Here is a 57,671-nt window from a genome sequence, read left to right as displayed (position 1 = left end):
GAGAGCCGATAACCTCCCAAGCGCCCAGAGTACCATCCTCATTCGTGGCCTGCACCACCTTGGTATCGATGCCAACCAGCTTGAGCTCCTCAGCCACGAACTCAGCCGAACGCTTCATATGCTCGGCGGTAATGCCCTTGGCGGAAACAGATTGCAGTGCAATCTTCCGGTTCAGCAGTTCGACAATGCGATTCCAGTCATCTTCGACGCGCTCGCGCACCTGGTCCACGGTGAGTTCCGCCATGTGTTCTCCTTATATATAAGGGCGTTATACCAATGGTTACGCCTACACAACATGTGTCTGAACGTCACCGTAACCTCAAAGCATGACATGGAACCCGTTCAAGAAAAAAGAGGCCCAAGTTCCCGTGGAACAGGCCGAAGAGAAGAACACTAATCCGTCCGCTGGCAAGGGCCGTCCGACCCCGAAGATGAAGAAGGCACAGGCTGCCGGTATCCGCCCGCTGGTTCCCACCGACCGTAAGGCCAGCGCCAAGGCTGCCAAGGCACGCATGCGCGAGCGCGAGAATCGCGAATACGCAGCCATGCAGAGCGGCGATCTGAACAATATGCCGAAGTCTGAGCGACTGCCGTGGCGTATTTACATCCGCGATTATGTGGATGCCCGCTTCAACTTGGGCGAATGGTTCATTCCCGTGGCGTTCGCCATTCTGATTGTCTCCATGTTCGTTACTTCCGCATCGCAGAACGCATGGGCTTCCATCATCATGATGACTCTGATGTATGGCTACCTGATTGCCGTTGTCATCGATGTGTGGCTGATGTGGCGCAAGCTCAAGGCTAAGCTCATTACCAAGTACGGCGAGGCTTCCGTGGCTAAGGGCTCCCGCTCCTTCTCCTACGCTTGGAGCCGTTCCATTCAGATGCGTCGCTGGCGTTTGCCGAAGCCGCGTTACGACAAGCGTGGTCACTGGCCTGAGGACTAGTTACTGATTTACAACGTTTGTTGTATTTGATTTGCACTATGGCTCCCTATGATGGGAGCCATAGTTATATGTAATGGGGAATAGTCCGATTTTGCAGCTACAGATCGGGTGCGGACAAAGGAGTGCATGATGAGCGAACAGTATGATGTGGCAATTATCGGCGCTGGTCCTGGAGGGTATTCCACAGCTTTGCGCGCTGCGGAACTCGGGTTGAAGGTTGCGCTAATCGAACGCGATGCCACTGTTGGCGGAACTTGCCTCAATCGCGGATGTATTCCTTCCAAAGCACTGATTACCGCCACGCATACCATTGACACCGTGCACAGGGCTGCGGAACTTGGCGTCAATGCTTCAGTTGACGGCATCGATTTTGGCACGTTGCGTGATTACAAACTACGTATCGTGGACACGATGGTTCGTGGGCTCGCGGGTCTTTTGGCACATCGCGGCATTACTGTATTGCGCGCTTCCGCCACGTTCAAAGCTGACGAAACTGATGCTGAAGGGCATCATCTCGTGCATCTGGCTCCTGCTGACGGGCAGGCCACTATCATCGCTTTCCATAAAGCGGACGTACCGGAGCCGGCAGGCACCCATATTGACTTGGTGGCAAACCATATCGTTATCGCCACTGGGGCTAAGCCTCGCCCACTGCCGAATAATCCATTCGCGGCAGCCCTGATTGATTCCACCCAGGCATTGGAGCTCAACGAATTTCCTTCTTCCGCCGTAGTCGTTGGTGCTGGGGCGGTGGCCTTGGAATTCGCTTCGATGTGGAATGCAGCCGGATCGAACGTCACACTGCTGATTCGTAAGGACCGTGTGCTGTCGAACTGGGATCGCCGTGCCGGAGTTACGCTGACCCGCGAACTCAAACGGCATGGTGTCAATATCATCACCCATACCAATGTGACCCATGTGGATATCGGTGCGAATCTTGGCGCCACTGTGCACTACACCAAGGATGGCGCTGATGGCGAGCAGCAGGTTTGGGGAGAAATCGCTCTGGCTGCCATCGGCCGCGACCCCAATACTGACCCGGCCTGGGGTGTTTCACTGACCGAAAACGGACTCGTTGCCACGGATGCGTTTGGCCAAACGAATGTTCCTGGTGTTTGGGCCGTGGGCGACGTTACCGTAGGCCATGCTCTGGCGCATCGAGCGTTCGAGCAGGGGCTGGTTATTGCGGAAAACATCGCCGGCCTGCATGTTGCACCGGTCGATGAGACCAGTGTGCCGCAAATCGTGTTCTCCTCCCCTGAAGCCGCATCTGTTGGACTGACGCTGGATCAGGCACAGGAACGAGAAGATCTGCTTGAGGTCAAGGAAACCGTGTATCCGATGATGGCTAACGCCCGTATGCTCATGCGTGGTACCGCGGGATCGCTGACCGTGGTGTCCGGCTGCAGCCAGGAGGACCCTGATACCCCACGAGTCCTCGGCGTGCATATGGTCTCCCCTCTCGCCTCGGATATCATTGCCGAAGCCGAACAACTGGTGGGTAATCATGTGCCATTGTCAGATGCCGCGCGGCTGATTCACCCACATCCCACGTTCAGCGAGACGTTGGGCGAAGCGCTGCTCAAAGCGGACGGACGGCCGCTGCACACGAGATAATCACGAGATAATTGCAAATCGCGGACCAGCGCACCTGATACAGTTATTTGCCAGTGTGTTCATTGCAATAGCATGCAGTAAAGGAAAGAGTGATGGCGGACAAGGAAGCAAAGCCTAAGAAGCAAAGCACAATCAAGCAGGTTATCCAGATCTACAAGTACACGGCCAAGGAAGATAAGGCCCTGCCGTGGCTTGAAGCCGGCTCCTTCCTGCTGCCGGTTGTGGTTATGATCATCATCGGTCTGATCTTCAAGTGGTCTTGGCTTACTTGGATCTTCCTGATGATTACGGCCGTTATGCTGGGCCTGCTGTTCGCCACGATGATGCTGACCCGCCGTGCTGACGCCGTGGGCTACAAGCAGATCGATGGCAAGCCGGGTGCAGCCATCGGTGTGCTGAGCAACATGAGCAAAGCTGGTTTCGACTTCCCGCAGGAGCCGGTGTGGATTGATCCGAAGACCAAGGACGCTATTTGGCGCGGTACTTCGATGAACGGCATTTACCTGATTGGCGAAGGCGATTACGGTCGCATTATGAAGGCTATGGATCGTCAGGAGCGTGAAATCAAGGGCGTTACCGCTGGCTCCTCCATTCCGGTTTATCGTATTTCCGTGGGCCACGGCCCCAAGCAGGTGCCGCTGGACAAGCTGCGTAACACTGTGACCCATTCCAAGAGCTACGAACCGACCAATCACAAGAATGCGCTAATCGCCAAGATCCATCCACGTCGCCGCTTCCTGCTGACCAAGGCTGAAATGGCCACGCTGAACGATCGTCTGCGCACACTGCAGGCCAAGAAGGGTTACAACGTGCCTAAGGGCATCGACCCGTACCATCCGCAGAAGGTTTCCCGCCGAGCAATGCGCGGTCGCTGATCTGCAGAGCGCATAGAACTGCTTCAAGCCCTGACATCCGAATCATTTTGGATGTCAGGGCTTTTTCTATAGCCATCTCACTCATTGTGCTCGCGGCATTACCACTCGTACGCTCGCTGTGCTGTCCACGTTACGGACGAACTCACGGTGTCTGCATTTTCTCCCTGAAATATCAATTCCTTGAAATTTCGCGGTTCATCGGCATTCATCAACCAGTACGAAACATTCTCGTAACCCAAGTTTCGAGCTGGCGAAACGCGCGATTTTACGATGGGTACTGTTAAATTTCACACGAAAGGAGCGGTCCCGTGACCGAACTCAAGTCCAAGGAAGACGCCGAGGCCCTTATCAATAAGGAAGGCATCGAGTATGTCTCCGTTCGTTTCACCGATCTTATCGGCGTTCAGCAGCACTTCACCGTGCCGGCTAGCGAGTTCCTGAAGGACGCATTCACCGACGGCATGCCGTTCGATGGTTCCTCCGTCCAGGGCTTCCAGGCCATCAACGAGTCTGACATGAAGCTGGTGCCGGATGTTGCCACCGCATTCGTTGATCCGTTCCGTAAGCACAAGACCCTCGACGTGGCCTTCTCCATCGTCGACCCGCTGACCGACGAGCCGTACTCCCGCGATCCTCGTCAGGTTGCCGGCAAGGCTGAGGCTTACCTGAAGTCCACCGGTATCGCCGACACCGCATCCTTCGCTCCTGAAGCTGAGTTCTTCATCTTCGACAAGGTCCGCTTCGAGAACGGCATGAACCGTTCCTTCTACGAGGTCGACTCCATCGAAGCTCCGTGGAACTCCGGCGTTGATGTTGAGGAAGACGGCACCCCGAACATCGGTTTCAAGAACCGCGTCAAGAAGGGCTATTTCCCGGTTCCTCCGATTGACCACACTCAGGATCTGCGCGACGACATGGTCGCCAACCTGCAGAAGGTCGGCCTGATCCTCGAGCGTTCTCACCACGAGGTCGCCGGCGCTGGCCAGCAGGAGATCAACTACCGCTTCAACACCCTGCAGCATGCAGGCGATGACCTGATGAAGTACAAGTACGTTGTCCACGAGACCGCTGCTCTGGCTGGCAAGTCCGCCACCTTCATGCCGAAGCCGATTGCTGGCGACAACGGCACTGGCATGCACTGCCACCAGTCCCTGTGGAAGGACGGCAAGCCGCTGTTCTACGATGAGAAGGGCTACGCCGGTCTGTCCGACCTGGCTCGCTGGTACATCGGCGGCCTGATCAAGCACTCCTCCTCCGTACTGGCCTTCACCAACCCGTCTCTGAACTCCTACCACCGTCTGGTTCCGGGCTTCGAGGCTCCGGTCAACCTGGTGTACTCCGCTCGTAACCGTTCGGCCGCCATCCGTATTCCGCTGGCTGGCACCTCCCCGGCTGCAAAGCGTATCGAGTTCCGTGCTCCGGATCCGTCCTGCAACCCGTTCCTCGCCTTCTCCGCTCAGCTGATGGCTGGCCTGGACGGCATCCTGAACCACATCGAGCCTCCGGAACCGGTCGACAAGGATCTCTACGAGCTGCCTCCGGAAGAGCACGCTGGCATCAAGCAGGTCCCGAGCTCCTTGGCTGAGGCTATGGATGCTCTGGAAGAGGATCACGACTTCCTCACCGCTGGCGACGTCTTCACCGACGATCTCATTGAGACCTGGATTGGCCTCAAGCGCGACGAGATCGATCAGGCTCGCCTGACCCCGACCCCGCTCGAGTACGAGCTCTACTACCACATCTGATAGGTAGTTTTAGGTCATAATAAAACCCCAGTTGCTTTCGGGCAGCTGGGGTTTTATTAGTTCTTGTCTGGCTTAATTATGACTGAGCTGTGCAAACCAATCAGAACAATGGTTCCATGCCTTCAGCCTGAGGCTTGCGCGGCTTAGTAGTCCTGCCGGCATAACGCGCATACACCAGCCAGCTGCCATCCTGATTTTCCATGCGGGCCTCAAATTTGCCGCCCTCAAAGCCACGACGCTCGCCATTGCGAATCTTCAATACCGCTTTATTCGCAGCCGCACGATTGACGGACTCCCCCACCTTATACCAGCCCGGATGTGCTTTCAGCCATGTCGCCAAAGCTGGGCCGTTACGCTTAATCTGCGGTCGCGAATCCTCAAGCTGTGCATCATAGCCTTTTCTACGGCATTGCTGCAGGAAATGCGCCGCTTCTAGCGGGTCATCAAAAGCTACCCTAATCGTCGTTTTTCCCATAAAAGATTAGTATACCTCTCAGTGAATGGTGCTCACGAGAAAGCCTATAATGCTCCTTGAAAGAGGAGATATATCGTGTCTGATCAGAAAAATGCAGGCGCTGCAGTCAAAGCAGCACTGCTTGCCAATGTTGGTGTGGCTTGCGCCAAATTTGCCGCGGCCGCATTTACCGGTTCATCATCCATGTTTTCAGAATCCGTGCACTCGGTGGCTGATTGCGCCAACGAATTGGTGCTCATGCTGGGAGACAAGGCTTCGGATCGCAAATCCCGCGGCGATCATCCATTCGGCTTGCATCGTGTGAAGTATTTGGCCAGTTTCATTGTGGCCACGCTGCTCTTCTTCGTTGGTGGCGTGTTCGCCGTATCGCAGGCTGCGGGCAAACTTGCCGGGTTGATTGAAGGTACTGTGCCGCGCGAAGCCGAATCGGTGGAGCTTATTGCCGCACTGGTTGTGGTTGGCATTTCCGCCTGCCTGGAAGGATACGGCCTGCACACTTCCATACATGAGGCGCGCGATCGCATGAAGCGCGTCAAAGTAGAGGATGATTCTTTAATAGGCTTCTGGCGCCGCACCAAGTCAGCTGAGCTCGCCTCGGTCATGATGGAGGATACGTTGGCGCTGATCGGCCTTGCGTTCGCAGGATTGGGCATCGGCCTTTCCATTATTACCGGCGACGAACTCTATGATGCCATTGGTGGTATGCTCGTCGGCCTGGTGCTGGTCTGCGGTTCAGCAGCTTTGGCCTTTAAGTCCGGCTCTTTATTGGTTGGTGAAAGCCTGGATCCCAGCACGCGTGCGCAGGTTGTCAAGGCCGTGGAAAGTACTGATGGCGTGGACCGACTGATTAATATGCAGGCGATTCACATGGATGAGGATTCCGTACTGCTGTGCTTGAAAGTCGAGACGTCGAAGCTTGATCGTGATTTTGACGTGCAGACTGTCGACAAGATCGAAACCAATATCCGCGGCGCCCTGCCTTGGTATGAGTGGGAGATTTACGTCGAACCGGATATCTGGCGAGCGCAGCATTAGTCTTCCTTTCTATCCCTGCAACGAATGGTTCTCAATAGGAACCGTGCGGGATGTGCTATGCTGGCATCGCCAAAAGAAAGGACATACTAGGTTGCTGATTTGATAGCCGCGGATACCATGCGCATCGATGCGCGCCGCCGTGCTGCTATCAACCTGTATCCGCTGCCATCACTCATCATAAGGCGGTGCGCCCAACCATATGGAGGCGCCTATGCAACCTATCACCTTGTCCTTAAGCAATATCACTTTTACCTATCCGACGGCCGGCAGCCCACTCTTCGCTCAGGTCAACTGCACGTTCCCGCAAGGTTGGACTGCTGTATTAGGCGACAACGGTATCGGCAAATCCACATTGATGGCGATCGCGCGAGGCAAACTCCGTCCTGATAGCGGTCAAGTGTCGCCCAATAATCTCGTGTTGAGCTACTGCCCACAAGATATAGCGGTCCGACCCGTGAATCTGGAAGACTTCGCCGCTGATTGGCAGTCTGAAACCATTCGGCTACGAGAGCGACTCGGCATTGAAGATGATTGGGCGTACCGGTATGACACCTTGTCAGGAGGAGAAAGGAAGCGTCTGCAAATCGCATGCGCACTGGCACAAAAACCTGACGTGCTTATTTTGGATGAGCCGACAAACCATGTTGACGAGCCCACTCAGCAAGCCATCATTGAGGTCATGCGAAATTACCAAGGAATTGGCATCGTTGTCTCCCATGATGTGACGCTCATCGACGCCACCTGCACGCGCTGCATCATGTTTGAACGCAGGCACGTCAACGGGCGAAATCTCACCGAAATCATTACCTATCAGGGCAATTACAGTCAAGCCGCGCAACAGAAGCACTGTAATGACCGTGCCGCTTCGCAACGGCTTGCCGATGCTCGAAAAGAGATCAGCCGATTGGAATCCGCACAGTCGCAACGATTTGCCAAGGTGCAGCAGGTCGAGGCCGCCAAGCAGCACGGAGAGCGCATTAATCCCAAGGATCATGACGCCCGTAATCGCAGGAATCTGGCAAAAATGACCGGACTGGACGCCGGAGCCAGTCGCTCATACGCGCAGCTCAATGGCCGGCTCGCCAAGGTCCGGCAAACCGGCGAAGCGATATCGACGGCATCCAAACGGTACGACGGCAATATTTGGCTGAATATCGAACCCAGTAGCAGATGCGAATTAATCCGCCTTAAATCAGAAGTCATTCCATTCGATGAGCAACTATTGCCGGAACAGCTTAAGGACAAATCGTTGACTGTGGCGGCTCAATCAAGCAATGTCATTCGGCTTAATCCTCCGCAGGATGGCGAAGCTCCTCAAGGAGTGAAAATACCATTGATCAGCATTGGTCCGCGTGACCATCTTGCCATTATTGGGCCAAATGGAGCTGGGAAAACAACATTGATACGCGCGATGATTGATGCTGCCATTGATATACCTATGCTGGTCATCCAGCAAAATACAACGCTTGCGGATACCGAGCAGGCTATGACATTGCTGCATGGTTTAAGCCAAGCCGATAAATCGATGGTGTTAAGCGCGTATGCACAGCTTAATGCAGATCCTGATCGGCTTCTTCAAGGTGAGGTAACTTCTCCTGGTGAGCTACGTAAGTTGTTGCTGTGTCTTGGACTGGTGAGTAAGCCGCAGCTTATTGTGATGGATGAGCCAACGAATCATCTTGATCTCAATTCCAAGGTTGCCTTCGCACGCACGCTCGGTGGCTACCCTGGCGCATTGATTATTGTTTCGCATGATGATTGGTTTGTGCGGCAGCTTACCGCAGCGAATGGTTCTCATTAAGAAACGTGCGGGGAAAACACACATAAACGCACAGACGCATAGCGGCTGGGAACGGCGTTATTCCGCCCACTCCCAGCCCTATCATGTGCGATTCGCCAGCAACAATCCCCGCACAGTTCTTAATGAGAATGATTCGCTGCGGGATATGCTACGCCATTAACTGCTCAGCCAGGGACCGGAAGGTCTTGCCGATGCCATCATTGCGCAATGCACCGTCGACATCCAAGACGGCGGGGCGTCCGGCCTCACCGGTTTCGCGGACTTCAGGTTCCAACGGCAGCTGAGCCATCAACGGTACGTCATAGCCCAACGCTTCAGTCAGCTGCTCGCTGACTCGCTGACCGCCGCCTTCGCCGAAGATGCGCAGTTTTTCGCCCTTATGCTCGTAGTAGCTCATGTTCTCCACGACGCCGCGCACCTTCATCGGCACCTGCAGAGCGACCAGACCGGAGCGTACGGCAATGTCGGAGGCGGAAGGCTGCGGGGTGGTGATGACGACCAGCTCCGCATTCGGCAATGCCTGAGCCACGGAAATCGCCATATCGCCAGTGCCCGGAGCCAAGTCAAGCAACAGCACGTCCGGCTGCCCCCACCAGACGTCGGACAGGAACTGTTCCAGCGAGCGCTGCAGTCGCGGCCCGCGCCAGAGGATCGCGCGATCAGCGCCCGCGAACATGCCGATGGAAATCAGCTTCACGCCCCAAGCGGTAACCGGCATCAGCATGCCGTTCAGGTTCGTCGGTTGCGTATGCACACCGAACAGGCGAGGCAATGAGAAACCGTAGATGTCCGCGTCAATGGCGGCAGTGTCATAGCCCAGCGCCGCAAAGGTGGCTGCAAGGTTCGCAGTTACCGAGGACTTGCCTACACCACCCTTGCCGGATGCGATGGCGAAGATACGGGTTTTGACGCCCGGCTTGTTGAACGGATTCTGCTTACGTTCGGCTTTTAGATCGGCCACCAAGTCGTCCAGCTTGTCCCGGCTCATTGAAGAGACTTCAATATGCGGGGTGAGTTTGGCATCCGGGTAGGAGGCGACCGCGCCGTTGATCTGATTGGTGATGGTTTCCGAAAGTGGGCAGCCCTCAACAGTCAGTTCCACATGTACAGTGACGTCATAATCGACATCGGCATCATGTGCAGAGGGTACCGCGTTAATGGCGGCAATCATGCCCAAATCAGTAACCGATCGGCCTAATTCCGGGTCGATCACACGGCTCAAACGGTTGTAGATTGCTGCTTCAATCTCGCGGGTTTCGCTCATCAATCCTCCTTATTGCCGCCCACTAGAGTACCGTGCAATTCGCCGGCATGCTAGAGCTATGATGAGATTACTTTCACCGCAGAAAAGGAGCGATGATGCCCACCATCCTGCAAATAGTGCTCAGCGAAGTAATACTCATCGCGATTGGCGTGTTCCTGCTATGGAAGCCCGATCTTGTCTGGAAACTGGAGCATTTCCTTGATGTCAAAGGTGGGGAGCCCACAGATTTTTACACGGGAAATGTGCGCCTATTAGGCACGCTCATGCTGGTAGGCGCGATTGTGTTTCCAGTGATCATGCTTGCAATGCACTGACTTCGCCGGTTTCCAAGAGCTCACCGAATTGGTCTTCGTTGAGCATCGGAATGCCGAGCTCCTCGGCCTTGGCGGCCTTGGAGCCGGCGTTCGCGCCGACCACCACATAATCGGTTTTCTTGCTCACCGAGCCTGCGGCTTTGCCGCCACGCTCGAGAATCGCCTCTTTGGCGGAGTCTCGCGAATAGCCCTCAAGCGAACCGGTGACTACCACGGTTTTGCCAGCCAAAGTTTGCGGCAACGTGCTCTTTTCCGCAGCTGCCACGCCGACACCGGCTGCCGTCCATGCTCGCAAGGTCTCTCCACGCCAATCCCCTGGTTCGCGCGCGGCGGCAAACCAGTTCACCACGGATTCTGCGATTTCCGGGCCGACGCCATCGATCTGCGTCAAATCCTCTACACTGGCTGATTCGATGGTTTCCAACGAACCCATTGCCGAGGCAATCAGGCGCGCAGTGGGCGGACCAAGACGACGAATCGACAACGCCACCAGCACACGCCATAGGTCGGCATGACGGGCCTTGTCCATTTCCTCGAACATCTTGCGCGTGTTCTCGCCTGGGCGGATGTACACCGGCACATCCGTCTCACCGGTACGGGTCTTCTTATGGTCCACACGCACAATCACCGCATCAGCCGGAACATCGTAATCCGGGTAGGCGGTCACCGTGATATCCGATGCCTCAGCTCCCCCGCGCGCGGCCAACTGCTTGGCGGTCAATTTTTTAGCGGCAACCGGAGCCGTCCAGAATGCCGGCACCTGATGCCACAGGCCAGAGCCGCCCACCCGCTTACGGGTACGCTTCTTCTTACCGTTAGCATCCACGGTTTCACGCATTTCAATGATCGCCGCTTCACGCCAGACGCGCACATCCTTCAAATCGTTGGCATTCAACGCAAACAGGCCAGCCTCGCTGAATAGCACGGGAGTCTGTTCAGCCGGCAGTTCCAATCCGGCGACCGGCTCATACGGCTCGGGTTCCTCGCCCGGCTTGACGATGATTTCCGCGATATTCGGCGCATAAGTGTCTACGGAGCCCGGGCGGTTTTCCTCAGGATTCGTCAACGCCATAGCCGATTGATCGCCCAAATGCTCGATATCGAAGGCCTTCCGGGAAGCCAGGGAGATGACTCGCTCGGTCAACTGCGCCGGGCAGCTCTCCACGTTCGGGCAGCGGATATCCTTATCGCCTTCCTTGGCGGGAGCCAACTTGGCACCGCAGGATGGACAATATTCAGGCATCACAAATTCACGCAGCTGGTCTTCGCGACCCTTACGACGTTCCAACACCGGCCCGACCAGCTCAGGAATCACATCGCCAGCCTTGCGCACTACCACGGTATCGCCAATCAGAATGCCTTTGCGCTTGACTTCGAACGCATTATGCAAGGTGGTGCGGGCCACGGTGGAGCCCGCCACATATACGGGCTTCAAAATGGCCACCGGCGTGACTCGACCGGTGCGCCCCACCTGCACACGGATATCGAGCAGTTCGGTGTTCACTTCCTCAGGCGGATATTTGTAGGCGATGGCCCAGCGTGGCGCGCGCGACGTGGCACCCAACGTATGCTGCAATGCCAAGTCATCGACTTTGACCACGATGCCGTCGAGCGCATGTTCGATATCGCCGCGATGTTCGCCGTAGTAATCGATCATGTCCAAAATCTCTTGGAATGTGGTCACCGAACGATTGTGCGGGGAGACCGGCACACCCCATTTTTGATAGAGCTCATAGGCTTGTGACTGGTCGGCGACCACATCATGGGTACCGCGTGGATGGTCGGCACCCCACGTGAGCTGGCCCAGGCCATGAGCATAGAAGCTCAGTCGCCTAGTGGCGGTGATGCGCGGGTCCTTTTGGCGTAGGGAACCGGCTGCGGCGTTGCGTGGATTGGCGAACGGCGCACGACCGGCGTCTTCCTGCTCGGCGTTCAAGGTGCGGAAATCATCCCAACGCATGAACACTTCGCCGCGGATTTCCACGAAGTCCGGAATATCTCCCTTGGGGCCGCCAAGGTTTGCTGGAATGGAGCCGATGGTGCGCACGTTCAGCGTGATGTCTTCGCCGGTGACGCCATCGCCTCGGGTCAAGCCCTGCTCCAGCACTCCATTGCGGTAGATCAGGTTCAGCGCAAGCCCATCGATTTTCACCTCGCAGCTCATCGGCAATGGCTTGCCTTGAGGCCAGTCGAGGTCGCGAATCACTGAATCGTACCAGTCTTTGAGCTCTTCGATGGAGAACACATCGTCAAGGCTCATCATGCGGCTGGGATGGCGCACGGAGGCGAAATCGTTGGAGAACGTGCCGCCAACGCGATGCGTGGGAGACTGCGGATTGTCAAGTGCGGGGAATGCGGCCTCGAGCCGTTCCAGCACGCGCATGCGGGCATCATAGGCGGCATCGGAGCTGACCGGGGAATCGTCGATATAGTAGGCGATCTGGTCGGCTTCCACCCAGGCGGCCACACGCGCCCACAGGCGAGCGGCCGCTTCGGCGCTCAACGTGTTCACGTCCAACCGGTCAATGCGCACGGCATCATCGTCAGTTGGCTGCAATGCAGCTATCCATTGCTCGGAACCTGGCGCAAACTTGGTTGCCCCTTCATTCGGCTTTACTTCAACGGTATCGCCATCGTCAAAATCCCATGCCAACTGTTCAATGCTCATAACCGACTATCCTAGCCGAGCTATGGAATCGAAGATTATGCCGAAACTTCTCTCCCTCAGTCAGCCTTACGGCTGTAGGCTGCACCATCAGAGGGAGCCGATACTCGGTCAGGTAGTTAGAGAGCGCAGGTATTGGGCTTGGATGATGTCGATGTCTCCGCCTTCACCATCGTTCATGCGAGCCACAGCCACGGATAGTGTGCGAGCGGGCACGAACATGCCTTCGTCCACGCATACGCGAGCGGCATCACGCACAATGCCACCGACTTCAATATTCGGCCAGACTGGCAGATCATGAGAAGCCAATACATACGCGGCTGCATCCACTGATTCGGGCACATGAATGCACTGTGAATCGGCACGAGCCACCAGCTCCTGCAATTCACCTTCCAGGGAGGCGATGGCTCCGGGCGCTATGTGATCACTCATAATATAGGCCGCGGCCGCGGTCTCGAAATGATCGAGCATCCACTCGCAGTAGGCAAAACGATAGTATGCGAATGCGGCATCGTCACGATCCAGGGCCACGCGCAACGCGTTCAGGCAGGCTGCGCGAGCGGAATCCCAGTCCTCATTGCGAGCCAATTGGATGGCCAGTTTCAAATGAGACAACGGATATGCTGGAGCGTACGAAACCATACGGTTCAAATGCGGTATGGCAGCTTCCGCCCCCTTGATTTGACCGAGCACATCCGCCAATTCCATATGCGCGTAGAACAGATTATCCGGGATAAGCATCGTGCGCTCATCCATCGTGGCGAACAAACGGTTATAGATCACACGTTCGGCGTACGAGTTGAAGTAGCGCGGCACGCCCGGACCGGCTGCGAACGCCTGATCCAAACGCGATACGGCTGCTTCAGCCACTTCAATAGCCTGATCGGCCTGCCCGGAGAACAGCAGATCGCGAGCGCGCAAACGGTCTTTGTCCAGCTCATCGGCAAGCGTGAACTTGAAATCTGGAGTGTCCTTGCCGTCGATCAGCGCACTGGTTACTTCGGACGCCAATCCGGTGAGTTCCGGATCGCATATGGCGTCGATAATGCTCATGGCATGTTGCGCCTTCTCCACGGAATCAAGCTGATCGTTGTGAGCAAGCGCATGGAATTCGGTAACGGCACGTTGCAGCATGTCCACTCGTTGAATGGCCAGACCGCTGCTGTTCGCCGCGCCAAGCACTGCCGCCGTAGCCGAGCTGAACACACGATCTTCCAGTTCCGGTTCTTCTTGGGCACCCAATGGGGCAAAGCGCCTATCGGTCAGATCGAAGTCCGCATTGATGGGCTTCAAACCGCCTTCGCCGTCCACATCCATCACCGCGCCGAACATCCGATACGTGTCTTGCGGATGATCGAGACCGTCCGTGTTAAGCCGGCGCAAGAATGCGTCGCGGGTGAGCGTCACGGTGACCATGTTGCGCACTGTGGGGTTGCTGCGCAGCACGCTCATCGGGTCAGCGTTGCTGGGCTCCTTGATGTTTTCAGCATCATCGTCAGCGCCCATTGAACCGTCACCGTCCGGCCCCAAGCTGAAGGACATGGCATCGATATCGATGCCCTTCATCAGATCCTCGAACTGGGAGTCAATGGAAGCGGAAGCACCCTCACCGCCACTGTGAGCGTCAGTATCAGGTTCAGCAGCATCCTGGCCATCCGTCTGCTCATTTTGCCCAACAATGCCGGCATCTGAGCCAGTGTTCTGTCCGAAGGATTCCTCGCGACTGATTGGGCGCGTGGGGTCACCGTGGAAGTCGCCATCCTTGGGGTCGGCTTTGGAGCTGGAGCGGCCAAGGTCTCCGCTGCGCAAATGTTCGAATGCGCGCAAAGCTTCGCTCATCATCTGTTCGATGGCGCTGTCTTGCTCGGCAATGGCTTCTTCCAAACCAATGGAGTCGATATGCAGCCAAACCTGCTTCACGTCGGGGCTGGCGCCGAAGCTCATCGCGGCCATCATCAAACCGACGCGCAGATTGTATGCCACGCTCATTGCGGCACGTTCCGTGCTGGACAGCGACCGCCATGCATGGCTTACATCGTCATAGCGACTGTCCGGCATCATCGACGTGCCGGCTGTGGTAAAGCCGATGGCCACTTCCCCGTTCTCCAGGCAGGAGCGGAATTCCACATCGAAACGATATGGCAAGCGCAGGCGGCGCAGCAACGTGGATAGTGTTTGACGGTACACCCATTCGCTTGGCTGCGACCCATCCGGCACAGTATTGCGCGGATCGGGGAATTCTTCACGAATCTGCTGGGCGGTCTGTTCCGCAATATTCACCAATCGCAGTACGGCTTCGCGTTCATCGTCGCCATCGTACGGATCCAATGCCATGATTGCCGGATTTTCAATGAGCTTCATATCAATCTGGGCGGCTTCGGCACGGGTCACCGTGTCTTCGGTAAGTGTGCGTCCCAGCGACGAGTTGCGTTCCAGCCATGCGCTCACCGCGGCGAAACGGTTCAAGTTGCCTTCGATTTTCAGCGCTTTCAATGCTTGGGTGAACGCTAGAGACTTATCCCAGGCAAAGAAGTAGCTGTTCGAATAGCTTGACGTGTATAAATGCAATGCTTCGGCACCATGCACGGCTTCCAAGCCTTCGAGCTTGTCCAATGCACCGGCTTCGCGCATCAGATCGGCAAAATGATCTTCCAGACCGGATGCGCGCATGCCATGAGCACGCGCAGCCAACGTGTCCCTCACCGAACGGCGAATCGCGCCAATGGGTGCCTCTCGATTCAGACGGCGGAAAATATTGCCCGAACCGAAACCAATCAGCAGACCGTTCACCTGCGGCAGCATGTATGCGGCGAAGAACGCAATGGCAATCGCATCGCGATATTCCAGATTATGCCGCATGTCTGCGGGCAGGTTGGCGCGCATCTGCTCCAGCGTGTATCGGTTACCGGTTTTCAGCCATGATGCCAGCCACGTCATACGGCCGGTATCATCACGCCCTACCACGCCACCGGCAATGGCTTTTACTGATTTGCCGGTATGCCGGCGCAATGCGTCTTCCATTGAGCGCACACGCCCGGCTCGTGAATGCTCATCGAGTCCAAGACGCTCGCCGTTCGGCAACGTTACATCTTTTTCCCTGCCGAACATGAAACGCGGCTGCATCTCCTGCACGTCCATGTCCGGATCCGAGCCTACGAATACACGGCCATGAGCATCCGCAAACGCCACCTGGGCAAAATGATCGCGGTCTGGGAAAATGCCCAACGAAAAGCCACGCCCCCGCGTGGATGGCAGCTGCGCCCAACCGAGCACCAAACCTTCCGGCACATTCTCGAGCGCCGGGAAGGTATGACGTTTCACCACTGGGCTAATCGGCACAGCATGGCGAATCAGTTCATCGATCACACCACCCTTGCGCTCACTGGTTTCGCGAAGCGCATCGCCAAAAGGATTCGTTTCCGCTTTTTTCGGCTTGGTCAGCCCTAAATCGGCAGCGAGCGCGTTCATCGAATCTTTGAGCCCGCCCAGCAAAGATGTGTGGGGCTTATTCCTGTGATTCGACATACGATTTGGCATGATTCTCATTCTCTACTGTTTGCCAGACATAAAGCTTATAGAATAATGGGCGTGCATTCCAAAGAACTTATTTCCGCCGCCCAGCCCGCGACCGTTCACATGGCCAAGCGTCTTCGTCATGCGCTGCTCATGGTGCTGGCTGCCTTAGCCGTCATCGCTTCGCTGGAGTGCATCGTATTCAATGCGCCGTTTTGGCGCACGATGGGTGCCAGCACGGATACCAACGCCGTGCATAATGCGCTTGGCAGTGGTTTGAAACGTACTGATGATGGCATGCTGACCATCACCGATCCGACTAATGCGTATCTTGAATTGACGGCTGATGGTACATCTGATTTTCTGCGTATCGATACCGTTAGCAGCAGCGTCATCGATAAGGCGCGCAAACAGGCAATGAAGCAATCCCGCGAGCAGGGTGATATCAAGGTTGCGAAACCATTGAACACGGTTCATGTGCGCGTGGATGTTACCAGTACCGTTGCAAGCACTGCTGACACCGCTAATACTGCTGACTCAGCTGCCGGCAATAATGCTGGCACGTCCAGTGATTCCTCACAAACAACAGCACAGTCCGCAACGCAGGATGCCGCACAACCCACAACACAGACAACGACTGGCAAAGCACAATCCATAGGCATCGGTTCAGCTCGCAGCCATTACATCAACGTATCCGGGGCTGGCGTCGTTCGCGTATGGATTCAAGAGGAGCGCGGCGCAATAGTACCTGTCAGCGACGCGCGCGCCAATGTCAAAGTACCGTTCTCCTTCAATTGGGTGCGCGTGGCCGTCATGGCTGTACTGGTGTTGCTTATTGCATTGTGGCGCCCCGGTTCCAAACTATGGCGCATCACTTTGAATCCTTCGAGCACACGCCAGCGATGGGCGTTTGCCGCCATCATGGCAATTCCCACGGTGGCATTGGGCTCATCCATCGTCTGGCAACTGCTGTATGCCACTCCGCTCGCCTTCCATACCGCAGGCGGATACACGTATGATTTCGACCAGTATGCGCATGTGGCTGATTCCCTTATAGCCGGTCGCCCGTGGCTGGACCTTGAGGTGCCGAGCCAGCTGGCGCAAACCGAAAATCCGTATGATGTGGCCACGCGTCTTAAGCTTTTGAATGATGGAGTGAGCCCCCTGTATTGGGATTACGTGTATTACGGAGGGCACTGGTATTCCTATTTCGGCGTGCTCCCCGCAGTGTTGCTGTTTGCTCCATACCGACTGATTACCGGCCGGATTCTGCCCACCAGCGCCGCCGAACAATTCCTGGTGCTGCTGTTCATTATCTTCTTCTCGATGCTGCTGCTGCGTCTGATTCACCGGGTGATGCCGAAGACTTCTATTGCAGCTGCGTCATTAACGGTTGCTTCCGGCTTGCTTGGTGCGCAAATAGGATATTTGGCATATCGCACGAATTTCTATCAGGTACCGTTCGCCGCATCATTGGCGTTGACTTCATTGGGATTGTGGTTCTGGCTGGGAGCGGATACTTCGGCCCGGCCGCTGCTGGCCGCCGACCGCTGGCATGCGGGTAACGCTGCACCATTGTCGTTGCCGAGGCTCGCGCTTGGCGCTTTGTGTATTGCCGCCAATTTCGGATGCCGCCCGACCTTCACGCTGACCGCGCTCCTTGCCTTCCCATTATTCTGGCCGCAGATTCGCGCGATGATCAGCGACTTGGCATGGCGTTCGGTGAGCCCGGTCAAGGCTCTCAGAGCGCCGGCCGCGATGGTTCTGCCCGCCATCGCGGTGGTGATTCCACTGATGATCTGGAATAAGGTGCGTTTCGGTTCGCTGCTGAACTTCGGCAACGCGTACCAGTTCACGGTGTCCGATATGACTCGTTACGCCACACCTGCGGTGGATATGCCGTACACGATTTGGTATTACCTGTTCCTGCCGTTGCGTTTCACCGATCAGTTCCCTTGGCTGGCACTCTCCCCCGCGCCAATGCCCACTTGGGGGTATTACGAGGTGATGGTTGGTGCTTTGTTTACGGCCACGCCGCTGATGCTGCTGGCATTGGTGCTGCCATTCCTGAAAAATTTGGAAACGCACGGTATGCGCACCTGGCTGTTGAGCTGTCTGATTTTGGCGGGCGCGCTGATGATATTCGACGGTTCCGTGGGCGGTCTTGGCTGGCGTTATCTGGCTGATTTCGGCTGGCTTGCCGCGCTGGCCGCCGTACCGGGCACGTTGTGGCTGGTGAACGGCCGCGAGCCGAGCCGTTCGTTGGCAGGTGCGAATGATGCTGCTTCCGGAGATGGCATCGCTCATGTCACACCGTGGCGTTGGCTGATGCGTTGGACTGTGCTGCTTCTTGTGCTGTGGACAGTAGGCATAGCATTGCTCAGCTGCTTTGTGCCAGGGCGTGATGATGCGATGATCAACAACAATCCTGTGCTCTGGCATGATGTGCAATCATGGTTCTCACTATTGTGAGCGATAACTACGTACTTTTTTCATGTAATCTCAGGGTTGGCTCCAGTGTTTGCCCAGTTTTTTCCTTATATTTCTCCAAGTCTCGCGCCATAATGTAACCGGTGTAATTCATTAGCTTTGTGTTGCTTTATCGTGAGGATTTTCATGTCCAGTACAATGCGCGCCCGCATTTTTAAAATTTTTGCCTCAGTTATCACTATCGCCATCGCACTGGGCTTGTGCCTGTTCTACAAGGATGATGTCAGCGCCGCCATCAAGGAACGCCGCGTGGAACGCCTCAATGCTCAGGTTGAGAACATTTACACTACCGCCTATCAGTCCATGATGGATGAGCAGCTCACCAAAGAGCGCGACAGCAAGGAACGTACGGTAGACAACATTTACACCAAGGTGAATCCGTACGGTACAAACACCACGTCCATGTACGTGTATTTCACCACTGACACCGCTTCCACGGTAAGCTACACCGTGTCTGCGGACGGTTACCCTGATTACACGGCTACCGCTGTGACCAGCGATGAAGCTGCCAGTGCCATCCGTTCCGCGATCAACGCTTCGGAAAGCTCCACCGGAGATACATTGAGCCCCAGCACCTCCGACGAGGATTCCGTGGTCTCCACCGTGTCTGAGGACAAACTGGCTTCCACCACGCATGAATTCCTGGTTTTAGGTCTGATTCCTCAGGTGAAGAACACGGTGACGCTGACCATCACCGCCGCTGATGGCACGAAGACGACTCGCACGATTACGCAGAACGGCCCGACGCTGCTCGGCAGCGAGAAAGTACAGCTTGAGCAGACCGCAGCACCGGATAGCACCACGCTCGGTGAGCTTGGCAATGGCCTGTATGCGATTCTCGGCAATGATTCCAACGAGCAGGACTTCATGTACTACTACGATGCGAACGGCGTGCTGCGCGGCGAAGTGCCTGTGCTATACTACCGCTCCCACCGTCTGCTGTTCGACAACAATGGCTTGATGTGGCTGTCTGCCTCCACTAAGAACTTCGTGGCCATGAATCGCCTGGGCAAGATTGTCAAGAACATTGATCTGGGTGACCGTTTTATTCTGCACCATGATTATGCGCTTGATTCCGATGGCAATATCGTGTCTTTGGCCACTGATTTGAAGCGTAGCGACCATGCCGTGCAAGATCAGGTGATTAAGGTCGATACCAATACCGGCAAGGTGAGTCTCTTGGTTGATTTCGGCGAACTGTTCTCCGATTACAAGTCCTCCACCGATCATTCCGGCATTGATGAATCCGATCCGACCGCCAAGAACCGTTGGGATTGGATTCATTTCAACACGATTCAGCTGATGGATGATGGTTCCGCACTGCTGTCCGCGCGCGAAACCTCCACGATGATCAAGGTCAACGATATCGAGGGCACGCCGACGCTAGATTATATGATCGGCGAGCCGAGCGTCTGGGATGGCACGAGTGAGCAGGATTCCTTCCTGACCAAGGTCGGCGATTTCGGTGATACCGGCGGCCAGCATTCCATCACCGTGCAGTATGATTCCTCACTGCCGTCTGGCCAGTATTATGTGTACTTGTTCGATAACAACTTCGGTTACGCCATGACTCGTCCGGATTACGATTGGACGGTGATTGACGGTATCTCCACTGCCCAGTCTTCCAAGGATAAGGATTCGAACTCTCAGTTCCGTAAGTATCTGGTTGATGAGAACGCTGGAACTTACACCGAAGTGCAATCCTTCGATGTGCCGTATTCCCCGTATGTCTCCTCCGCTCAGGAGCTCTCTGACGATCTCAACTTGGTGGATACCGGTATGCAGGGCGTGTTCGGCGTCTACGATGACAGCGGCAATTTGAAGGCCCAGTACACGATGAACCTCTCCACTGCCTACATCTACCGCGTCTACCAATACGGTTTCCGCGGCTTCTACTTCGCGTAGGTTCCGTCTCGCCTCCCTCTGATGAGGGAGGTGGCATCGCGCAAGCGATGACGGAGGGAGAGAAGCAAATTTAGCTATTCTCCTTCTTCGCCGTCTCGTACTTGCGGCGAATCAGATCCTCATAAAACGCCACGGCATCCTGAGGAGTGCCATCGAACACGACCGTGTGCTCGTCCAGTACGAGTGCACGGTCGATTGCATATTCGGGCCTGCGAATCATATCCGTATCATGCGTGGCGAAAATCACCTGCTTGTCATAGCTGAACAATGCTCTCGCCACATGCGCGGTACCGATCTCATCCAAACCCTTGCTGGGCTCGTCCGCAACGATGGCACTAGGTTCGAAGCTCAACGCTGCGGCGATAGCCAGCAGATGACGTTTGAGCGAATCCAGTTCGCTGGCCTTGGCACGAGACACCTGCGCCAAATCAAAATGCGCGAACAGATTGCCGATGCGAGCCTGCCGCTCCCCTTCCGGAATCTTATGCTTCTTCAACGCTTCGGCAACAGCCTCAGAGATATTCTCCGCACGGTAGAACGCGTTCGGAATCTCCTCGCGGCGCACAATGCCAACCAAATCATTGATGCGCTTGGCATCTTTCTTCACGCTCGGGTCGAGCTGCTCGCCGCCGCCTTCTATGCTGACCGTACCAGCAGTGGCTTTCAACGTGCCATCAAGCAAACCCAGCAACGTGGATTTGCCAGCTCCATTCAGTCCGATGATTGCCACGCGCTTCTCGCTGATGGTCAATGTGGTAGGTGCAAGCCCTAACTGACCATCATCATAGGTATGACCGGCCTGATCAAGGCGGAAGGTCAACGATTGCGGACGCGGCAGCTCTTTGGACTTAAAGAAGAATCCCATGCCGCCTATTGTAGGCCTAGCTTGCCAGCAGAGCGGACACCTCATCCAGCACTGCTTGCACATTATGCTCGAACTCTTCCGGCTCAGGCAGCAGGGAGATGGCCAAATAACCGTTGGAAGTCATATCGAAGAAATAGCCGGGATGTCCGCTGAGCTTGTGATGTTCAATGAGGCTTAATACCAGTTCATTTTCATCGATTACGGCAGGCACACGCAGCAGCACATTCCAACCGCCTTCGGCGCGCAGCACGCTTACCAATCCATTAGGGTCAGCGGCGAGCATCTCATGCAGCCGTGCAAGATTGCCGCGCACACGTTCCTGCACGCGGGCGGTCTGTGCGGGAGCCGCCTCAAGCAGTGCGGGAATCTTCTCGGCGATGATGTCGCTCATCGGCAGGTAGTCGTCGGCGATGACGTCAAGACGGCGCTTGGCCTCCGCCACATCTTCAGCCGGTCCGGAGACCTGAATCCAGCCTACTTTGGCATGCGGCGCGGCCAGCATTTTGGAAAAACCATCGAGTGCGAAAGTGAGCACACCAGATTCGCCCGCCAAACGCGCATTGCCATCGAATGGTTCGAGACTGTAGTCATAGAACACTTCGTCGGCAATCAATGCGATGTCATGGCGGCTGCAAAGTTCCACGATGGCTTTACGCTCATCGGGTTTCACATACGAACCGGATGGATTGTTGGGATTAATCAGCACCAACGCGCGAATATTCGCGCCATGCGGCGAGGCAAGAATCTCTTCGAGACCGGAGACATCGATGAACCATGAGCCATCGAATTGCAGCTGATACTCCACGGTTGCAACACCCTCGAGCCGTGCAATGGATTCGATCAGCGGGTATCCGGGCTTAGGCGCCAATACTGCGTCACCAGGATCGCACAGGAGTTTGATCAGCCATGAATAGGCTTCCGACGTGGAACTTAGGATATACACATCATCCGCGCTGACGGAAGTAAGGAATGCTGCCAGGGCTTCCCGTGCCGCTCGAGGACCACGCGGATCGGCCGTATACACGCTCGACACCAATGCCGGAGCCAATCCATGACGAGTTGGGTTGGAATCATTGAGCTTGCCAAGCGTTATGCCCTGCGCCTTGGCTTGGGCTTCCGCGGCGGCAATCGGATTCGGAGCACTGATATCCACTCGAGAGGAGAAATGCACGGTCATAGGCTCCCACATTAGAACCTGCCCCACCCTTTTCTTCGACTTTCTACTCTGCAATGCGCCTGCCCAACAAAAAGGCTCTCCTCGCAAGAGGAGAGCCTGAAAACAAGGCTATTTATTGTCTATTTCACTGCTGCTTGGTGCTGGCGTAGTAGGCGGCGCCAACGATGCCAGCCTGGTTACGCAGCTTGGCCGGTACAATCGGCGTCTTGATGTCCACGTACGGAAGGAACTTTTCGCTCACGCGGCTCACGCCACCGCCTACGGTGAACAGATCAGGGTTGAAGTACTTCTCCATCAGACCGTAGTACTTGGTCAGACGCTTGGCCCACTTCTTGTAGCCCAGATCCTCGTTCTCGCGCACGGCGGAGGATGCGTACTTCTCAGCATCCAGATGCTTGGCGCTCAGAATGATGTGGCCCAGCTCGGTGTTGGGAATCAACTGGCCGTTGTAGATCAGCGCGGTTCCGATGCCGGTGCCCAGCGTGGTGGCAATGACGAGGCCTTCCTGCCCCTTGGCCGCACCATACTGTACTTCGGCGAGGCCGGCTGCATCAGCATCGTTGACCACAACGACCGGGCGACCGCATGCCTCAGAAAAGACCTCGGTGACATCCACACCGATCCAGGACTGATCAAGGTTGGCCATGAAGTCCAGCTTCTGACCGGGCTTAATCGGAGCGGGGAATGCAATGCCCACAGGAGCGGATTCCGGAACTTCAAAGTGATCGAGTTGCTGCTTGACGATCTTGGCCACGGCATCCGGGGTGGAGACTTCCGGGGTCAGAATCTTCAGACGAGGCTCGGCGAAATCACCCTTGACCAGATCCACCGGTGCGGCCTTGATGCCGGAACCGCCAATGTCAACGCCAAAAGCCTGTGCAGTTTCAATCATCGTTGACCTTCCTTTCGTTTGAGGCGAGGAATCACTTTGACCTAAGTGTAACGCCGCTCAAAGCGCAAACCAAAGATTTTGACCACGCGTTGCAACCGTATGCAATGGCTACGTAGCTATTTTCATGCGGTACACGTAAAACTCGGGTGTTGCACATGCTGCTCCAGCACTAAACGCGTGATAATTGGAGGTATGGCAGAACATAACCAACTTATTGATGCAATCAATATTCGTACCGCCGTGCGCGCCTATGACGACGAGCCAATCGATGACGATGCGGCACGTCAGCTTGACATGGCACTGCAGCCAGTCAACCTGCTCGGCAATCTCAACCTTCAACTGGTGCGTAATCAGCCCAAGGTGTTTGCTGAAGCCAATGCATCCGGTCATCTGACTGGAGCGGCAAACTACCTCGCTTTGGTGGCTCCGAGAGATGATGAGCAGGCGAAGGAACGAGCCGGCTTCTATGCCGAACGCGTGGTGCTTACCGCAACGCTGCGCGGCTTGGCTACATTATGGGTGGCCGGCTCCTGGGATAAGGCTGAGGCTGCCAAGCATTGCCGTATTGCCAACAATGAAGAACTGCTGCTTGCCGTGGTTGTCGGCCACCCGAAGAATCATTTGGCCTATCAGTCGATGACTTATGAGGAGCTATGCGAACGTCAGCGCGTGCATCGTTCGACGAAAACCTATGAACAGTTCACCGCCACAATGAGCGATGAAGAACGTGCTGCCGCTCCGGATTGGTTCAAGGCCGGTGTTGAGGCTGCGATGAAGGCGCCAAGTGCGATGAACCGCCAGCCCATCACTTTCTCCTACAATGCCGACGATGACACTGCGGCAGCACATATCGACCCGACTGCAGGCGATGAGCATTATGCGCTGAATGATTTGGGCATTGCCAAACTGCACTTCCAGATTGGTGCCGGCCAAGGCGAATGGGCTTGGGGCGACGGCGGCCTGTTCATTCATAAGTAGGACAAAGGCTCCCTTGTCAAGGGAGCCTTACAATTGCTCGTCATTTACTCCAGCGGAGGCATCGGCTTCCAGTTGGGATCGTGCAGCAGCTTGCGGGAGTCCCACCAACCCTGGACGATTTTCACCAGACCGGTTTTCACATGCTCGCGATCCACCATCACCAGGCGAATCACTTCCTTGACTGCGGTCAAGAACGTGCCGAAACCGAAAATCAGCGGGTGGAAGTCGCCGTGCACCATGAAGTAACGGGCCATGTATCCACGGTTGCGCATGATGTGGTAACGGTTCATGTCGGAGGTGGAGTTGAGCTGGCGCACGCCGGCGATATCCCAATTCCCGATTTCGCGGGTGCGGCGCAGAATCACGTCCGGCACCACAATCGGGTTGGTGACCTTGCTGGCACGGTAGCCGTAAATCGTGTCATCCCAGTAGATGAAGAAGCGTGGATCCGGCAAACCGATGGCCTTGACCACGCGGCGGTTGAACAGGCCGCCTTCGAAGCACAGCGTGTCCATCACGCGGTATCCAGCAGGACCGAATGCGGCGGGGGCAATCGGATTGGGGATGCCAAGCGGCACGTTGAAATCGTACTGCCAGTAGAACGGGCCGCCATCGTAGTCATAGCGGGATCCCTGAATGACTTCGTGCTTGTCGGTCCACTTGGCGAGCTTGTCGATGGCGTCTGGGAGCACGGCTACATCATCGTCCATGACCCAGAACCATTCAGCACCGAGCTCGTACGCCTTCTTCACGCCTGCGGAGAAACCACCCGCACCACCAAGATTCTCGGCCTGCGGGGCATACACCACGCGATTCTCATTGCCGGAAAGATCAGCCACCGTGGTTCCCCACTGGTTGGTGACTTTGGCCGTCAGATCGCTGACCATGTCTGCAGTCTTCTCGGAGTGCTCGTTGTCGACGATGATGATGCGCCAAGGGGCCTGTTCCAGCGCCAGAATCGAATCGAACAGCACTTCAAGCAACTGCTGACGCTTGAACGTGGTGACGATCAGGGCAAGTTTGTTGATGGTTCGCTTTGCGGCGTGCTTTTCACTCATGGGTTCCATTCTATGCACACTTGTTCCCTAGCTCACACGAGCGGTGTTCAGTTTTCTGCATCGCGGCGGCGACAGCAACCAATCAGCAAAGCAATCACGGCCAGTGCGGTAGCGGCAATGGCGATATCCTTAACTGCCGAACCGGTGTTGGCCGGTGCTTCCGGTTTCGGTGTAAGCTCATCCGTCGGAGGCGTTACCGTGCCTTGTTCGCTGAATTTGGGTTCTGCGGTGACATCAAGCAATGCGGTGCCGCTGTCGTTGCCGGGAATGGCTACGAGAAATGGATCGCAGTCGTACTGTGTATTGGCATCGGCTGTTCCTGTACGTTCTACCAGATACAGGCCGAGCGGCAACCCGGTAAACCATGCCTTACCGTTGACGTTGGTGACGGCGGACTGGGCATACAGGTTGTGCTGGTTCACATAGCCCGCGATTTTGACTGCGGCGTCATGGTATTGGGATGATGTGATGCTCTCCCAGTTCTGTTCGAATTGGGTGAACGGCTCGAGCATATGGAAGTCTGCGATATTGCCGACGTCATCCAAGTCCACGGAGGCGACGCGCACGATGGCATAGGTGTCACCGGCAAGCGGTGTAGCATCCATTTCTCCGCGATCCCATACCGCATCGATGGTGAGACTGCCCACGTTGGCGGCTTGTGCTTGCGGCGTAATGATGGCGGCGGTGATTCCTGTAACGATCAGCGACAGGACGACGGCGAGACTGATAATCGCGCCGAGCATGTGCCGTGCCGCAATGCCCCGGCTGTTATGCATGCTTGCCATGTCTGGTCCGCCCTTTCCCGTGTGATTCGTCTGTGGTGCTGGTTTCTAGAAGTTCTGAAAGTTGTTGTGATGCTGATGCTGCGGTACTGATAGTGCTGGCAGCGCTATCGGCAGCGGCTGCCGCACGGCGTCGTGTGCGATGCTGCCATATGGTCCAACCGGCGAGCAGTGCGATGAGGCCGATGGAGGGCAGCAGGTATTGCAGAGGAATGTCCACACGGAATGTGGGCTTGGCTTCCTCGGCTTGTTCTGGGGTGTATGGGATGCGGTGAGCGCGCACGAGCAGTCGGTGCGTGTTTACCGCGTATGGGGTGCAGGTGATCAGGGTCACGAGGTCTTTGCCGGGTTCGATGGCAAGTTCCTTGGTGTCGGTGGGCAGCACCGTGGTGATTTTATCGACCTGATACGCGTACGTGTCTTTAAGAATCTTGATGTAGAAACGGTCGCCTTTCTTCATCAGATTCAAGTCGGTGAACAGTTTGGCGGTGGGCAATCCTCGGTGACCGGAGAGTGCCGCATGCGTGGTTTCGCCGCCGACCGGCAGCGAGGTTTGCTCCAAGTGACCAATGCCTACCTGCAGTACCTTTTCAGCGGTGCCATGGTAGATGGGCATGGTTTCCTTAAGTCGTGGGATGGTGATGTATCCCATCATGCCGTCGCCATCGAGGTTCAACAGCTTGTTGTATTCCTCGCTGACCGCCTCGGTGTTCACGGCTGCGGCGAGCGCATCCGTGGCTCCGGCATTGTTGGCGGCCAATTGTTCGTTGTAGGCGTGCGCGGCATCGAGCATCTTCTGATACTCCTCGTCGGAGATGGACTCGGTGGCGGCATCATAATTGGTGACCGCGCGCGAGGCGTTCTTCATAACGAGAAAGTTGCTGATGGTCGGGTAAAACAGGACGGCAAGCCCTATTACAATGACCAGCAGTGGCGCAATGCCGCGCAGCTTTTTCATGGATTTCCTTTTCCTGGGCTCCCCCGTCAGCGGTGAGCCAGAGTATTTCACTCTGGCTCACAACTCACTCTTGGAGGAGTCTGTGACCGGCTCAGGCAGCGTGCTTGGAGGCCTTACGGTTGGACTTCACGTACCAGCCGGCACCCAGAGCCACAATCAGCACACCGAACACAGTGAACAGAGCAGTACCCATGCCACCGGTGGACGGCAGCTCAATGCCCTTCTTGTTTTCAACGGTGATGGTGGTGGAGGTGTTGTCCTTGTTGTAGGTTTCACCGGACTTGGTGACGCCCCAATCGGTCAGCTTGCCTTCTGCATCGTAATTGGCGTGGATAGTCACCTCGATCGGAGCGGTGAGCTTGTTATAGCCCTCCGGAGCCTTGGTTTCCACGACCTTGTAGGTGCCTTCCTTCAGGCCGGTGAAGTTCAGAACACCGTTGACATCAGTTTTGACGTCCGTATCTTCTGCAGCGGCCTCAGTGTCCTTAGCCTTCGGACGGAAGGTGTTGTCAGAAACCTTTACCAGGTCAATCTTCTTGCCGGTAGAGTCCTGCAGCTCGAACTGAGCACCCTCAAGCTTCTTGTTTGCATTTTCGGCATCCACCTTGTTGATGCCGAAGTTGAAGTCGTAGGTGTAGGTCTTGTCTTCCTGGGATTCGCCGGTGCCATCGGTGCTCGGATCGTTGCTGTACACCACCTTAGCGGTGTTGTCGTTACCGTTCGTGCCGACTACAGCGTTTTCGTTCAAGGTCGCGGAGTACTCAACGGTGATGGCCTTGCCGACGTACTGCTGCTTGCTCTTGAAGTTCACCATTTCGATGGTCAGGGAAGTGATGCCATCCTCATTTTCCACGACGGTAGCGTTGTAGTCAGTGCCCTTAACCAAATCGCCATCGACGCCATCAATCTTCACGGTAGGAGCAAAGGTCTTGTTGCCATCGGTTCCAGTAACGCCATTCAGCGTAAGGCCCTTGGACAAGGTATCGGTGAACTTGAAGGTGTAGCCCTTGGTGTACTCGGACATATCCGGCACGGTGGAGACAAGCTTGAACTCCACCTTATCGCCAATCTGGGCGCTGTTGTGGTTGGAGTCTTCAGTTCCGTTCTTGACGGTCTTTTCCACAGTCGGGTAGGTGGACTTCAAGTTCTGCTCCACAGCAGTGTTGTTCTTCACATTGAGCAGGATGGCGTCGGTTCCACGCTTGTCCGTGGTATCGGTGGAACCGCTCTGCGGGCTAACCACGTAGTAGCCGTAGGCAAGGCCGTCGATCGTTGCCGTGTACTGCTTACCATTCTGAGTAGCATCAGCAGTGTGCTTGAGGCCGGCGGCCTGTAGAGCCGCATCATTCGTGCTAACCTTAGCCCAGTCAGAAGCCGTCTTGGCGAACTCTACGAGGGCTTTATCCTTCAAACCGGAGACGTAGTCGTAAGCCTTTTGCTTGACATTGTCATCGGTAACGGTACCCAGGCTGAAGTCAGTAGCCTTAGCTTTGAAGAACGCATCCCAGCTGTCAATCAGCTTGTAACCAGCGTTAGTAGCGGTACCGTTGCCCACGGCTGCCTTGTCGTAGCTGAACATCTGGTAGGCGGTGACAGTCTTACCGTTGAATTCAGCGCTGGAGCTGCTGATCTTGATAACACCATCAGACGCAGCGGCATCCGCATTGGCGGTGGTGGCTCCGAGGCCGGCGATGCCGAGCATCGTGGCCGCGGCGATAACGCCCGCCGCCAGCTTCTTGGTCAGTGAGTTCATCACTGGTTCCTTTCTCCTATTGTTGCCTTCCGGCCTTCATCCGGGAAGCGACGTTGGTTGACATTGGTTGGCCGCAACCGAGGCTGCGGAAATCTTGAAGTTATGCAACCGCATGACGGCCGCGTTTGCGGGATGAGCCGCTAGCGCCGCTGTTCGCGTTTGCATGCAGGTACCACGCGGTACCGAGTCCGAGCAGGAGTAGGCCGAACAACGCGAACCACATCGTGCCTTGACCGCCGGTTTCGGGCAGCGGCACGGAATTGGTCACCGTGGCCACGTATTCCTTATTCGGATCACCTGTGGTGTTGTTCGGGTCAGCCGCATACGAGACGGACACCGAGTAACCGGCATCGGCTGGCGTCTTGCAGCCTTCCTTAGCATCCGCTCCAGCAGAGGTCGTGCACTTGGTCACATCCCCCTTGCCAAACATCATCCAGGTTTCGGCAACGGTGTACGTGTAGTAGTGCAGCTTGCCGGCATTGTCCTTGAAAGCCACCGGTAGACCGGTAATCTTCTTGCGCCAGGTGCTGCTCCACAGGGAACCATCTGAGGAATTCAACACCACGGTCCAGCCGTTCTTCTGCTCCACGGCCTTGCAGTCGCCATCGAAGCACTGAATGGACTCCGGCGTAACCTTCTCCCCCGCCTCGTTGGTGTAGGTCGCCGTGATTTTCAGGGCGATGGAATCCGGTCGCGTCACGCGGCCGTAATCCTTCCACACCTTCTGCAGCGTGAGGTCCACGGTCTGGCAGCCCTCCTTGCCGCAGGGGTCCTGACCGTCATCCGGTTCAGGGGTGAAGCCGCCATTGTTGTCGGACACCGCGGTATCGAGCATGAGCACGGCCTTTGCCGCAGAGACATATACGTTCAATGCCTGTGCATGGTTGGCCACGCCCTGAGCAGACTGACCGGTGTTCGAACCACCGATATTGTTGGCAACAATCGCACCCTCGTAGTCGGCGTACTGCTTGATAAACGGTTCCACATCGTTGCCGTTGGAATCCTTCGTGTAGGCAAGATGCGCCACGTCGTAACGGTTGAGTGGCAATTGCAGCGCACCGGTCACGTCGATTGGATTGCCCTTATCAAGCGTGTTGTCCATATGCGAGCCATTGGTGAACTGCTGCTTATCCTTGGTCAGCGCATACGACCAGCTTGCCGGCACATCACGGTAAATGTGGTACGTGTTGCCGTTGCCTTCAATGCCGTGCACGGTATTGAAGCTGTACACGGATTCAAGGTTCGTCTTACCGGAGAACGGACCGACCAAGCCGCTCGTGCCACGAATCGTGTCGGCATAGGTCATGTCATTGTTCTCGAGCAGACCTTCATCATTCACGGCAACAAAACCACCGGCGTAACCGGTTGCACCGGTACCGTTCGCATCCTGCGTGGCGTCGCCGCCGAACACGTCGTAACCGTCGGCAATGCCCTGCACGGAGGAAGTACCGATCTTCGTACGATTGGCCTTGATGAGCTGCAACTTTACGTTCTTCACCGAATCGGAGTCCGGATCTGTTTCCACGCCATTCTTCTTAGAACAGCCAACCTCGATTTTCGAGTCTCCGATAGTGATGATTGCGGTGTCATCAGAGTCATCGTTCTCGGTACCATGCTTGTCAAGTGCAACACTGATTTTCAAACCGAGCAGGTTCAGATAAATCACGTCGCCCTTGGCGAACAAATCAAGATCAATGTACTTCGTAAGCCACTTGAGATGCTGCTCCTTGTACTTCGCCACCGCATCGGTGAGATGCTCCGCTTTGTTGACGTACAACAAATCAAGCAACGGATTGACGATGAACTTGAGCAGCACTTCCACGAGCGCGGAATTCACACCGGTATCCAGTAGGTATGCCTTGGTGGTCTGACCGGTAAAACCACCCGCCAGTTCACCGCTGGAGACCTTCTTGAGCCCAGTCACCTTACTTCCGGAGATTCGCGCGAGGTCGGCAAAACCTGCAAAACCGCCCGCGATTTCAGCGCCCTTGCGGTGGTCGGCATCAGACAGTGAGTGCTTACGGCCATAGTCCTCGTTATTATGCGTAGCGATTACTGTAAATCCGGCACTAATACCGGAAACAGAGGATTCCTCGATGTGAGAGCCCCATATGTCGAGCAAACCAGCGGTCAAGCCAACAAGGTTGCCCGCATTATTGTCGACACCAGGAATCACGGATACCCTATCCGCGCTTACTGTGCCGGACTTGCCGAGATGTCCGATGAAGCCACCTGTATAGTTCAAGCCGGTGACGCTGTTGAGGTTAGTGACCGTGGACTTCTTCACGGAACCGTTAATCAGACCACCACCGAAGCCACCGGCAGCACCGGTGAAGCGTGTATTGTCAAGCAGGCCATAGGTCTGCGCAGTGTGCGCCTTGACTTGAATGCCGTCCGGCACACCGGCAACGTGACCGCCGTAGATGAACGTACGGAATGCCTCGAGCACGCCAATATTGCCGACCTTGAGCAGCTTCAACACCAAGTTCGTATCACCACTGGTGCCGGCGGTGTTGCCACCCACCGAAGCCACACTGGACACGTCGGCCAAGCCGAAGAAGCCACCGGCGTACTGGCCGCCGTCCACTGCGCGCAGGTCGGATACGGTTACTGAGGCAATATCCTGGGATGCATCGGCGGCTGCGGCGGCCGAATCCTTATCACCCAAAATCGCAGCCTGCAACGAACCAGCGAAACCACCGGCGTTGACGGCATACTGCGTGGAGCCATCAGTCCCCGCGTAGGAACCTTCGACCGTGTAGCCCCAATCGGAATCATCAGCGCTTACGTGTGCTCCGCGAATAGTGACTACCGTAGCCTGCAGCACGTTCACCAGCCCACCCGGGTTGGCGTTCTGGATCAGCGTATCGAGCACGCCTTGCAGGAAGCCACTCGAGGCATTCGTATTCACGTCAGCAACGGAACCAGAGGTAGCGATACCCACGTAACCGCCTACGTTGTTGCGACCGGACACCTTACGTAGGTTCGTTACGTTCGCACCCAAGGCTTCATCAACAGACGATGCCTTGCTGCCGTCTTTCTTGCGGTCGCCCCAAATTTGAGCACCCACAGCCAGGCCGACATAACCACCAGCGTTACCAGTGCCGTGTTCGATATCCGTGCCGGTTGCGGCAACCTTCATGCCCTTGCGGTAGCCAGTCACGCTGGATGCCTTGACTGCAGGCACGAAGACCTGTGCCACGCCAAGCATTTGAGCAAGACTCAGCTTCAAGCCTTTATCACCAAGCAGTTGAACGGAACCGAACTGGGCTGCGGTTCCGGCTTCCATTGTGCCGGCATAACCACCGGCAGCACGGAATGCGGACACCGTCTTCACGTCCATCGACTGACCATCGGTGATGGTGCCGGTACGCATCAGACCCACATGGCCGCCAGCCACACCGGAGTCGAGTTGACCGGCATCGCCCTTATATGCGCTGCGACCAGCCACCACGTTGAAACCATAGATGTAGTCGTTGAGCTTGTCGATGGAGTCGATTTTGCCGGAGTTCTTAATGAGTTCGGCGAATTCCTTGCCGTATGCGCCGTTCAGGCCCACGGCCTTCACCCATGCATTCCAGGTGTCGAGGTCGAGGTTGCGTAGCGGACCGGTGACTTCCGAATGCTCTTCGGTCGGGTATGCCATTTTCAGCGCGCCGAGCAGGTTATCAACCTTGATCAGGCCGAACAGCAAGTGCAGGCTACCGGTTTCAGCGGTATCGGCGGATTCCATGAATCCAGTAAAGCCGCCGGCGAGTTCGGCACCGTAGACGGAACGGATGCGCGCGGCATAGGCCTTGTTCTTGGGCCCGTTGTAGCCGTTCGAATCGTTCTCGCTCTTCCAGCTGGCACTGTTGTTGCCCCAAATGTGGCCGCCCTCGTTATGGCCAACGTATCCGCCTGCCATACCGCGGCGAATGCCGTCGGAGGAAACAGCCTCAGCACGAACCGCACCGCCACAGGGCACAGCATCGGTAGAGGAGTTGCGAATCGTCGGCACGAAGTCCTGCAATACCGAGGCCAGTGCTTCGCTGGTATCGACCAAACCATTCAAAATCGAGGATTGATCGCCCAAAATCTTTGCCGCATCACCTGGCGCAATGCCGCCCGCATAGCCGCCGGCCGTGATCTGGCCGATGATGTACGCGAAGTTGTGGGCATGGGAGTCCTGAATATGACCGCCCATCACACGGCCCGCGAAGCCACCGGCTTCACCAAGCGGATTATCCTTGCTGCCGGGTGTAGGGGTTGCGTCTCCAACAGCAGTGTTCTCTTCGCTGGTATCGCTGGCAAGCACCGCATAGCCGGCTGCGTCACCGGTCACTTCGGAGTGCTCGATAGTGGAGACGACAACGGAAAGTACTTTGGCCACGTCAGTGAGCTGGATGCTCTTGCCGAGCAGACTCAGACCATTGCCAACAGAGGCAGCGGAGCCAATATCCATCTTGCCGATGTAGCCACCGGCATAGCGTTTGCCGCTCACCGCATAGGAGCTCTTGGCGGTATCGAAATAAGTGCCGCCATCAGTGCCTTCAAGCTGCTTCGGCTCGGTGACCTTGGTATAGCGCAGCTGGGTCACGTTGCTATATGAGACCTGCACGCCGGAACCGTAGCCGATGAAGCCACCAGCGGAACCGGAGTTGGAATCATTGGCATCAATGCGGTCGGCGGACACCACAAGTCCAGGATTCTTAGTGTCGGTGGGCTTGTTGCCGCTCGTAGTTTCCACGGTGGAATCGTCGGACTTCACGCTGGCATACGAGATATACGGCACATAACCCTGCACCAGATCCACCAGATTGCTGAGCTGCACAGTGCCGAGCTTGCCGAGTACATTGACGCCACCCTTACCAGCGGAAGCCAATGCTCCGGAAACAACCTTGCCGCCAAAGCCACCGGCATAAGCACCGCCGCTGACATGGTCGAGATTAGTTACCGCAGCATAATCGCCTGTGGCAACACGGTCCTTCACCGTTTGCAGTGCAGCGTCTTCCAGTTCTTTGCTGGAGAACTGGTTCACCTTGCCGCTCTGGAAGTTGCCGGCAAAGCCACCAGCAATATCGGCTTCCACAGAGCCGCCATTCACATAAGAGACCGTCGTGTCCTTATAGTCCGGAATAAGATACGGCACCGCACCGAGCAGATCATTGACGGAAATCAGCTTGCCAGTCGATGGGTTGTTCAGCAGACCGGAATCCTCAGAATCACTGATGGCATCCACCAAACCGCCAATCGTCGAATAGCCAACGAAACCACCAGCCTTGCCATCAGACAAAGTTTTGTCGGCGGTAACCGACTTGAGGTTCAGCACATGGCTTTCGCGGGTTCTGGTCGAATTGGCTTGACCGTAGAAGCCACCAGCCGTATAGGTATTGACATCGTTATTGGTAGCCTTGCCGGAGGCAGTCACCGTCAGGCCGCTGGCAACGCCGGTAACATTCGACTGGAGCACTTCCACAGACGAATATTCCGCCACAGACAACAGGCCGGAGAGCTTAACGAGGCCCAACAGATTCAGTCCGGAAGCACCAACCGTGTCAGCCGGACCAGAGAAGCCGATGAATCCGCCAGCTTCTCCTGAAGCCGTTACGCTGCTCACGTTGGTCAGCTGAACGTTGGTAACGTCACCGCCGGAAGCGCAGCCAATGGCACCGCCAGCGTAATACTTGCCAGCTTCGACCGTCCAACCGGTATCAGGGCCGGTGACCGGCACATTCTCCACAGTGAATGCTGCGAACTGATCGAACTTCTGCAGTGTTGTGAGATCACCGATCTTGGCCACGCTGTTCAGCAATCCGACGACCTCGGTGGGTTGGAGATCACCTGCAATGCCGCCGGCATATGAGCCATCAGCCTGCACCGAAGCGATGCCGCTGAGTGAAGTCGAACGCTCTTGAGGCAAGTTACGCGCATTGCTGAGTTTCGGATTCCAGAACGACAGTTTCTCCAGATGAGCTTGAGAGGAATCGCCGATGACCGTACCAGTACCCGCGCCGACAATACCGCCGGCATAATCGCCTTGAGAGGTAACCGTAATATCGCCGCTCATCTGAGCACCCAGAATAATGGACGGGTTCACGCCTGCGATGGTGAGCAATGCGCCGGCGCCATCCGGATTGGATTCCAGCAGTTTGGTAAGAATTTCGGTCAGCTGTTTGATCAGCGAGGTATCCGATGTTTTCTCATCGGAATCGGTGCCGGCTTCCAAACCCCAGCCGGCGGAAGCGCGGCCGGTAAAGCCTCCAGCATGGGAAACCGTGGCGGTCACCACGATAGTGCTGTTCAGTGTATCGTTCACCGCATAGGCGTTGGCTAAGCGTCCGGCGAAACCACCGGCATAATTCTGAGCGGTGATGGTCACCTTGCCGTCAGAAGTCAACGACGAGCTTTCAATCAGACTCTGCGGGCGCAGTGCGGAAAGAATCGTAATGCCCAACGAATTGAGCAGACCACCGACCTCACCGTTGCGGCTTACACCGGCAAAACCTCCGGCGTACTTCTTTGCCGTGGCGGCAAAACCGTTCTTGGAGCTCACCGAGGAGTTCTCAATAATCGTGCCAATCTGGGCGCCGACAAAACCGCCCGCATAATCGGAATCAACATTGCCGAGCACGGTGTTTTGCTTGAAATTCGTCACATGTGAATCCGAAATCACCGGATTGTAGTAGCCAACCGGCACCAAAGCGTTCAGACCGAGCGTGCTGCCAAGCAGCCAGTCGATAAGATCACCCAATCCGAGGAATGGAATTACGTTCAGAATATTCGTGAGCACCGTGATGAGTGTGCCTAGCGACTTTGAAGCGATGTCGTATCGGGTTGCGCCTTCCACATAGCCGGCAAAACCACCGGTCATATCTTTAACATTCGCAACCGTGGCGTCTTCAACCTCGCAACCAGTCACCTTCACATCACCGTAGATACGGCCGGCAAAAGCGCCTGTGGCGAAGTTCGAAGGGTTCTTCTTATGCACGGTCAGCAAATCATCCAAACCAAGGTGCAAAGGTTCGAGCAGAGTGCCAACTATCTTGAGCAAACCGGATACCAGAGTCTCATCTACATGAGCGACGGTGGCATTATTGGCCACGTTCACATCGCTGAGTTTCAGGTTCGAGACGGTAACCGTACCGAGGCTTTGCACACCACCTTTGTTATTACCGCTGCTGGTTATGCTGGACGTGCTCGTGATTGACGCAAAGAAGCCGATGCCCTGCTGCTTATCCACCTCGAGGTTGCCGGCCGGTTGGTTCACGGTGACGTGGGAGATGACCGGCTTGGTGGTGTTGCTCTTGACGCCGGGTGTATCGGGGTCAATCGTGTCGAACAGGCTGCCGGCCTGATTCGCGCTAGCACTGATCGCGCCGAGCATAGTGCCAGAGAACATAAGCGGAGACCAGTTGGCCGAGCTCAAATCGATATCACGGAAGATGATGTAGTTAGCAGTGGCGGAGTATTTTTGGCCGGTATTCGGACCATAGGTACTATCCGTTACGCTCAAGCGATTGCCCTCAGCATCCTTGACGAAGTACTTGGTACGCGTTGAACCCAGAACAAGGCTCAGACCGCCTTCATGGTCATCAAAATTCTCGTCACGCAGTTTGCCGCTATCAGTGAGATCAGCGTCACCGTCATAGGCCACCGACTCTGGGCCGCTATCTTGCCATTCGAGTTTCGGGAGCAGCACGCTTCCCGTATTGACCACGGTTTGCTGGATTTTGTATACCTTGCCACCGATGACTTTCTTATTCGAGCCGATGGCGCGCAGCTGTTGTTCGTTGCCGATGAGGATGTAGGCTTTGCCGTTGATGGTTGCAACGGCCTGGCCTTCAAAGTCGCGACCGCCCAAAGCGGTGACAGCAGCGCGGGTGGCATTGCTGTCGGAGGCGTCAGCAGCATCGTCAGAGCTGTTCGAGTCGTTGGTTTGTCCGCTAGCAGAGGAATCTGCTGCGGTATCATCAGCCTGATTTCCATTATTCGCAGCAGTATTGGAATCAGATCCGGCACCGGTGCCGTTGGAGTTCTGCGTGGTGGCGGAAGTATCACCGGACTGGTTGCCGCCAGTAGTATTAGCGGACTGTTCTGCATCAGCGGAACTGGTGCTATCAGTGGAATCGGCAGCACCATTGGTTCCATCAAGGATGGTGGTAGTGGTAAATGCGCTCTGAGAGTCATCAGAGAACTGATGAACCGTACGAATCTTCGCGGAGGAAGCACCAGCAGTACGCTTCAGTGTTTCGGCGGCAGACACCACAGTGCTGTCGGTAACCACGGAACCATTGGAGATAACGGTGACCCCGGAAGTGGAACCGGATACAACGGTTCCGCTGGAGGGCTGTCCGTATGCGGCAGGAATAGCGCAGGTCAGCGTCATTGCGGAGACCAGCACGCCGGCAATGGCACGAGTACCTTTCCAAGGGTGTTTCGGCATTTCCGGCTTCGCGGAATTCCGGGACCTGAAAACAACCGGCCCTACGCGCATCTTCTCCACCTCTCCTTATCGCGGCGTAAACGATTCGTGAAAGTGCCTCAATGATTACCCCCCCCCCGACGAAATAACTAGACAAACAGGCTTGACTTGCCCTTTATTACCGCATGTTAACTAAACACATTTTCGAGATATGTATAACGTGGGAAATTAAGTGATTATTGGCATTTCAATCATTAACGCTGTTAATATGAACATTTCTGTTAACGCTCACAGCATAAAAAACGCACATAATGGGACAGTGTCCGAAACGTAGACACGCCGAGAGTTCGGGGGTATATGCTCCCCTTATAAATCGCGTGTAGACATGCGTCAGGACAACTATCAGTACAGCTAAACCAATTCGACCGACCTTTCATACCCCTATCCACAGGCAACCCGCGCCTATGCCCAGAATGAAACATCGCTTGCATCTGTACGCACTATGGCGTATGAATATGCCTGTCAGTTTCAGGGAAGGTGAAATTCCTTACTGGCGGTAACTGCATACCCGGGATTCATAACGGGAGCATGCAGAAGCCCGCGACCCGCGAAAGCGGCTGATCCGGTGAGATTCCGGAGCCAACGGTTACAGTCCGGATGGAAGAAACGAGGGCTCTGATGAGCATATCTTCGCGTATTCGCATGCAAGCTATTCGTTCTATCGCACCAGAAGCAGAAGGCGCAGCCAGCTCGGCCACGAACACCAAACTCGGCTCGCATTCCACTGGCGTGGCTGATTCCGGCCGCTGGTCCACCAGACGCATCGCCATGTACGCCTTGTTTGTGGCGTTGGCTATGGTCACCAGCTTCATCGAATTCCCGATCACCCCAGTGGCTTGGCTGAAGTACGACCCGTCCGGCATCGTGTGCCTTATCGCCGGTTTCGCCTACGGCCCCTCCGCCGCCATCATCGTTTCCGTACTAGGCTTCGTACCTCACATGTTCGCCGACCCGTGGGGTTCGCTGATGGCCGTGCTCGTGGCACTGTGCCTGTCCGTTCCGGCATCACTCATCTACCGTAAGATTCGCTCCCGCAAGGGCGCGGCTCTCGGCATTCTGGCCGGCGCCGTGCTGGCTATCGTGGCCGCACTGCTCGGCAATCTGGTAATCACCCCGATTTACGCACACATGTCATACGCCGCAGTCGCAGCCATGATTCTGCCGATCTTACTGCCGTTCAACGTGGCTAAAATGGCCATCCACGCTGTAGTGACCTTCCTGATTTACAAGCCAATCTCCAACCTGCTCGCCAAGCAGCAGTGAGTAATGACCATAAACAACAGTAAGTATTACCGACAATGAATTCATCCGACGCCCAGATGTCAGCCGCCGAGCTCAACCATATTCGATTCAGTTATGACCACGGCTCAACCTGGGCGTTGGATGATGTATCGCTCACCGTATATGCCGGCGAACGGTTGTGCTTGGTAGGTCCCAACGGTTCCGGCAAATCCACACTGGCCCGGCTGATTGCGGGCCTGACCGCACCCGACGCAGGCGCAATAACACTGCTTGGGCATACCGTATATACTTCGGAAGCTGGTCCGAATGCCGAGGAATACCGTGCCGCCCGCCGGGGCATCGGCATGGTATTCCAGAATCCGGAAGATCAAATCGTCACCACAGTAATCGAAGACGATGTAGCCTTTGGTCCAGAGAACTTAGGCATTCCGCGCACTCGTATCGGCGAGCGAATTAATGCAAGTCTTGAAGCGGTGGGGCTGGCTTCTCACCGCGATTCCGATCCTACGCGCATGAGCGGCGGCCAGCAGCAGCGTGCCACCATCGCCGGCATGCTGGCTATGAATCCCGCCATATTGGTGCTTGACGAGCCGACTGCGATGTTGGATGAAACCGCGCGCGCTGAAGTCATGAACGTGCTCGACGCGCTGCATGCTCGCGGCACCACGATTGTGCATGTAACCCATCATCCGCAAGAGGCTGCACACGCTGACCGCGTGGTGCATATGGAACATGGGCGTATTACTGAAATTGCCGCGCAACCGCAGGTGCAGTCAAACCACGCTAATAGTTGCCCGGATCCTGCAGTCGCCCAGGAATTGCACGCACAGGAGAACAGTACCGCAACCACTACCGCTGGCTCCGATTCTTTGCCCTTACTTGGCTCGGACGCTGACGCGGCACGTAACGATACCGCTCACAATGCTGCTTCCGCTCCGGCCATTCGCGTTGAGCATCTGAGTTTCCGGTACGGTTCAGGACGAACGGTTATCGATAATCTTTCGTTTGCTATTCCGCGCGGTGAAACCGTGGCTGTGATGGGCACCAATGGTTCCGGCAAATCCACGTTGGCGAAACTGCTGTGCGCATTGGGCAAACCGTCTGCCGGCAGTATCGAAGTGGCCGGTGTGCCTCTTTCCCTCGAACGCGGTGGCAAGCGAAAGCCGCGAAGCGCAAATCGCAAACAATTGATGCAATTGCGCAAGCGCGTCGGCTATGTGATGCAGCATCCTGAGCATCAGCTGTTCGCGGATACCGTTGCTGAAGACATAGCGTATGGGCCACGCAATCAGGGATTAACAGAGTCGGAAGTGCAGGGCCGCGTGCATCAGGCATTGGATATGCTGCGTATCGCGCATCTGGCGAACCGCTCCCCCTTCGATCTTTCCGGAGGCCAGCAGCGTCTGGTCGCTATTGCCGGCGTAGTGGCTTGCCAGCCGGAGGTACTCATTATGGATGAGCCCACGGCAAGCTTGGATGTACACGCCAAGGCACGCATTCATGAGCTGATTCGCACATTGCAGCGCCAGGGCGTAACCATATTCATCATTACGCATGATCGTGCGGAGGCGTTCGCGCTGGCTCAACGCGTGGTACGCATGCCAGACGCTCATGAAACCGCAGTTGAAGAGCCGCCGCAGGGAGCAGGAACCTCGCGTGAAATCAACGATGCGAGCGCTGGCACGGCTGTACCGGCTTCACCTGCAGCAACCAAAGCTCATCAGAATCGTTCTTTTGTGCAGCAGCTTGATCCGCGTGTGAAAATGGTGGGATTCCTCGCGGCGATGTTCACCATGTTTGCGGTCAGCACACCAGCACAGCTTGCACTGGGCATTGCCGTGAATTTGGCGCTGATTGCAGCCGCGCGAATCAACCCGGTGAGACTGTTGAGTGTGATTCATCCGATTCTTGCCTTGCTGGCGTTGATGAGCCTTGCCAATCTGATAGTGGTGCGCACTGGTACGGTACTGGCGAGTTTCGGCCCGCTCCTCATCACCTCGGATGGCGTATTGATCGCCGTGCTCTATGCCTGCCGTTTTGCGCTGGTGATTATTTTGGGTGCCGTGTTTCTCAATACCACAACGCCCACAGCTATGACCGACGCGTTCGAGGCATTATTGAAGCCTTTGTCTCGAGTCGGCGTGCATACGCAGGAGATTGCATTGGTGATGAGCCTGGCATTGCGCTTCATTCCCACGCTTACCGGTGAGACCAAGTCCATCGTCGACGCGCAGGCGGCACGAGGCGGATCCGTGGAGACCGGGTCACCTATGCAACGCATCAAGGCGATGAGCGCAATCATCGTACCGGTATTCGCCGGTACTTTGCGCCATGCGGATAATCTGAGTTTGGCGTTGGATGCTCGCTGTTACGAGGAGGGAATTCAGCGCACACATTGGCGGGTCTTCTCCCCCGGCTGGCGCGATGCGATATTCGCGGCCGTAATCATCGCATATATTACGGCGATTATTGTGCTCTGATCTTGTCTAGGGAGGCTTCTTCATCAGCCGTGCGCGTTTCACACATTGTTTCACATCGCGGTTGTACTCGCCCTTCAGGCACACATGACCTGCCTGACGGCTATGCTCGAGTGGTTACTCGAATGTAAGGAATTCTTATGGCATTGACCAAAAAGCAAATCAAGCAGCTGCGCGCACTGGCCAACTCGCTGAAGCCGCTGTTCTACGTGGGCAAGAACGATTTGACCGAAGCTGCCGTCAAGCAGGCTGACGAAACCATTGAAAAGCATGAGCTCATCAAGTGCGCCGTGCAGGACGGTTCGGGACTCACCGCCAAGGAAGCGGCTGCGGAATTGGCTGAACAGCTCGGTGCCGAAGTGGTGCAGTCCATCGGCAACCGTTTCGTAATCTACCGCGCCTCGAAGCGTGAGGATGTGGAGCACATCAAGCTCGTGCGCGAATAATTCCAACGCAACCGGCTAACACAGCGCCTGACGGCCATGTTCGTATCGATATGCGAGGAGCCGCCGGGCGCATTGTTTATGGCTCTGTTAACCCAAGATTGGTGGGACTACCCCTCAGTCGGCTTCGCCGCCAGCTCCCCTGACAAGGGGAGCCAAACAAGGGGGCATGTCAATTTTGGTGTAACAGAGCTTTGTTTATTCCTGGCCATTTTTCTGTTCTAGGCAAAACGTGAGAAGATGTATACCAGCGACGAACCATCGTCACGCATCTCGAGAAGGGACCCAATGATGAGTAACGACCAGCAGCCTTATGTTCCGGTGAATCCGGATCCCAATACACCAGCGACTCCGGCCACTCCGGAAGCTCCGGAATCTTCTGCTATGCCAAGCGATTCGACTGCCACTCCGTCAAATCCTTATGAACAGGCGAACCCTTATACTCAGCCGCAGCCGCAATACAATCCGTACGAGCAGCAGACACCTGCAGGCCAGCCTCAGTATGCACAGACATCATATGGCGGCCAGCAGCCTTACGCTCAACAGTACGATCAGGCCTATGGTCAGCAGCAATATGCGCAATCGCAGTATGGCCAGACTTCCAACCCATACACTCAACCTCAGTACGGCACTCCGCAGTATGGCGCCCCTCAATACGGTGTTCCGCCATATGGCATGGGATATTCGTCCAAGTCCAAACTGGCCGCAGGTCTGCTCGGCATCTTCCTCGGTGGTTTCGGCGTGCACAATTTCTACCTTGGCAATACCGGCAAGGCTGTTGCGCAGCTGTTGCTCACACTAGTTGGCTGGATTTTGCTTGGTCTGGGACCGCTTGCCGCCGGCATCTGGGGTTTGGTGGAAGGCATTCTGATTCTGACCAGCCGTTACGGATCCCCGTGGCATCAGGATGCTAACGGGCAGGAGTTGACCGATTAGTCATAGCCTCAAGCAAATTCGACCCTAGTTCGATTGCCGCGACACGCCGGCCATGCATGTGTTCAATCATGCATGGCCGTTTTTGTTGTTCATTTACCAAGTAAAGTGAACATTGTAAATGTTCACTTTCGCAAAAAGAACACAGCGAATATCACAGCAAAACAATACCTTCCAAAACAGTTACCGACTCATGAATTACATGTTAAACGGCTTATTTTCAGCATTTTACATGCTAGGCTAAGGAACCAGCACAAACCAATGTGCGCATCCTTTCTCACAAGAGAAAGGATTATAGATGTGCGTTTTACTACGTAATCGAACAATACCGACTTCACCATGAAGCACGGCATGCTCACGAAAGGACCATCATGGCTGAAGAAAAAGTCATCGTCGTAGACCCAGATATGTTTGGCAAGGACCCGGCCTCCAAGACCGCCAAGGCCAATGAGGTAGCCAAGAGCTTCGGCATCAGCGATCAGGCGCTCAGCGAAGTGGAATACTTCAAGTCCCAGCTGACCAACCACAATGCTTGGGACCTGCCATTCATGGGATACGTGAATGAGGATGGTTACGGTTACGCCTATGTTCCCGACGCAGCCATCACCATGAACCCGTACTGGGATGCGCACAAGGCTTTTCTTGCGCTGCCTGAAGATGTGCAGACCGCATTCGCCATTCGTATGCTGTTCACTCACCGCCCTGTGGATCGTTACGGTGCCGCCATGTTCCTGCACTACCAGCGTGGTTTCAAGGTTGATTTCGAGGGCAACGGTGCCAACAAGTACTGATTGACACCAATTGTTCGTTTCCTGAACACATGTGGCCCGCAAGACAACGACGTCTTGCGGGCCACATCGTTATACAGCAGCTGTCATGCAGCGTCGAACCGCATGAACCTACCTGCGCACGAGATTGATGAGCTCCTGATGGCGCGCATAGCGGGTCACATTGCCCAGTGCGATGCGAATAATCTGTTCGGAAGTCTTCTCCAAATGATTGCCACCGGCCACATGCGGGGTAATCAGGCAGCGCGGCTCATCCCAGAGCGGGCTGGTTTCAGGCAGTGGCTCCGGCTCGGTCACGTCCAAACCAGCTCCGTGAATACTGCCTTCATGGAGGGCCACGGCCAAGGCGTCCGGGTCAATGGCGTCGCCACGTCCCGCGTTAATCACAATGGCAGTTTCCTTCAAACGAGCCAGGCGCGTGGCATCCAGCAGATGATGGGTTTGCGGCGAGCGCGGCACTGCAAGCGCCACCACGTCGGCCAATGGCAGCAGCGCATCCAAACGTTCGAAACCATACATTTTTTCGATGCCCTTTGCCGGAACATCCGCGTGACGACGTACGCCAAAGGTGCGCATGCCGACGCCTTGCGCCAGTTGTGCGAAATGCGAACCGATATCGCCGGCACCAATCACCAAAGCAATGCCGCCTTCAGGGCTTAATACCGAACCCTGATCCTGCCAACGGTGTGCGGTATGATTCGCAGCATACTGGTTGATGTTCTTCATCAGTGCCCACATCAGCGCGAACATGTGCTCGGATACGCTTTGCCCATACGCTCCGGAAGCATTGGTGACCATAGTGCCACGCGGCAGGACGCCTTCTTTGAGGTAGGAGTCTACGCCGGCGCTGAACGTCTGCAACCATTCGAGACGCGGGAAACGTGGGGCTTCATCAACCGGGAAATTACCGATGACGGCAGTGGCCTGAGCGCTCAGTTCGTCAGGAATGGATACTGGCCAGACCATATCCGTACGGTGGGCAACATCGCCCACGAATTCTTGGGGTATGTTCCTTGCTGCTTTGGCAAACGTCTGTTTCTCGGATTCGTTCAGGGGCAAGCAGTTGACGATGAGCTTATGCGTATTCTCGATTCCCATGTTTCACCAACCTAGGCCGCGGTGCGGATAAAAAAGCTCCCCTCACTGAGGGGAGCTGAAATGGATTTTTTACCGGCGAGATGCTCGAATGCGGAAGGCGATGGCCAAGCAGCTCCAACCGATGATGCAGATTACGGTCATGGTGGCGAAGGTCCATGCGCCGCCGACTGCCGTGGCGTGTGCGAACTGCGGCGTGCCTTCTTCGCCAGCTCCCGCCTGTGCCACGGCCAAGATCGTGGAGAACAATGCGGTGCCTGCCGCACCACCGAACTGCAGGCAGGTGTTGAAGATGGCGTTGCCGTCCGGGCGGAACTCATGCGGCACACCAGACAATCCGCTGGTCATGATGTTGGCCGCGCCTACGGCGTAGAAGAAGCCGAAGATGAAGTAGAAGCCGCACAGGAGACCTGCGGTCAAATGCATCGAGAAGATGAGCATCAGCACCGGCCCCAAAATGGCAATGCCAATAGGAATCAGGATGGGCTTGACCGCGCCGAAACGGTCGTACAGCCAGCCACCCACCGGAGCGCATACCGCACCAATCAAGGCGCCTGGCAGCACGAGGGAGCCTGCCACGAATGCGCTTACGCCAAGGGAGAGCTGGGACACGTTAGTGATCACGTAACCGTATCCGATAGCAACCAGTGGCAGTACCAGATAGGCGATGACGTGCAGCAATACGACTGGGTCGCGCAGAATGCCCAGACGCAGCAGCGGGGAGAACGCCTTCTTGGAGCTCAAAGCGAAAAGCATCAGAGAGCCCAAACCGATGATCAGGCTCACGATGGCGATTACAGCAGACTTGGTTGCCGCCTGACCGGATACTGCAGCGCTAATGGCCACGCCACCTTGGTTCAATGCCAGCACCAAGCCGACCAGCGCCAGAATAATGGAACCAAGCTGAATCGGATCAAGGAATGCTGCCTCAGTGGGGGTCTTCTGTTCAATACATTTCGTACCGATGAATGCAGCAATCAACACCAGCGGAATAACCGCTACGAAAATGGCACGCCACGGCAAAATCGCGGTTACAGCACCGCCCACGGTTGGGCCGATGGCCGGGGCCACGGTGATAACCAAGGAGCCGACACCCATAAGTCGGCCGATCTTGGAGCGTGGCGATTGTTCCAAAATAATGTTGATCATCAACGGTGTGGCCACACCAGAGCCAATGCCCTGGATGATTCGGGCAATGATCAGCAGCGGGAAGGCGCTGGCGAAAATCATGATCAAGGAACCAATGATGGCCAGCACTACTGCGGCAAGGAAAATGCCTTTCAGCGGGAAGCGACGCTTCAGGAACGAGCTGATAGGCATGGTGGCAGCCACGGCCAGCAGGTAGATTGTGGTGATCCATTGCACGGTGGCGGTATCAACATGGAATTCGCGCATCAGTGAGGGGAAGAGTACCGTCATCACGGTTTCGGTCAAGATGCCGATGAAGGCCAGTGAACCCACGGCTACAATGGCACCGATAAGTTTCAGTGGAATCTTTTCCGCATCAACCGCGCGCTGCTGCTCATTTTCGGGCATAGGAAAGCTCCTCTACGTCTTTGGTTCAAACAAAATGGAAGTCAGGTTTACCAACCGGCGTATGTGTCTCTACGCGCCATCTGATAGGACCGAAAACAGGTTCCGATGGTGCGCCCCGTTTAGCCAGAACATATTTTAAGGCCGAAGGCGGACGCTGCCGGGCATTCTCGGCGTGGAGAGCTCAGGCGTTCACAGTGGATTCACGCTCGATGAGATGGCCTTCAAACCGTTGATACGCCTGCCATGACTCACCGTGCGCACGGCCCAGCGACACGTCTTCGAGCATCGGAGCGAGCATGGCGAATGCAGCGGCACCCACTCCTTGGAAATCCTGATGAATGGTCGTGATTGAGGGGTTCCAGATTCGCGCCACCGGGTGATCATCGAATCCGGCGACCAGCACGTCCTGCGGCACGCGCAGACCTTCGTCTTCAAGACCACGAATCACACCCATTGCGGTTTCGTCGTTGCCGGCAAATATGGCCTTGACTTCACCGCGCTTGCGCCCTAATATACGACCGGTTTCGCGCGCGCTATCCACATCCCATCCGGCTTCCACAGCCGGTGGAATGGGAACACCAGCCTCCTGGCACGCTTGAAGCCACCCCTCATAACGGCCTTCGGCACCGCCGCCGCCAGGAATACCGACATAATGCACAGGGCTGGAGCCGAGGCCGCGTTCGGCGAGGCGTTGCAGCAGGTGCTGGGTCACGCGGTATCCACCTTCGCGCTCCCCCATCGAAATCTGCGCGATTTCCGTATTGCGCTCTCCCGCCACGCTTACCAATGGCAAAGTGCGAGGAATCATCGACAGCGCCTGCGCACTGGCTTCATCAAAGTTCAACAGCACCACGCCGGCAGGATTATGGTCAAGTGCGGACTGCACACTTTCGCGGATTTGTGCACTGGTACTTCCCGGTTCGGCAATCAGCGCGATGGATAGGGCGAATCCTGCCGCTCGAGCTGCGGTTTCCACGCCTTGAATCACCTGTGTTTGACCGTATCGGGTGGTGTTGGAAGACAGCACCAAGCATTGACTGGATTGCTCGCGCACCAGCGCGCGCGCAATAGCGTTAGGGCGGTAACCAAGCTTGCTGACGGCTTGCGCAATGGCCTGCCGCTTGGTTTCGCTGACTCGCTCCGGCATATTCAAGTAACGGGATACGGTCGGCACGGATACGCCGGCGAGCGCAGCCACATCTTTGATGGATGGTGCTTTGGGCTTGCCGCTTGGTGTTTTAGCCATAGTGCCCCGTTTCCTTTGCCTCGATAACGTTTTTGCTTAGCGAACGCTTGCCATTGTAAGGCATGCGTACGGTTGGGCTCACACTTGCGTAGCGCATAGGAAAAACTTGCACATACAAAACAAAGCCGAACGCAGGCATATTGTATGCTGCGTTCGGCTTTGCTGTATCAGTAATAATCAATCACATAATTGATTGCTTACTTGGCTGCTTCCACCTCGTTGGCGCGAGCCTTAAGCTCGCCAAGCACCTTGTCTTGCTGATCTTCGTAACGCTTGTACAAGTAGACGGGAATCATGCACAGCACGAAGATGATCAGCGGCAGCCAGGTGAAGGAGAAGTGGATGGCAGTGAGTGCGGATGCGCTCTGAGCCTTCACGCCTTCCTGGAATCCGGCGATGCTCAAGATCTGCGAAGGCAGGAAGGCGCCGATGCCGGCACCCATCTTGATGCAGAAGGAGGAACCGATGGCGGTGAGCAGACCGGCTGCGCGGATGCCGTTCTTCCATTCGCCGTAGTCAACGGAGTAGGTGACCATGAGCACGAACAGGGAGCACAGGGTGCCGGTGCCGAGGCAGGCAATGCACCAGGAGACGATCATCACCGGGATGTTGCCGCCTGCTACCGCCAGACCGATCTGGCCAGCGCCGGCAAAGCCGAGAGCGAGCAGCGTAGTACCCCACAGGTGCAGGCGCTTGCACAGGAACGGTACGCTCATCATGCCGAGCACCTGAATGATGGAGATGCCGTTCAGGATGGAAGTCCAGCTTTCATTGCCCACGTTGTAGCGGAAGTAGTACGGCAGCATGGAGGTGCGTGCGGTGAAGCCGATCCAGAAGACCACGTTGGCTACGACCACGAGAATCCACGGCCAGTTGGCCTTGGCTGCGCGGAAGGAATCACGGATGGAAATCGGCTTGGTACGTTCGATGTTCTGCTCGCGCATGTCGAGGAAGGCGATGACCAGCAGCACGAGAGCCACCAGGCAGTAGAGGCCCACGGCCACACGCCAGCCGTTGGCGGAGGTGGAGGAACCGCCGATCTTGGTGGACAGCGGCAGGATGAAGGTCACAGCAAGGAAGTTGCCGATGTTGCCGCCGACCATACGGAAGGTGCTGGCCACGTTACGCTCGTCCGGGTTGGAGGTGAGGTTCGGCAGCACGGAGGTGATTGGCGCACTCATGCCGGTGTAGGAGATGCCGGCAAGCACGTAGACCACACCGGCGTACCATGCGCGGGCGGCAGGGTCGGAGATGGGCGGTGCGCAGAACAGCAGGAAGACGAACAGCGAGAACGGCACGGCCATCCACAGGAACCACGGACGGGACTGGCCCCAGCGGGTGTGCGTGTGATCGATGATCACACCCCACACCGGAGCATCGAAAGCGTCGAAGAAGCGGGCGACGAGCAAGATTGTGCCGGCTACGGCCATAGACAGGCCGTATACCTCGGTGAAGTAGTAGAGGGCGTACGTGCTGATGATGCAGTACAGCAGGTTGCCGGAAAGATCGGTGAACGAGTAGGTCACCTTGCGATGCAATGGCATCTGATGAGGGTTGCGCGGATCGGCCGCGGTAGTGGATTGGCTCATGATTGTTCCTTGATATGGGTTGGTGGTGGTATGCGGCGCAGCTCTATCTGCGCCGCGGATGTATTGCCGGTGTTATTGCCGGTTGATCAATCGACGGTGACGGCGAAGGTGCGGGAGGCCCAGGTGCCGGTCGGCACTGTGACTTCCAGTACGCCTTCATCGGCGTGCCATTGCGTAGGCCAGGATTCGAAGCCTTCAACTGGGAAGATGGGCTGCACTGTGGCTTCATGGCCTTGTGCGTGGGCGAGGTTCAGGCGAACCGTGCTGTTCTTGGCCTCGCGAGCCCAGACCGTAATCAGCGTGGATTGCTCGCTGCCTGATGCAGGGCGCAGGCCAAATGCCACGGTATCGCTCTCCCATTCCGGTAGACCGAGCGGCCAGAACGGCACCGACGAGCCGATGATTGGCTGCACATGCTGCTTGTATGATTCGATGCCTTTGGCCACGAGCTTGTGCTGGTCTTCATCCATGCGGTTGAGGTAACCGGAGAGGAAGAAGCGGCCCAGGAAGGTGGTGTTGATGTTGAACGCGGTTTCCTCGTCGCTCATGCCGGATTGCGGGTATGCCCAGCTGGCGGCCTGCTCGGGCAGCATCAGCATGGGAGCCGCGGCGGCGATGGCCGGATAGAGTTTCCAATCCTGCTGGTCGGAGGTGGACTGCACTTGGAAGCGGCTGAGCTGAGCGAAATCCTCGCGCATGCCGCCGGACGAGCAGTTTTCCAGAATCAGATCGGGGTAACGGCGGCGCAGTCCGTCGATCCAGGCACTGTAGGCGCGATTGTGTTCGAGCAGCGCGTCTCCGAGACTGTCGGCGTTGTGGTCGGAGCCGATGCCGGGAGAAACGTTGTAATCAAGCTTGAAGTAGCCAACGCCATACTCCCCTACGATGCGGTCGATGACCGAATCCATGTAGTCACGAGTGTCCTGGCTGCGGAAGTCGAGAATGTAACGCTGCTGCTCGACCACACGCTTGCCCGCTCGGGTGATGAATGCGGAGTCAGGCAGCTGATTAGCTACCGGGGATTCGACGCCAATGACTTCCGGCTCCAGCCAGATGCCCGGAATCATGCCCTGTTCCTTAATGGCATCGATGACTTCCACGATGCCCTTCGGACCGGGGAATCGAGTCTTGGAAGGCATCCACTCGCCCACGGATGGCCACCAGTTGCCGGTGTCGTCATACCAACCGCAGTCGATGACGAAGATTTCCACGCCAACCTCAGCGGCCGCCTTAATCAAGGGCAGTTCCTTGGCAGTGGTTGGGTCGCCGTAGATGGTGTTCATGTAATCGTTGAACACCACGGAAGGATGCGCGTTGTCTGCATGCTTGACACGCCATGCGCGACGGTATGCAGTGATGTTCGCGGTGGCTTCGTTGAAGTCGGTAGCAATGGTAAAGGACGCTGGCACAGTGGCAAAGGAGGCGCCGGGCTTCAGCGTCTTGCTCCATGCGTGGCTTTCTTCCACAGGGCCGGCAAGCGCGATGTAACCGTCTGCCGTATCCTGACCGATTTCCCAGCGCCAAGCGCCGTTATGTTCCACTTGGAAAATCCATGCGAGGCCAAGCACCTTGTTTTCCAGTACGGCGAGCGGCACATGCTGGCCGGTGGACCAGGTGCCCGTGGAGATGACCTGATGACGACCGCGAGGATCCCATCCAGTCAGTTCCTCATGAATGCGCGGGAAGATGCGACGTAATGGCGTGGTGTGCCATCGTCCTTCGCACAACCAGTCCATGTCCGCTTCGGTGAGCGTCCAATCGCCAAACGTGTTGGAATCGGTGGGAGAAGCTCCGGTCGGAGCGCCAAAGCTGCCAGCGAAGCTGGTAACGGATTCCAGGGTGACGTCATCCTGTTCGTTGGCGTTCGTCACTGTGGCCCAAGTGCGCACCATTGGCGAGCTCGTCGCAACCTCATAGGTTACTACCGCTTCGACGCCAGTGCGCGGATCACTCAGGGTAATGTCCAAACGGCTGGCGGTGGACTGTGCTTCTGCGCTTTCCGGTTCTACGGCTCGATTGGTGACATGGCTGACGTAGCGCAGGTCCTTGCCGATAGTGGTGTGGGTGATTTTGCCGCAGGCCAGCCAATGGCCGGAACCGGAAGCAAGAATTTCCACGATAGGCGTGGCATGCGCAAAGGTCACGTCGATGTGCTGCTTCGGCACTCGGTATGCCACCAGCGCTACTGGTTGGTCGTCGGCGTATGCAAAGTCGAGCTCAACGCCGCCGCCCTCCCATGTGAATGTGCTGCTCATTGATGTTCCTTATATGTTGTCGATTGCACCTCATGGCAGCGGCCTTGCTTGACAGCGTTGTTCCGCACGCCATTGTGGTTGCGTATGTTCACAGCATAGCGCGATAACGTTTTCATAGCAAAGTGGCAACGATAACAATTTGATATACAAAGCTGTCTTTTTCTAAATAGCCAGCATTATTGAATCGTTTTCATAAAATGCTAATGCAGCGGTCATGGACCAAAACTCATATAAAAAACGTGTGGGGAGCAGTTCGGATTTCCGAGCTGCTCCCCACACGTCGATGAAAGGAAGAAAAGAAAAAGGAGAAAGATTGCGGTGTACGCTCCGGTTGTCGGCACTCCCCCGTTCTGCGGCGAACTGATGAAGAGTGATTGCAACCGGAGCACACCTATTCAGTTATTGTTCAGTTATGTGTTCGCGGAGGCCTATTTTTTCTCCCCGACTGCCATCACGGCGCGCTGCAGCACCACGAAGACGAGGATCATGAGGCCGACCACGATGGTGGTCCATTCTGCCGGCACACCGAAGTCGGAGGTGAGCGGGTCGAGGATGGAGCGGACCAGAGCGCCGAGCACGGAACCGAGCACGTAGCCGAAGCCACCGGTGATGATCGTACCGCCGATAACCACGGAGGCCACTGCGTCGAGCTCCCAGCCCACGCCAACGGTGTTCTTTGCGGAACCGATGTTGGCGGTGTACACAATCGAAGCCAGGGCCGCAAGGATTGCGGAGGTCAGATAGATGGTGTACTGGGTGCGCTTGACCGGCAGACCCATCAGCTCAGCGGAGGAACGGGAGCCACCGATGGCGTAGATGGTGCGGCCAGTGCGGGTGTGGTGCAGGAAGATGTAGCCGTAGATCACAACAATCAGAGCGATAACAACGCCAATGTTGAAGGAGAGATCGTTGGAGATCTTCGGGTTATCAATGATCTTGATCTCGTTGGCGATGAAGTCGAAGTTGTTGTTCTCCGGGAAGGTCAGGGAGTCGGTGGAGATGATGGAGGCGATACCGCGAGCCAGGAACATCGTAGACAGGGTTGCGATGAACGGCTGCATGTTGAATTCCTCAATCAGCGTGCCGGCCAGCAGACCGAACACAGCACCGATCAGCAACATGATGACCATGACCAGGATGGCGGGAACACCGGCGTTTGCCAGCTTCAGGCCGACGACTGCGGTGATTGCCACGATGGCGCCGACAGACAGATCGATACCACCGGTCAAAATCGGCAAGGTCATGGCCACTGCCAGGATGATCAGGTAGGCGTGGTCGATGAACAGGGAGGAGATGAAGCCCAGTCGGATGTAGGTACCGAACAGTGCCTGTCCCATGATGATCATCAGCAGGAAGATTACAACGGCCGCGAGGGTCGGAATCATCTGACGATCAAGCTTGAAGCCCTTCTTAGGAGCCTTTACCTTATTTGCCGTAGCTGTTGTCATGCTGCCACCGCCTTAGCTTGAGCCTTGAGTGCACGCTTGCGCTTCATTTCCGCACCCAAGTTGTGGATCTTAGGAGCCTGCATCACGCAGATCACGATCACGACGACGGCGAAGAAAGCCGGGGTTGCTTCGGCGTTGATGCCGAGGGTGATGATGGTCTTGCGGATCATGGCGATAATCACAGCGCCGACAGCAGAGCCGGCGAGGGAGAACTTACCACCGAGCAGCGAGGTGCCGCCGATGACGACTGCGAGGATAGCGTACATTTCGAGGTCCTGACCGGTCTTGACCACGTCAACACGCATCACGGATGCGGTGGCGAACAGACCAGCGATGGCCGCGAGGAAGCCGGAGACCGCGTAGACGAGGAAGAGGATCTTCTTCGGCTTGATACCAGTCATACGGGAGGCTTCCTGGTTGATGCCCACGGCCTCAATCATCATGCCCATTGCGGTCTTGCGGCACAGCAGGCCGACCAGAATCACAATGACCACGGCGATAACGAAGTTGGCGGGGATGCCGAGGATGAAGCCATTGGCGAACCACTTGAGCGGCTCGTTGCCGGCGACTGCGGAAGCATCGGTGTTCTCACCGGAGGTAATCACCTTGGCGATACCACGGCCGGCGAGCATCATGATCAGGGTGGTGATGAACGGCTGGAGACCAAGCAGGGAGACCAGAGCGCCGTTGACGCAGCCGATGGCCAGACCAACGAGCAGGGCAATCAGGATGGAGACCCACACGTTCACGCCGTTGGAGAGGGACTGCATGGCGGCGGCACCTGCCACGGCCATCACGGAGCCGACCGAGAGGTCGATGCCTGCGGTGGAGATGACCAGGGTCATACCGGTGGCGATCATCAGGTATCGGGCGGATTCCTGAAGCATGGTAATCAGCGGGCCGGCCAGACCGCCGGTGTTGTCGTTCCAGCTCAATGCCAGGAAGTCATGCTGGAAGATGGTGCAGATGACGACCAGGAGGATGAATGCCACAATGGACCAGGTCAGGTTGTTGCTCAGCAGCTTCTTCACGAGAGCGTTGCCCTCTTCCTTTGCCTTTTCAGCCATCTCACGCCTCCTTTCCGTTCACGTTGGTGTTAGCAATGGTTTCGACGATGGTCGCCTGAGAGACGGTGTCGTCGTTTTCGATTTCTGCGATCTTGTGGCGATCCTTCAGGACCTCAATGTCGTCGGACAGACGCACGACCTCTTCAAGCTCGGAGGAGATGAAGACAACGCCCATGCCCTTGGCGGCGAGGTCGAGCACGACCTGCTGGATTTCAGCCTTGGCGCCGATATCGATACCACGGGTCGGCTCGTCGAGGATGAGCAGCTCCGGGTGGGTGGCCAGCCAGCGGCCAATCAGCACCTTCTGCTGGTTACCACCAGACAGGTTCTTGATCGGGCGATCGGGATCGCGCGGACGAACGTTGAGCTCTTCCATGTACTTGTCGACGATCGCATCCGCTTCCTTCTTCGGAATCGGGTTGAACATGCCGCGGGTGGCCTGTAGTGCGATGAGGATGTTCTGGCGAACGGTGAGGTCGCCGATGATGCCCTCATCACGACGGTTTTCGGTGGAGTATGCGATTTTGTTCTTCAGGGCGGTGTACGGGTCGGAAATGTTGACCTGCTTGCCGTTGAACTCGTAGGTACCGGAGTCCGGCTTGTCTGCGCCGAAGAGCAGACGGCCAAGCTCGGTACGACCGGAGCCCAGCAGGCCTGCGAAGCCGACGACCTCGCCCTTGTAGATGTCCAGATCGACCGGATTGATGGTGCCCTTCTTGCCCAGGCCCTTGACTTCGGCCAGCGGCTTCTCGCCGGACTTGATTTCACGGCGGGACTTCTTGGCGCCAATCTGGGAAAGCTCGGCGGCGGACTTACCGATCATCATGCCGATGAGTTCGTCACGCGGAGTGTCCTTGGTCATGACTTCCTTGATGAACTTACCGTTACGCAGAATGGTCAGACGGTCGGTGATCTCGTAGATCTGATCGAGGAAGTGGGAGACGAACAGGATGGCCACGCCCGAGTCACGCACCTTGCGCATGATCTTGAACAGGTCCTGCACTTCGTTGGCATCCAGGGAGGAAGTCGGCTCATCGAGAATCAGCACCTTGGCGTTGATGACCATAGCGCGGGCGATGGCGACCAGCTGCTGCATGGCGATGGAGATGGAGCTCAGCGGAGTGTGCGGGTCGATCTTCTCCAGACCCATCTGAGCCAGATACGTCTTGGCGGCTTCGTGGGTCTTCTTCCAGTCGATGCCGAACGGGCCACGCTTTTCATGGCCGAGCATCACGTTCTCACCAACGGAGAGGTTGGTGCACAGGTTCACTTCCTGGTACACGGTGGCGATACCGGCGTTTTGAGCATCCAAAGTGCCGTTGAAGCTTTGCGGCTTGCCCTCGACGGTGATGGAGCCCGAGTTGATCTTGTACACACCGGTCAGAGCCTTGATCATGGTCGACTTACCAGCGCCGTTCTCACCCATGAGAGCGTGCACTTCACCTGGGTAGAGGGTCAAGTCGACACCGTCCAAAGCCTTGACGCCCGGGAACTCAATCGTGATGCCCTTCATCACGACGATAGGGGTTTTATCAGTCATGTCTTTGCCTTAAACGAGAAGGAATTTTTGTTATCGTTTTGTGATATTTGGGCCGAACATGAGTGATGGTGTGGAAGGAGCATGTTTTCCTTCTCACACCATCACTACGAGTTCAGTTCAGTTATCAGTGTTGAGCAGCCGTGCTATCAGTAAGCGCGGGAGTTGTTGTCCAGAGCTTCCTTGGCGCTGGCGGCGTCGAAGGTCTTGGACTCGATCTGGATGTCCTTCTCAACCTTCTTGCCATCCAGGTAATCCTTGACAGCCTGAGCGGTTTCCTTACCGAAGATCGGGTTGTACTCGATCACGTAGGAGAGGTCACCGTCAACCAGAGCCTGCAGAGCGTTCTTAGTACCGTCGATGGTGATGATCTTGACCTTGCCCTTGAGGCCGGCAGCGTCAACAGCCTGAGCGGCACCGAGGCCCATCTCATCGTTCTGGGCGAAGATGAACTGCGGGTTCTCGGACTTGTACTTGTCGAGCAGACCAGCGGTCACGGTCTTGGCCTCATCAGTGGACCAGTTAGCGGACTGGGACTCAAGCACCTTGATGTTGGAAGCAACCTTGTCGGACCAGCCGGTGCCACGATCCTTCACCACGGACAGGCCTGCAGGGCCTTCCAGGATGAAGCCGTTGGCGCCGTCCGGGAAGCTCTTATTCACGAACTCAGCAGCCTGCTGGCCGGCCCATTCGTTGGACGGTCCAATGTGGGAGACGATAGCCTTCTTAGCATCGGCATCCTTGACGGACACGTTACGATCCACGGTGAAGACCGGAATCTCAGCCTCAGCGGCCTTCTTCAGGGAGTCATCCCAACCGGAATCCTCAGTGGAAGACAGGATGATGGCGTCAACTTCGTCGTTCACGAACTTGTTGAAAGCCTGAATCTGCTTCTGCTGATCGTTGTTCTGAGTCGGGGAGTAGACCAGATCGAAGCCTGCATCCTTGAATGCGGACTTGATGTCGTTCTCGTTAGCGGTACGGAAGCCGCCCTCAGGACCAACGGCCACGAAGCCGACGGTCTTCTTGCCATCGTTGTTGCCACCAGCGCTGCTGGAACCACAAGCCGCAACACTTACCAATGCAGCAGCGGAAGCAACGAGAGCAATAGCTTTCTTCCAATTCTTCATGAATACTCCTCCTCGAGCAGTGTTCTCTGGATGTCCATCCATCCACATTGATGACTTCATGTCATCGACAGTCTTAAGTATGGAACGAACAGGTCTGATGTTCAATCGTGAGCGGTAACAGTTTGATAACAGGTCTATAACGTTTTGATAACAGTGCGTTCAGATGGGCGAAACTCGGCGGATTACGGCCATTTATCAACCATAATGGTAGTTGGTTGCATAGCGGCAATGCCGCTCGTCAACCGAGCGACAAGGCCGTTGCTACAGGTATACAGAAAGGGTAACTATGCAGAAGACCGTGTTTCTTATCATCAAGCAGGTGGAGGGTGTGAAGCAGCTGGCCGGCGTGGCCGCCACTATCGGCGATGCCGCCAAGCTTCTGGCCAAGTGGGAGCCGGAATGCCCGGATAACTTCAACTTCCTGGGCACCAAGGAAGAGTACGGCGTGACCCGTCACCTGTTCAACATCCCGTTCAACATGGCATACCTCATTTATGAGGTTCCGATGAACTCCGAAGTGCCGGCCGAACTGTTCAAGAAGGAATACGGCGGCATCTGATCTGTCTGACACCCTGTCAGCATATGAAATACTCCCGCGCGCTAAGCGTACGGGAGTTTTTCATATCTTTATATGTATGCGAACAATGCGCACAACACGAATCATTGCGAGCCAAGCGCGGTAACCTGACTATCCGCAATAGACCAGGAGCCATCCAAAGAGCCGGAAACCGAACGCACGGTACCAGTGTCATCGAGCACGGCCAAACGGCGATACAGGCTGATCTGGCCCGAAGCCATCGATACTATCGTGCCTTCAGGTAGTCGCTGTACAGTATCAGGACCGGGCACAATCTGGCGATATGCACTCTGCTGGGCTCCATCCTGAGGCGCCGAAGTGGCGTACACGAGATTCAAATCGTTATAGAACGAAAGCATGGCCACATTCTGCGTTCGGCTTACCTGCGCCGCCGCTTTACTCAATCCGATGACATCGTTATTGGCATCGCGCACAATGCCGGTAATCGCCACACCACTCAACGAGCCACCATTGATGGCCACCGCCAAACGCGAGCCTTCGGTGGATACGTTCACGGAAGTCACCACTCCCCCGTCATCCAGCCACGGTATGTCCAGTTTTATGGATTTCTCATTGCGATAGACATACAGAGCCTTGCCATCCTTGCTGACCGCCCACACTTCACCGTTCAAGCCGGCTGTTATCGAGCGCACGCGAGCATTACCGAACAACGTGCCGCAGGAACCGCCGCCTGCATCCAAGCATTTCACAACACCGTCCGCCTGCAGTACCGCT

Annotated in this window: 39 protein-coding genes and 1 riboswitch (2 of these 40 cut by a window edge); of the genes, 16 read left to right on the top strand and 23 right to left on the bottom strand. The window is 56.2% G+C overall.

Annotation, left to right across the window (positions count from 1 at the left end; translation table 11 throughout):
• On the bottom strand, window positions 1-244 hold the start of the coding sequence (locus tag Tam1G_RS01895; protein ID WP_101625253.1) for a dipeptidase. Its footprint begins 1,124 nt before the window's first position; only the first 244 of its 1,368 coding nucleotides appear in the window; its start codon is at window positions 242-244; its stop codon lies off the left edge, out of view.
• Between the two features lie 82 nt (window positions 245-326).
• On the opposite strand from Tam1G_RS01895, the gene Tam1G_RS01890 reads away from it, so the two are divergent.
• The 4 genes from Tam1G_RS01890 (at window position 327) to glnA (ending at window position 5,184) form a co-directional block, all read left to right on the top strand.
• Window positions 327-947, top strand: a complete 621-nt coding sequence (locus Tam1G_RS01890; protein WP_101625252.1) for a DUF3043 domain-containing protein — start codon at window positions 327-329, stop codon at window positions 945-947.
• Window positions 948-1,076: 129 nt separating this feature from the next.
• Window positions 1,077-2,564 (top strand): dihydrolipoyl dehydrogenase family protein, encoded by a 1,488-nt coding sequence (locus tag Tam1G_RS01885; protein WP_101625251.1) that lies wholly within the window; start codon window positions 1,077-1,079, stop codon window positions 2,562-2,564.
• 92 nt (window positions 2,565-2,656) lie between these two features.
• Window positions 2,657-3,439, top strand: a complete 783-nt coding sequence (locus tag Tam1G_RS01880; RefSeq protein WP_033890297.1) for a DUF4191 domain-containing protein — start codon at window positions 2,657-2,659, stop codon at window positions 3,437-3,439.
• A gap of 308 nt (window positions 3,440-3,747) precedes the next feature.
• Window positions 3,748-5,184 (top strand): type I glutamate--ammonia ligase, encoded by a 1,437-nt coding sequence (gene glnA, locus Tam1G_RS01875; RefSeq protein WP_033890296.1) that lies wholly within the window; start codon window positions 3,748-3,750, stop codon window positions 5,182-5,184.
• 100 nt (window positions 5,185-5,284) lie between these two features.
• On the opposite strand, the gene Tam1G_RS01870 is transcribed toward glnA, so the two are convergent.
• Complete coding sequence (locus tag Tam1G_RS01870; RefSeq protein ID WP_033890295.1) at window positions 5,285-5,659, bottom strand: hypothetical protein; 375 nt, start codon at window positions 5,657-5,659, stop codon at window positions 5,285-5,287.
• A 72-nt stretch (window positions 5,660-5,731) separates the two neighbouring features.
• Between Tam1G_RS01870 and Tam1G_RS01865 the strand changes: the two genes are divergently transcribed.
• Together Tam1G_RS01865 and Tam1G_RS01860 are read left to right on the top strand one after the other, a co-directional pair.
• On the top strand, window positions 5,732-6,694 hold the full coding sequence (locus Tam1G_RS01865; protein WP_051917324.1) for a cation diffusion facilitator family transporter: 963 nt from the start codon (window positions 5,732-5,734) through the stop codon (window positions 6,692-6,694).
• Between the two features lie 211 nt (window positions 6,695-6,905).
• Window positions 6,906-8,495 (top strand): ATP-binding cassette domain-containing protein, encoded by a 1,590-nt coding sequence (locus tag Tam1G_RS01860; RefSeq protein WP_101625250.1) that lies wholly within the window; start codon window positions 6,906-6,908, stop codon window positions 8,493-8,495.
• Window positions 8,496-8,643: 148 nt separating this feature from the next.
• Here Tam1G_RS01860 and Tam1G_RS01855 read toward each other — a convergent pair whose 3' ends face one another.
• Entirely contained in the window at window positions 8,644-9,759 is a 1,116-nt protein-coding gene (locus tag Tam1G_RS01855) for an Mrp/NBP35 family ATP-binding protein (protein WP_101625249.1), read from the bottom strand.
• 92 nt (window positions 9,760-9,851) lie between these two features.
• On the opposite strand from Tam1G_RS01855, the gene Tam1G_RS01850 reads away from it, so the two are divergent.
• A complete protein-coding gene (locus tag Tam1G_RS01850) occupies window positions 9,852-10,073 on the top strand; it encodes a DUF6199 family natural product biosynthesis protein (RefSeq protein ID WP_133124961.1) in 222 nt (73 codons plus the stop codon).
• On the opposite strand, the gene ligA is transcribed toward Tam1G_RS01850, so the two are convergent.
• Entirely contained in the window at window positions 10,054-12,741 is a 2,688-nt protein-coding gene (ligA, locus tag Tam1G_RS01845; protein ID WP_101625247.1) for an NAD-dependent DNA ligase LigA, read from the bottom strand. The genes Tam1G_RS01850 and ligA overlap by 20 nt on opposite strands.
• Before the next feature lie 108 nt (window positions 12,742-12,849).
• Window positions 12,850-16,206 carry a tetratricopeptide repeat protein gene (locus tag Tam1G_RS01840; protein ID WP_101625246.1) on the bottom strand — a complete coding sequence of 1,119 codons (3,357 nt, stop codon included), beginning with the start codon at window positions 16,204-16,206 and terminating at the stop codon, window positions 12,850-12,852.
• A 168-nt stretch (window positions 16,207-16,374) separates the two neighbouring features.
• On the opposite strand from Tam1G_RS01840, the gene Tam1G_RS01830 reads away from it, so the two are divergent.
• Both Tam1G_RS01830 and Tam1G_RS01825 read left to right on the top strand, forming a co-directional pair.
• A complete protein-coding gene (locus Tam1G_RS01830; protein WP_242689725.1) occupies window positions 16,375-18,723 on the top strand; it encodes a hypothetical protein in 2,349 nt (782 codons plus the stop codon).
• 144 nt (window positions 18,724-18,867) lie between these two features.
• Window positions 18,868-20,646 (top strand): aryl-sulfate sulfotransferase, encoded by a 1,779-nt coding sequence (locus Tam1G_RS01825; protein WP_101625245.1) that lies wholly within the window; start codon window positions 18,868-18,870, stop codon window positions 20,644-20,646.
• A 70-nt stretch (window positions 20,647-20,716) separates the two neighbouring features.
• Here Tam1G_RS01825 and Tam1G_RS01820 read toward each other — a convergent pair whose 3' ends face one another.
• The 3 genes from Tam1G_RS01820 to ppgK form a co-directional block, all read right to left on the bottom strand.
• The gene (locus tag Tam1G_RS01820; RefSeq protein WP_101625244.1) at window positions 20,717-21,511 is read right to left on the bottom strand and encodes an ATP-binding cassette domain-containing protein; all 795 of its coding nucleotides are present in this window, start codon (window positions 21,509-21,511) and stop codon (window positions 20,717-20,719) included.
• A gap of 16 nt (window positions 21,512-21,527) precedes the next feature.
• Complete coding sequence (locus Tam1G_RS01815; RefSeq protein WP_165781864.1) at window positions 21,528-22,688, bottom strand: pyridoxal phosphate-dependent aminotransferase; 1,161 nt, start codon at window positions 22,686-22,688, stop codon at window positions 21,528-21,530.
• Between the two features lie 124 nt (window positions 22,689-22,812).
• Window positions 22,813-23,580 (bottom strand): polyphosphate--glucose phosphotransferase, encoded by a 768-nt coding sequence (gene ppgK, locus Tam1G_RS01810; RefSeq protein WP_101625243.1) that lies wholly within the window; start codon window positions 23,578-23,580, stop codon window positions 22,813-22,815.
• Window positions 23,581-23,772: 192 nt separating this feature from the next.
• Here ppgK and Tam1G_RS01805 point away from each other — a divergent pair, with 192 nt between their 5' ends.
• A complete protein-coding gene (locus tag Tam1G_RS01805; protein ID WP_101625242.1) occupies window positions 23,773-24,558 on the top strand; it encodes a nitroreductase family protein in 786 nt (261 codons plus the stop codon).
• Window positions 24,559-24,602: 44 nt separating this feature from the next.
• On the opposite strand, the gene Tam1G_RS01800 is transcribed toward Tam1G_RS01805, so the two are convergent.
• From Tam1G_RS01800 to Tam1G_RS01780, 5 genes are all read right to left on the bottom strand, one after another.
• Window positions 24,603-25,616, bottom strand: a complete 1,014-nt coding sequence (locus Tam1G_RS01800; RefSeq protein ID WP_101625241.1) for a glycosyltransferase family 2 protein — start codon at window positions 25,614-25,616, stop codon at window positions 24,603-24,605.
• Window positions 25,617-25,663: 47 nt separating this feature from the next.
• The gene (locus tag Tam1G_RS01795) at window positions 25,664-26,401 is read right to left on the bottom strand and encodes an isopeptide-forming domain-containing protein (RefSeq protein ID WP_101625240.1); all 738 of its coding nucleotides are present in this window, start codon (window positions 26,399-26,401) and stop codon (window positions 25,664-25,666) included.
• A complete protein-coding gene (locus Tam1G_RS01790) occupies window positions 26,385-27,356 on the bottom strand; it encodes a class C sortase (protein WP_101625239.1) in 972 nt (323 codons plus the stop codon). Before Tam1G_RS01790 ends, Tam1G_RS01795 begins: the two co-directional genes overlap by 17 nt.
• A 91-nt stretch (window positions 27,357-27,447) precedes the next feature.
• The gene (locus Tam1G_RS01785) at window positions 27,448-29,109 is read right to left on the bottom strand and encodes a SpaH/EbpB family LPXTG-anchored major pilin (RefSeq protein ID WP_101625238.1); all 1,662 of its coding nucleotides are present in this window, start codon (window positions 29,107-29,109) and stop codon (window positions 27,448-27,450) included.
• A gap of 100 nt (window positions 29,110-29,209) precedes the next feature.
• Window positions 29,210-37,534 (bottom strand): LPXTG cell wall anchor domain-containing protein, encoded by an 8,325-nt coding sequence (locus Tam1G_RS01780; RefSeq protein ID WP_242689603.1) that lies wholly within the window; start codon window positions 37,532-37,534, stop codon window positions 29,210-29,212.
• Window positions 37,535-38,033: 499 nt separating this feature from the next.
• Window positions 38,034-38,186: riboswitch (FMN riboswitch) on the top strand.
• Between the two features lie 5 nt (window positions 38,187-38,191).
• Between Tam1G_RS01780 and Tam1G_RS01775 the strand changes: the two genes are divergently transcribed.
• From Tam1G_RS01775 to Tam1G_RS01755, 5 genes are all read left to right on the top strand, one after another.
• Window positions 38,192-38,836, top strand: coding sequence for an ECF transporter S component (locus Tam1G_RS01775; protein WP_033890276.1), 645 nt, complete (start codon window positions 38,192-38,194; stop codon window positions 38,834-38,836).
• 35 nt (window positions 38,837-38,871) lie between these two features.
• A complete protein-coding gene (locus Tam1G_RS01770) occupies window positions 38,872-41,295 on the top strand; it encodes an energy-coupling factor transporter ATPase (protein WP_101625237.1) in 2,424 nt (807 codons plus the stop codon).
• Between the two features lie 137 nt (window positions 41,296-41,432).
• Window positions 41,433-41,738: a YhbY family RNA-binding protein gene (locus Tam1G_RS01765; protein WP_033890273.1), complete on the top strand. Its 306-nt coding sequence runs from the start codon at window positions 41,433-41,435 to the stop codon at window positions 41,736-41,738.
• Between the two features lie 285 nt (window positions 41,739-42,023).
• Window positions 42,024-42,671: a TM2 domain-containing protein gene (locus Tam1G_RS01760; RefSeq protein ID WP_242689602.1), complete on the top strand. Its 648-nt coding sequence runs from the start codon at window positions 42,024-42,026 to the stop codon at window positions 42,669-42,671.
• Window positions 42,672-43,039: 368 nt separating this feature from the next.
• Complete coding sequence (locus Tam1G_RS01755; RefSeq protein WP_033890271.1) at window positions 43,040-43,459, top strand: hypothetical protein; 420 nt, start codon at window positions 43,040-43,042, stop codon at window positions 43,457-43,459.
• A gap of 108 nt (window positions 43,460-43,567) precedes the next feature.
• Here the strand turns inward: Tam1G_RS01755 and Tam1G_RS01750 are convergent, their stop codons facing one another.
• The 9 genes from Tam1G_RS01750 to fruE form a co-directional block, all read right to left on the bottom strand.
• Window positions 43,568-44,554 carry a D-2-hydroxyacid dehydrogenase gene (locus Tam1G_RS01750; RefSeq protein ID WP_165781863.1) on the bottom strand — a complete coding sequence of 329 codons (987 nt, stop codon included), beginning with the start codon at window positions 44,552-44,554 and terminating at the stop codon, window positions 43,568-43,570.
• A gap of 69 nt (window positions 44,555-44,623) precedes the next feature.
• Entirely contained in the window at window positions 44,624-46,087 is a 1,464-nt protein-coding gene (locus Tam1G_RS01745) for an MFS transporter (RefSeq protein ID WP_033890268.1), read from the bottom strand.
• A gap of 181 nt (window positions 46,088-46,268) precedes the next feature.
• Complete coding sequence (locus Tam1G_RS01740) at window positions 46,269-47,333, bottom strand: LacI family DNA-binding transcriptional regulator (protein ID WP_101625236.1); 1,065 nt, start codon at window positions 47,331-47,333, stop codon at window positions 46,269-46,271.
• A gap of 197 nt (window positions 47,334-47,530) precedes the next feature.
• On the bottom strand, window positions 47,531-48,922 hold the full coding sequence (locus tag Tam1G_RS01735; protein WP_033890266.1) for an MFS transporter: 1,392 nt from the start codon (window positions 48,920-48,922) through the stop codon (window positions 47,531-47,533).
• Between the two features lie 86 nt (window positions 48,923-49,008).
• A complete protein-coding gene (locus Tam1G_RS01730; protein WP_101625235.1) occupies window positions 49,009-51,177 on the bottom strand; it encodes an alpha-galactosidase in 2,169 nt (722 codons plus the stop codon).
• Between the two features lie 428 nt (window positions 51,178-51,605).
• Complete coding sequence (gene fruG, locus Tam1G_RS01725) at window positions 51,606-52,625, bottom strand: fructose ABC transporter permease FruG (protein ID WP_033890264.1); 1,020 nt, start codon at window positions 52,623-52,625, stop codon at window positions 51,606-51,608.
• The gene (fruF, locus tag Tam1G_RS01720; protein ID WP_033890263.1) at window positions 52,622-53,692 is read right to left on the bottom strand and encodes a fructose ABC transporter permease FruF; all 1,071 of its coding nucleotides are present in this window, start codon (window positions 53,690-53,692) and stop codon (window positions 52,622-52,624) included. Before fruF ends, fruG begins: the two co-directional genes overlap by 4 nt.
• Window position 53,693: 1 nt before the next feature.
• Window positions 53,694-55,232: a fructose ABC transporter ATP-binding protein FruK gene (fruK, locus tag Tam1G_RS01715; RefSeq protein WP_101625234.1), complete on the bottom strand. Its 1,539-nt coding sequence runs from the start codon at window positions 55,230-55,232 to the stop codon at window positions 53,694-53,696.
• 146 nt (window positions 55,233-55,378) lie between these two features.
• Entirely contained in the window at window positions 55,379-56,359 is a 981-nt protein-coding gene (fruE, locus tag Tam1G_RS01710; protein ID WP_101625233.1) for a fructose ABC transporter ATP-binding protein FruE, read from the bottom strand.
• A gap of 286 nt (window positions 56,360-56,645) precedes the next feature.
• On the opposite strand from fruE, the gene Tam1G_RS01705 reads away from it, so the two are divergent.
• A complete protein-coding gene (locus Tam1G_RS01705; RefSeq protein ID WP_033890259.1) occupies window positions 56,646-56,918 on the top strand; it encodes a hypothetical protein in 273 nt (90 codons plus the stop codon).
• 101 nt (window positions 56,919-57,019) lie between these two features.
• On the opposite strand, the gene Tam1G_RS01700 is transcribed toward Tam1G_RS01705, so the two are convergent.
• Window positions 57,020-57,671, bottom strand: partial view of an LpqB family beta-propeller domain-containing protein gene (locus Tam1G_RS01700; protein ID WP_101625232.1) — the 3' end only. 1,079 nt of this gene lie beyond the right edge of the window; 652 of the gene's 1,731 nt are visible here — the last part of the coding sequence; its start codon lies off the right edge, out of view; it ends in the stop codon at window positions 57,020-57,022.

The sequence above is a fragment of the Bifidobacterium imperatoris genome (genome assembly GCF_002860405.1).
In the GTDB taxonomy this organism is placed as follows: Bacteria; Actinomycetota; Actinomycetes; order Actinomycetales; family Bifidobacteriaceae; genus Bifidobacterium; species Bifidobacterium imperatoris.
The sequence above is the reverse complement of the archived record's forward strand: the minus strand, read 5'-3'. Positions and strand labels throughout refer to the sequence as shown.

Coding starts and splice junctions, on each gene's coding strand:
- Tam1G_RS01890 (WP_101625252.1), top strand. CDS start 327: ATGACATGGAACCCGTTCAAGAAAAAAGAGGCCCAAGTTCCCGTGGAA.
- Tam1G_RS01885 (WP_101625251.1), top strand. CDS start 1,077: ATGAGCGAACAGTATGATGTGGCAATTATCGGCGCTGGTCCTGGAGGG.
- Tam1G_RS01880 (WP_033890297.1), top strand. CDS start 2,657: ATGGCGGACAAGGAAGCAAAGCCTAAGAAGCAAAGCACAATCAAGCAG.
- Tam1G_RS01870 (WP_033890295.1), bottom strand. CDS start 5,659: ATGGGAAAAACGACGATTAGGGTAGCTTTTGATGACCCGCTAGAAGCG.
- Tam1G_RS01860 (WP_101625250.1), top strand. CDS start 6,906: ATGCAACCTATCACCTTGTCCTTAAGCAATATCACTTTTACCTATCCG.
- Tam1G_RS01855 (WP_101625249.1), bottom strand. CDS start 9,759: ATGAGCGAAACCCGCGAGATTGAAGCAGCAATCTACAACCGTTTGAGC.
- Tam1G_RS01850 (WP_133124961.1), top strand. CDS start 9,852: ATGATGCCCACCATCCTGCAAATAGTGCTCAGCGAAGTAATACTCATC.
- ligA (WP_101625247.1), bottom strand. CDS start 12,741: ATGAGCATTGAACAGTTGGCATGGGATTTTGACGATGGCGATACCGTT.
- Tam1G_RS01840 (WP_101625246.1), bottom strand. CDS start 16,206: ATGAACGCGCTCGCTGCCGATTTAGGGCTGACCAAGCCGAAAAAAGCG.
- Tam1G_RS01830 (WP_242689725.1), top strand. CDS start 16,375: ATGGCCAAGCGTCTTCGTCATGCGCTGCTCATGGTGCTGGCTGCCTTA.
- Tam1G_RS01825 (WP_101625245.1), top strand. CDS start 18,868: ATGTCCAGTACAATGCGCGCCCGCATTTTTAAAATTTTTGCCTCAGTT.
- Tam1G_RS01820 (WP_101625244.1), bottom strand. CDS start 21,511: ATGGGATTCTTCTTTAAGTCCAAAGAGCTGCCGCGTCCGCAATCGTTG.
- Tam1G_RS01815 (WP_165781864.1), bottom strand. CDS start 22,688: ATGACCGTGCATTTCTCCTCTCGAGTGGATATCAGTGCTCCGAATCCG.
- ppgK (WP_101625243.1), bottom strand. CDS start 23,580: ATGATTGAAACTGCACAGGCTTTTGGCGTTGACATTGGCGGTTCCGGC.
- Tam1G_RS01805 (WP_101625242.1), top strand. CDS start 23,773: ATGGCAGAACATAACCAACTTATTGATGCAATCAATATTCGTACCGCC.
- Tam1G_RS01800 (WP_101625241.1), bottom strand. CDS start 25,616: ATGAGTGAAAAGCACGCCGCAAAGCGAACCATCAACAAACTTGCCCTG.
- Tam1G_RS01795 (WP_101625240.1), bottom strand. CDS start 26,401: ATGGCAAGCATGCATAACAGCCGGGGCATTGCGGCACGGCACATGCTC.
- Tam1G_RS01790 (WP_101625239.1), bottom strand. CDS start 27,356: ATGAAAAAGCTGCGCGGCATTGCGCCACTGCTGGTCATTGTAATAGGG.
- Tam1G_RS01785 (WP_101625238.1), bottom strand. CDS start 29,109: ATGAACTCACTGACCAAGAAGCTGGCGGCGGGCGTTATCGCCGCGGCC.
- Tam1G_RS01780 (WP_242689603.1), bottom strand. CDS start 37,534: ATGCCGAAACACCCTTGGAAAGGTACTCGTGCCATTGCCGGCGTGCTG.
- Tam1G_RS01775 (WP_033890276.1), top strand. CDS start 38,192: ATGAGCATATCTTCGCGTATTCGCATGCAAGCTATTCGTTCTATCGCA.
- Tam1G_RS01770 (WP_101625237.1), top strand. CDS start 38,872: ATGAATTCATCCGACGCCCAGATGTCAGCCGCCGAGCTCAACCATATT.
- Tam1G_RS01765 (WP_033890273.1), top strand. CDS start 41,433: ATGGCATTGACCAAAAAGCAAATCAAGCAGCTGCGCGCACTGGCCAAC.
- Tam1G_RS01760 (WP_242689602.1), top strand. CDS start 42,024: ATGATGAGTAACGACCAGCAGCCTTATGTTCCGGTGAATCCGGATCCC.
- Tam1G_RS01755 (WP_033890271.1), top strand. CDS start 43,040: ATGGCTGAAGAAAAAGTCATCGTCGTAGACCCAGATATGTTTGGCAAG.
- Tam1G_RS01750 (WP_165781863.1), bottom strand. CDS start 44,554: ATGGGAATCGAGAATACGCATAAGCTCATCGTCAACTGCTTGCCCCTG.
- Tam1G_RS01745 (WP_033890268.1), bottom strand. CDS start 46,087: ATGCCCGAAAATGAGCAGCAGCGCGCGGTTGATGCGGAAAAGATTCCA.
- Tam1G_RS01740 (WP_101625236.1), bottom strand. CDS start 47,333: ATGGCTAAAACACCAAGCGGCAAGCCCAAAGCACCATCCATCAAAGAT.
- Tam1G_RS01735 (WP_033890266.1), bottom strand. CDS start 48,922: ATGAGCCAATCCACTACCGCGGCCGATCCGCGCAACCCTCATCAGATG.
- Tam1G_RS01730 (WP_101625235.1), bottom strand. CDS start 51,177: ATGAGCAGCACATTCACATGGGAGGGCGGCGGCGTTGAGCTCGACTTT.
- fruG (WP_033890264.1), bottom strand. CDS start 52,625: ATGACAACAGCTACGGCAAATAAGGTAAAGGCTCCTAAGAAGGGCTTC.
- fruF (WP_033890263.1), bottom strand. CDS start 53,692: ATGGCTGAAAAGGCAAAGGAAGAGGGCAACGCTCTCGTGAAGAAGCTG.
- fruK (WP_101625234.1), bottom strand. CDS start 55,232: ATGACTGATAAAACCCCTATCGTCGTGATGAAGGGCATCACGATTGAG.
- fruE (WP_101625233.1), bottom strand. CDS start 56,359: ATGAAGAATTGGAAGAAAGCTATTGCTCTCGTTGCTTCCGCTGCTGCA.
- Tam1G_RS01705 (WP_033890259.1), top strand. CDS start 56,646: ATGCAGAAGACCGTGTTTCTTATCATCAAGCAGGTGGAGGGTGTGAAG.